Annotated in this window: 47 protein-coding genes (1 of these 47 running past the window's edge); 29 read left to right on the forward strand and 18 right to left on the reverse strand. The window is 72.7% G+C overall.

The genetic code is table 11. The annotated features are described in order from the left end of the window. Together IIE03_RS01150 and IIE03_RS01155 are read left to right on the forward strand one after the other, a co-directional pair. On the forward strand, positions 1-2,713 hold a 2,713-nt coding region (locus IIE03_RS01150; RefSeq protein WP_192860897.1), incomplete at its 5' end, for a MucBP domain-containing protein. Between the two features lie 219 nt (positions 2,714-2,932). Then, a complete protein-coding gene (locus IIE03_RS01155) occupies positions 2,933-4,258 on the forward strand; it encodes a copper amine oxidase (protein ID WP_192860898.1) in 1,326 nt (441 codons plus the stop codon). A gap of 105 nt (positions 4,259-4,363) precedes the next feature. Here IIE03_RS01155 and IIE03_RS01160 read toward each other — a convergent pair whose 3' ends face one another. Next, positions 4,364-4,846, reverse strand: a complete 483-nt coding sequence (locus IIE03_RS01160; protein ID WP_192860899.1) for a glutathione peroxidase — start codon at positions 4,844-4,846, stop codon at positions 4,364-4,366. Between the two features lie 58 nt (positions 4,847-4,904). Continuing rightward, positions 4,905-6,203: an ABC transporter substrate-binding protein gene (locus tag IIE03_RS01165; protein WP_192860900.1), complete on the reverse strand. Its 1,299-nt coding sequence runs from the start codon at positions 6,201-6,203 to the stop codon at positions 4,905-4,907. Between the two features lie 338 nt (positions 6,204-6,541). Between IIE03_RS01165 and IIE03_RS01170 the strand changes: the two genes are divergently transcribed. Then, positions 6,542-10,138, forward strand: coding sequence for a hypothetical protein (locus IIE03_RS01170; RefSeq protein ID WP_225997076.1), 3,597 nt, complete (start codon positions 6,542-6,544; stop codon positions 10,136-10,138). A 98-nt stretch (positions 10,139-10,236) separates the two neighbouring features. Here the strand turns inward: IIE03_RS01170 and IIE03_RS01175 are convergent, their stop codons facing one another. Beyond that, positions 10,237-11,253 carry a pseudouridine synthase gene (locus tag IIE03_RS01175; protein WP_318842726.1) on the reverse strand — a complete coding sequence of 339 codons (1,017 nt, stop codon included), beginning with the start codon at positions 11,251-11,253 and terminating at the stop codon, positions 10,237-10,239. Positions 11,254-11,285: 32 nt separating this feature from the next. Here IIE03_RS01175 and alr point away from each other — a divergent pair, with 32 nt between their 5' ends. The 6 genes from alr to IIE03_RS01205 all read left to right on the forward strand — a co-directional run bounded on the left by alr (position 11,286) and on the right by IIE03_RS01205 (position 17,197). Continuing rightward, the gene (alr, locus tag IIE03_RS01180) at positions 11,286-12,593 is read left to right on the forward strand and encodes an alanine racemase (protein WP_192860901.1); all 1,308 of its coding nucleotides are present in this window, start codon (positions 11,286-11,288) and stop codon (positions 12,591-12,593) included. After that, positions 12,590-13,105, forward strand: a complete 516-nt coding sequence (gene tsaE / locus IIE03_RS01185) for a tRNA (adenosine(37)-N6)-threonylcarbamoyltransferase complex ATPase subunit type 1 TsaE (protein ID WP_318842727.1) — start codon at positions 12,590-12,592, stop codon at positions 13,103-13,105. Before alr ends, tsaE begins: the two co-directional genes overlap by 4 nt. Positions 13,106-13,318: 213 nt before the next feature. Beyond that, a complete protein-coding gene (locus IIE03_RS01190; RefSeq protein ID WP_318842728.1) occupies positions 13,319-14,596 on the forward strand; it encodes a cellulase family glycosylhydrolase in 1,278 nt (425 codons plus the stop codon). Positions 14,597-14,735: 139 nt separating this feature from the next. Continuing rightward, a complete protein-coding gene (gene tsaB / locus IIE03_RS01195; RefSeq protein WP_192860903.1) occupies positions 14,736-15,560 on the forward strand; it encodes a tRNA (adenosine(37)-N6)-threonylcarbamoyltransferase complex dimerization subunit type 1 TsaB in 825 nt (274 codons plus the stop codon). A 20-nt stretch (positions 15,561-15,580) separates the two neighbouring features. Beyond that, positions 15,581-16,090: a ribosomal protein S18-alanine N-acetyltransferase gene (gene rimI / locus IIE03_RS01200; protein ID WP_192860904.1), complete on the forward strand. Its 510-nt coding sequence runs from the start codon at positions 15,581-15,583 to the stop codon at positions 16,088-16,090. 147 nt (positions 16,091-16,237) lie between these two features. Beyond that, a complete protein-coding gene (locus IIE03_RS01205) occupies positions 16,238-17,197 on the forward strand; it encodes a sulfurtransferase (protein ID WP_192860905.1) in 960 nt (319 codons plus the stop codon). A 28-nt stretch (positions 17,198-17,225) separates the two neighbouring features. Here IIE03_RS01205 and tsaD read toward each other — a convergent pair whose 3' ends face one another. Beyond that, on the reverse strand, positions 17,226-18,278 hold the full coding sequence (gene tsaD / locus IIE03_RS01210) for a tRNA (adenosine(37)-N6)-threonylcarbamoyltransferase complex transferase subunit TsaD (RefSeq protein WP_192860906.1): 1,053 nt from the start codon (positions 18,276-18,278) through the stop codon (positions 17,226-17,228). A 123-nt stretch (positions 18,279-18,401) separates the two neighbouring features. On the opposite strand from tsaD, the gene IIE03_RS01215 reads away from it, so the two are divergent. After that, complete coding sequence (locus IIE03_RS01215; RefSeq protein ID WP_192860907.1) at positions 18,402-19,022, forward strand: malonic semialdehyde reductase; 621 nt, start codon at positions 18,402-18,404, stop codon at positions 19,020-19,022. Between the two features lie 20 nt (positions 19,023-19,042). On the opposite strand, the gene IIE03_RS01220 is transcribed toward IIE03_RS01215, so the two are convergent. Further along, positions 19,043-20,206 (reverse strand): glutamate--cysteine ligase, encoded by a 1,164-nt coding sequence (locus IIE03_RS01220; protein ID WP_192860908.1) that lies wholly within the window; start codon positions 20,204-20,206, stop codon positions 19,043-19,045. Beyond that, positions 20,203-21,483, reverse strand: coding sequence for a class I SAM-dependent methyltransferase (locus tag IIE03_RS01225; protein WP_192860909.1), 1,281 nt, complete (start codon positions 21,481-21,483; stop codon positions 20,203-20,205). Before IIE03_RS01225 ends, IIE03_RS01220 begins: the two co-directional genes overlap by 4 nt. A gap of 317 nt (positions 21,484-21,800) precedes the next feature. On the opposite strand from IIE03_RS01225, the gene groES reads away from it, so the two are divergent. Then, on the forward strand, positions 21,801-22,097 hold the full coding sequence (groES, locus tag IIE03_RS01230) for a co-chaperone GroES (protein WP_192860910.1): 297 nt from the start codon (positions 21,801-21,803) through the stop codon (positions 22,095-22,097). Between the two features lie 288 nt (positions 22,098-22,385). On the opposite strand, the gene IIE03_RS01235 is transcribed toward groES, so the two are convergent. Further along, a complete protein-coding gene (locus tag IIE03_RS01235; RefSeq protein WP_192860911.1) occupies positions 22,386-22,673 on the reverse strand; it encodes a WhiB family transcriptional regulator in 288 nt (95 codons plus the stop codon). 191 nt (positions 22,674-22,864) lie between these two features. Between IIE03_RS01235 and IIE03_RS01240 the strand changes: the two genes are divergently transcribed. Next, a complete protein-coding gene (locus IIE03_RS01240; RefSeq protein ID WP_192860912.1) occupies positions 22,865-24,091 on the forward strand; it encodes a MerR family transcriptional regulator in 1,227 nt (408 codons plus the stop codon). 113 nt (positions 24,092-24,204) lie between these two features. After that, complete coding sequence (gene guaB, locus IIE03_RS01245; protein WP_192860913.1) at positions 24,205-25,722, forward strand: IMP dehydrogenase; 1,518 nt, start codon at positions 24,205-24,207, stop codon at positions 25,720-25,722. Here the strand turns inward: guaB and IIE03_RS01250 are convergent, their stop codons facing one another. Then, a complete protein-coding gene (locus IIE03_RS01250) occupies positions 25,723-26,190 on the reverse strand; it encodes a GNAT family acetyltransferase (RefSeq protein ID WP_192860914.1) in 468 nt (155 codons plus the stop codon). Positions 26,191-26,209: 19 nt separating this feature from the next. Then, positions 26,210-26,932: an exonuclease domain-containing protein gene (locus tag IIE03_RS01255; RefSeq protein ID WP_192860915.1), complete on the reverse strand. Its 723-nt coding sequence runs from the start codon at positions 26,930-26,932 to the stop codon at positions 26,210-26,212. Between the two features lie 242 nt (positions 26,933-27,174). Here IIE03_RS01255 and IIE03_RS01260 point away from each other — a divergent pair, with 242 nt between their 5' ends. The 10 genes from IIE03_RS01260 (at position 27,175) to IIE03_RS01305 (ending at position 38,584) form a co-directional block, all read left to right on the forward strand. Next, entirely contained in the window at positions 27,175-28,299 is a 1,125-nt protein-coding gene (locus IIE03_RS01260) for a GuaB3 family IMP dehydrogenase-related protein (RefSeq protein WP_192860916.1), read from the forward strand. Positions 28,300-28,467: 168 nt separating this feature from the next. Further along, on the forward strand, positions 28,468-29,271 hold the full coding sequence (locus IIE03_RS01265; RefSeq protein ID WP_192860917.1) for an ArsR/SmtB family transcription factor: 804 nt from the start codon (positions 28,468-28,470) through the stop codon (positions 29,269-29,271). Beyond that, a complete protein-coding gene (locus IIE03_RS01270; RefSeq protein WP_192860918.1) occupies positions 29,268-30,527 on the forward strand; it encodes an MFS transporter in 1,260 nt (419 codons plus the stop codon). The genes IIE03_RS01265 and IIE03_RS01270 overlap by 4 nt, the downstream gene beginning before the upstream one ends. A gap of 149 nt (positions 30,528-30,676) precedes the next feature. Then, positions 30,677-32,299, forward strand: a complete 1,623-nt coding sequence (locus tag IIE03_RS01275) for a succinic semialdehyde dehydrogenase (RefSeq protein ID WP_192860919.1) — start codon at positions 30,677-30,679, stop codon at positions 32,297-32,299. Positions 32,300-32,492: 193 nt separating this feature from the next. After that, entirely contained in the window at positions 32,493-33,626 is a 1,134-nt protein-coding gene (locus IIE03_RS01280) for a hypothetical protein (protein WP_192860920.1), read from the forward strand. Then, on the forward strand, positions 33,613-34,698 hold the full coding sequence (locus tag IIE03_RS01285) for a hypothetical protein (RefSeq protein WP_192860921.1): 1,086 nt from the start codon (positions 33,613-33,615) through the stop codon (positions 34,696-34,698). Before IIE03_RS01280 ends, IIE03_RS01285 begins: the two co-directional genes overlap by 14 nt. A gap of 4 nt (positions 34,699-34,702) precedes the next feature. Further along, complete coding sequence (locus IIE03_RS01290) at positions 34,703-36,055, forward strand: sensor histidine kinase (protein WP_192860922.1); 1,353 nt, start codon at positions 34,703-34,705, stop codon at positions 36,053-36,055. Further along, on the forward strand, positions 36,048-36,686 hold the full coding sequence (locus tag IIE03_RS01295) for a response regulator (RefSeq protein ID WP_192860923.1): 639 nt from the start codon (positions 36,048-36,050) through the stop codon (positions 36,684-36,686). The genes IIE03_RS01290 and IIE03_RS01295 overlap by 8 nt, the downstream gene beginning before the upstream one ends. A gap of 26 nt (positions 36,687-36,712) precedes the next feature. After that, positions 36,713-37,930, forward strand: coding sequence for a DUF4031 domain-containing protein (locus tag IIE03_RS26980; RefSeq protein WP_408632818.1), 1,218 nt, complete (start codon positions 36,713-36,715; stop codon positions 37,928-37,930). Between the two features lie 9 nt (positions 37,931-37,939). After that, on the forward strand, positions 37,940-38,584 hold the full coding sequence (locus tag IIE03_RS01305; protein ID WP_192860924.1) for a SanA/YdcF family protein: 645 nt from the start codon (positions 37,940-37,942) through the stop codon (positions 38,582-38,584). Between the two features lie 151 nt (positions 38,585-38,735). On the opposite strand, the gene IIE03_RS01310 is transcribed toward IIE03_RS01305, so the two are convergent. From IIE03_RS01310 to IIE03_RS01320, 3 genes are all read right to left on the reverse strand, one after another. Beyond that, a complete protein-coding gene (locus IIE03_RS01310) occupies positions 38,736-40,055 on the reverse strand; it encodes an acetate/propionate family kinase (RefSeq protein ID WP_192860925.1) in 1,320 nt (439 codons plus the stop codon). A 132-nt stretch (positions 40,056-40,187) separates the two neighbouring features. Then, positions 40,188-42,302: a phosphate acetyltransferase gene (gene pta / locus IIE03_RS01315; RefSeq protein WP_192860926.1), complete on the reverse strand. Its 2,115-nt coding sequence runs from the start codon at positions 42,300-42,302 to the stop codon at positions 40,188-40,190. 114 nt (positions 42,303-42,416) lie between these two features. Next, on the reverse strand, positions 42,417-44,978 hold the full coding sequence (locus tag IIE03_RS01320) for a phosphoketolase family protein (protein WP_192860927.1): 2,562 nt from the start codon (positions 44,976-44,978) through the stop codon (positions 42,417-42,419). 307 nt (positions 44,979-45,285) lie between these two features. Here IIE03_RS01320 and IIE03_RS01325 point away from each other — a divergent pair, with 307 nt between their 5' ends. Further along, positions 45,286-46,191, forward strand: coding sequence for an SURF1 family protein (locus tag IIE03_RS01325; RefSeq protein ID WP_318842729.1), 906 nt, complete (start codon positions 45,286-45,288; stop codon positions 46,189-46,191). Between the two features lie 22 nt (positions 46,192-46,213). On the opposite strand, the gene IIE03_RS01330 is transcribed toward IIE03_RS01325, so the two are convergent. The 4 genes from IIE03_RS01330 to IIE03_RS01345 all read right to left on the reverse strand — a co-directional run bounded on the left by IIE03_RS01330 (position 46,214) and on the right by IIE03_RS01345 (position 49,436). After that, a complete protein-coding gene (locus tag IIE03_RS01330) occupies positions 46,214-47,395 on the reverse strand; it encodes a MalY/PatB family protein (RefSeq protein WP_318842730.1) in 1,182 nt (393 codons plus the stop codon). Between the two features lie 142 nt (positions 47,396-47,537). Beyond that, on the reverse strand, positions 47,538-48,680 hold the full coding sequence (locus tag IIE03_RS01335) for a hypothetical protein (protein WP_192860928.1): 1,143 nt from the start codon (positions 48,678-48,680) through the stop codon (positions 47,538-47,540). A 132-nt stretch (positions 48,681-48,812) separates the two neighbouring features. Next, positions 48,813-49,226 (reverse strand): DUF3817 domain-containing protein, encoded by a 414-nt coding sequence (locus tag IIE03_RS01340; RefSeq protein WP_192860929.1) that lies wholly within the window; start codon positions 49,224-49,226, stop codon positions 48,813-48,815. Positions 49,227-49,256: 30 nt separating this feature from the next. Beyond that, positions 49,257-49,436, reverse strand: a complete 180-nt coding sequence (locus IIE03_RS01345) for a hypothetical protein (RefSeq protein WP_192860930.1) — start codon at positions 49,434-49,436, stop codon at positions 49,257-49,259. Positions 49,437-49,541: 105 nt separating this feature from the next. Here IIE03_RS01345 and guaA point away from each other — a divergent pair, with 105 nt between their 5' ends. From guaA to IIE03_RS01360, 3 genes are all read left to right on the forward strand, one after another. Next, positions 49,542-51,143, forward strand: a complete 1,602-nt coding sequence (gene guaA / locus IIE03_RS01350) for a glutamine-hydrolyzing GMP synthase (protein ID WP_318842731.1) — start codon at positions 49,542-49,544, stop codon at positions 51,141-51,143. 66 nt (positions 51,144-51,209) lie between these two features. Next, the gene (locus tag IIE03_RS01355; protein ID WP_192860931.1) at positions 51,210-52,415 is read left to right on the forward strand and encodes a glycosyltransferase family 4 protein; all 1,206 of its coding nucleotides are present in this window, start codon (positions 51,210-51,212) and stop codon (positions 52,413-52,415) included. A gap of 56 nt (positions 52,416-52,471) precedes the next feature. Continuing rightward, complete coding sequence (locus tag IIE03_RS01360; RefSeq protein ID WP_318842732.1) at positions 52,472-53,095, forward strand: A24 family peptidase; 624 nt, start codon at positions 52,472-52,474, stop codon at positions 53,093-53,095. 132 nt (positions 53,096-53,227) lie between these two features. Here the strand turns inward: IIE03_RS01360 and IIE03_RS01365 are convergent, their stop codons facing one another. Next, the gene (locus IIE03_RS01365; RefSeq protein WP_192860932.1) at positions 53,228-53,872 is read right to left on the reverse strand and encodes a hypothetical protein; all 645 of its coding nucleotides are present in this window, start codon (positions 53,870-53,872) and stop codon (positions 53,228-53,230) included. Beyond that, a complete protein-coding gene (locus IIE03_RS01370; protein WP_192860933.1) occupies positions 53,869-55,479 on the reverse strand; it encodes a PspC domain-containing protein in 1,611 nt (536 codons plus the stop codon). The genes IIE03_RS01365 and IIE03_RS01370 overlap by 4 nt, the downstream gene beginning before the upstream one ends. Positions 55,480-55,614: 135 nt before the next feature. On the opposite strand from IIE03_RS01370, the gene IIE03_RS01375 reads away from it, so the two are divergent. Beyond that, positions 55,615-57,156, forward strand: a complete 1,542-nt coding sequence (locus tag IIE03_RS01375) for an ATP-binding protein (RefSeq protein ID WP_192860934.1) — start codon at positions 55,615-55,617, stop codon at positions 57,154-57,156. Next, positions 57,153-57,671 carry the 5' portion of a LuxR C-terminal-related transcriptional regulator gene (locus IIE03_RS01380; RefSeq protein WP_192860935.1) on the forward strand. Its footprint extends 177 nt past the window's final position, so 519 of the gene's 696 nt are visible here — the first part of the coding sequence; its start codon is at positions 57,153-57,155; its stop codon lies off the right edge, out of view. Before IIE03_RS01375 ends, IIE03_RS01380 begins: the two co-directional genes overlap by 4 nt.

The raw sequence follows: 57,671 nt of genomic DNA on the forward strand, positions 1-57,671 counted from the left end.
GCCGGGTGACTACACGGTGATCGGTACGGACGACGAGACCGGTACGCCGGCGGAGACTCCGCTGACGGTGACGCCGGCTCCTGTCGAGCCGACGATCACGGTCGACCCGTCCGAGGTCGCTCCGGGTGAGTGCACGGTGGTGACCGGTGAGGGCTACACGCCGGACAGCACGGTGACGATCCAGCTCACCGACGCCGACGGGAACCCGGTGGGTGACCCGATCACCGCTCCGACGGACGAGACGGGTGCATTCACCGTGGACCTGTGTGTTCCGGAGGATGCCGAGCCGGGTGACTACACGGTGATCGGTACCGACGACACGACGGGTACCCCGGCTGAGGCCCCGCTGACGGTGACGCCGGTGGACGGGATCACGCCGTCGATCACGGTGGACCCGACGGAGGTTGCTCCGGGTGAGTGCACGGTGGTGTCGGGTGAGGGCTACACGCCGAACTCGACGGTGACGGTGCAGCTGACGGATGCCGACGGTAACCCGGTGGGTGACCCGATCACGGCCGAGACCGACGAGAACGGCGCGTTCACCGTGGACCTGTGTGTTCCGGAGGACGCCGAGCCGGGTGACTACACGGTGATCGGTACGGACGACGAGACCGGTACGCCGGCCGAGACTCCGCTGACCGTGACCCCGGTCGAGGGGATCAACCCGACGATCGTCGCCGACCCGGACGTGGTGGCGCCTGGCGACACCACGGACATCATCGGTGACGGGTACACGCCCGACAGCACGGTGACGATCCAGCTGGTCGACCCCGACGGCAACCCCGTCGGTGACCCGGTCACCGCCGCCACGGACGAGACGGGCAGCTTCGTGCTTCCCGCCGTCATCATGGAGGAGACCGAGCCGGGCGAGTACACCATCATCGGCACCGACGACACCACCGGCATCGCGGCGGACACGCCGCTGACGGTGACGCCGGTGGACGGGATCGACCCGACGCTGACGGTGGATCCGGACGAGGTCGCTCCGGGTGAGACCACTGACGTGACCGGTGAGGGCTACACGCCTGACTCGACGGTGACGGTCCAGCTGGTCGACGCCGACGGCAACCCCGTGGGTGACCCGATCGAGGATGTTCCGACGGACGAGAACGGCGTGTTCACCACGCCGCTGACCGTTCCCGAGGACGCCGAGCCGGGTGACTACACCGTGGTCGGCACGGACGACACCACCGGTATCCCGGCGGAGGACGCGCTGACGGTGACCGATGGTGACGGTGGTCCGGGTGAGATCGACCCGACGCTGGCGGTCGACCCGTCCGAGGTCGCTGCGGGTGACTGCACCGAGGTGACCGGTGAGGGCTACACGCCGGACTCGACGGTGACGGTCCAGCTGACGGACGCCGACGGCAACCCCGTGGGCGACCCGATCGTGGCCGAGACCGACGAGACCGGTGCGTTCACCGTGGACCTGTGTGTCCCCGAGGACGCCGAGCCGGGCGACTACACCGTCGTCGGCACCGACGACACCACGGGCACCCCGGCGGAGGACGCGCTGACGGTGACCGATGGTGACGGTGGTCCGGGTGAGATCGACCCGACCCTCACGGTGGATCCGGACGAGGTTGCTCCGGGTGGGACCACTGACGTGACCGGTGAGGGCTACACGCCCGACAGCACCGTGACCGTGCAGCTGGTCGACGCCGACGGCAACCCGGTGGGTGACCCGATCGAGGACGTTCCGACGGACGAGAACGGGATGTTCACCATCCCGCTCATGGTTCCGGAGGACGCCGAGCCGGGTGACTACACCGTCGTCGGCACCGACGACACCACCGGTACCCCGGCGGAGGACGCCTTGACGGTGACCGACGGGGACGGCGGAGGCGGCGACGCCTGCTCCAACCCGGCCCTGTTCGCCACGACCGAGGTCGTGACGGTCGGCGACGACGTGCTCGTCACCGGCATGGGCTTCGAGGCCGGTACCGAGGTGGAGCTGCAGCTCCACGGTCCGGACGGGGAGCCCCTGGGCGACCCGGTCATGGTCACGGTGAACGACCAGTGCGGGTTCCAGGTGACCATCACGGTGCCGGAGGGCTCGGACCCGGGTCTGCACGAGATCATCGCCACGCCGGAGGACGGCAGCGACGGTGCCTCGGTGCCGATCGCGGTCTGCGGTCCGGAGGGTGTCGCTCGTGCGCTGGACGCGTGGTTCGAGCACGGCACGGTCGAGCCGGGGGACAGCCAGACGTTCTACGCGTCGGGCTTCGACGCCGGTGAGGTCGTCGTCGGGATGATCCACTCGTCGCCGATCGCCCTCCCGGGCAAGGCGGCGGACTCGGACGGCGTCGTCAGCTGGACCTTCACGGTTCCGGCCGGCTTCTCCGCCGGCCCGCACCTGGGCATCGCGACCAGCACGGTCCACGGTGACCACGCCATCGCCGGCTTCGAGGTCGTCGTGCACGACGGCAACGGCGACGGAGACGGCAACGGAGATGGCGACTGCGAGTGCAACGGCAACGGTGACGGCGGCAACGGGGACGGTAACGGCTCCGGCGACGGCGACAACGGTGACGGCAACGGGCACGGCAACGGCACGTCCGGCAACGGCAACGGCACGTCCGGCAACGGGAACGGCGGCGGACAGCTCGCCGCGACCGGATCGGACGCGTCGATGCTCGCGGCGATGTCGTTCCTGCTGCTCGCAGCGGGTGCGGTGCTGATCCGGCGGAGGCAGGTGATGGCTCGCCGATGACGAACCGGCCGGATCGCTGACCGCGCGCCGGTCAGCGATCCGGCTACCTCGAGATAGCGGGACCGGCCCGGCGTGACGCAAGTCGCGCCGGGCCGGTCCGTGCCGGAAGATCGTGGAGGCAGGGGGTCTCACCAGCGACTTTCAGGGGGTAGCAGGGTGCCGGATCAGAGCAGTGCACGACGGCGGTCGTGGCGGGGTCAGCGGGGGATCGTGGCGGTGATGGCGGTGTGCCTCGTCGCCATCGCGGCGGTGGTCGTCACGCTGCTGGTGGTCTCAGCCGGGCCCACCACGGGGGGCGAGCAGGTGCCGCGAGGTGCGTCGGTGTCGTCGTCGACGGTCGAGGAGCCCGACTGCGCCGGGAGCGAGCCGATCGCGCAGACCCTCAGCAGCGGCTCGACCTGGACGATGTGCTGGCGCGTCGACCACAACACCGGCCTGGTCCTGGAGAACGTGAGCTTCGCCCCGGCCGGCCACGAGCCGATGCAGGTACTCGCCTCGCTCACGATCGGGCAGCTCGAGGTGCCGTACGACACCGGCCTGCGCAACACCGAGGACATCACGGCGCAGGGGTTCGGCGGGCGATCGATGCTGACGCTCAACGAGCGGTCGTGCGGCGGGGAACGCGTGACGGCGGACCTGCCCGTGATCGGCGACGGCAGCGTCGGCGGTGTCGAGACGCGCGAGGTGCTCTGCCGGGAAACGGTGGACGGGGGCATCGCCTACCACGCGACCGGCGACGAGCCCGGCGCCGAGTCTCTGGTGGAACGGCGGACGGACCTGCGGCTGTCGACCGTGTCGAAGGTGGGCTGGTACGAGTACGTCACGCAGTACACGTTCGGCGCGGACGGGTCGATCACCCCGGAACTCGGCGCCACCGGAGACCTCTCACCGGCGGACTACACCGACGACGCGCACGGCTGGGCCATCGGCGAGGGCGACCACGACCACGCGGCCAGCCACTCCCACAACGTGGTGTGGAAGGTGCACTGGGCGCTCGACGGCCGGGGCGGGCAACGCGTCGACCAGTACGACGCCGAGAACACCGGCGAGATGGGGCCGAGGTCCCGGGTGGTGTCCGGCGGGCTGGAGCGGATCGGCCGCGAGGACACGCGCACGATGCAGAACCGCCGCTGGTGGCGCGTGGTGAATCCCGAGCGCCTCAACGACGACGGCCACCCGGTCAGCTACGAGATCGACCTCGGCGCGTCGTCGTCGTTCACGTTCACGCGCGACGACGGACACGAGCACGGCGGCTACGACATCGCGTTCACCCAGGCGAAGGAGTGCGAGCTGTTCGCGACCGCGAACCGGGACGGGCACTGCGGTCGCGGCGTCCCGGACTACGTCTCGGACCAGCAGGAACTGGACGACGTCGTGTCCTGGGTCGCGGTCGGGTTCCACCACGTGCCGCGGGACGAGGACCAGAGCCCGATGGACTCCCACTGGCAGGGCTTCACGATGATCCCGCGGGACGTCACAGCCACGCGGCCCGACGTCCCACCGGAGCGCGAGGACGTGAACGGCAGCCCACCGCCGGCCGAGTAGGCGCCCCTCTCGTGCGAGGGTCCGTCCCGACCACGAGCCTGCCGCGCAACGCCCGGGAGCGGGGCGCGGCAGGCTCGTGCCGGCGACGGAAGCCTCGTGACCGGGTCAGCGGGGGAGATGGGACTCGATCGTCTCGACGACCTCCGGGGCGTCCGGGACCGTCTGCGGGGTGAAGCGGCGCACCTCCCCGCCCGGCAGGACGAGGAACTTCTCGAAGTTCCAGCGCACGCGGCCCGAATGGCCGTCCGCGTCGGCGGTCTTCTTCAGCTCGGCGTACAGCGGGTGCGTGTTGCGGCCGTTCACCTTGATGCGGTCCACCACCGGGAAGGTGACGCCGTACGTCGTGGAGCAGAACTCGGCGACCTTCTCGTTGCTGCTGAGCTCCTGGAAGAACTGGTTGCTGGGGAACCCGATCACGGTGAACCCGCGCTCGGCGTAGGTCTTCTGCAGCTTCTCGAGCGCCGTGTACTGCGGGGTGAGGCCGCACCGGGACGCGACGTTGACCACGAGGACGACGTCGTCGGCGTGGTCGGCGAGCGTGGTCTCGCTGCCGTCCATCCGCCGGAAGGGAATGTCGTAGAGGCTCATGCGTCCATCCTGGCATCGGGGGGCTCGGGTCCGTAACCGGATCGGTGGTCGGGCCCACCTAGCCGGAGGCGGCCGCCGCGAGCTCGGCCTGGAAGGCCGCGATGTCGCCTCCGTCCTCCTGCACCTGGCGGTTGAACCGCGTCGTCGCCTCCGTGATCGCGTTCAGATGGGCGACGGGGATCGCGGCTCCGTGCGCCATCGAGGAGACGATCGTGTCCTCCTGGAAGGACTTGATCGCCATCTTCTGGTACTCGGTGAATTCGTTCTCGTCGATGTCCGAGCGGGCCGGGATCGCTCCCTTGACCTTGTTGAACCTGATCTGGGCCTCCTTGGACCCGATGGTCTCCAGCCAGGCCTTCGCGCTGTCCTCGTCCAGGATCCCGGCGGACAGGGTGAACGAGTCGGCGAGGAAGTCGAACGTGCCGGCGCTCCCCGGGGAGGGGACCGCGAGATAGTCCTCGCCGAACTCCTGGTTCGAGTTGTCGAAACCGCTCACGGCCCAGTCCCCCATGACGTTGAACGCGGACTCGCCGTCGATGACCCGCTGGGTCGCCAGGTCCCAGTCGAGGTCCATGCGGTCGGTGTTGGTGTACCCCAGGATGGTCCGGAAGTCCTCGAGCGCCGCGGTCACCTCGGGGCCGTTCCAATCGGTGGTGCCTTCCCAGAGGCCGGTGTACGCCTCGGCGCCGAGGCTTCCGAGCAGCACGGTCTCGAAGAGGTGGACCTGCGTCCACGTCGTGCCGACCGCCAGCGGCGCCTCCATCCCGGCCTTCCTCAGCTTCTCCAGGTCGGCGATGAAGTCGTCGATGCCGTCGTACCGGCCAGACGGGTCGATATCGTTTTCCGCAAGCACGGAAGGATTCACCCACATGACGTTCGCCCGGTGGATGTTCGAGGGGATCGAGTAGATCTTCCCGTCGTCGGTGGCGAGGAGCTCCATCAGGCCCTCCGGGAACACGTCCGTCAGCCCGAACTCCTCGTAGAGGCCGGAGACGTCCTGGATGTACCCCTGCTCGATGTAGTCCTGCAGCTCCGCGCCCGCGTGGGCGACGAACGTGTCGGGCGGGTCCTGGTTCTCCAGGCGCGACTGCAGATGCTCCTTGGCCGCGCCGCCGCCACCGCCCGTGACACCGTCGTCGACGAAATCGATTTCCGGATGTTGCTTCTCGAACACCTCGACCAGGGTGTTCAGGCCTTCGTTCTCCGCGCCGGTGGACCACCACGTGTAGACGGCCACGTCCTGGTGGGTGTCGATGGACGGGGTGGCGTCGCCGGTGCCGGCGGCGCATGCGGCCAGGGCCGTGCCGAGCAGGGTGGTCGTCGCGAATGTCGCGGTCGTTCTTCGGGTGAGGTGCATCGTGTTCCGGGGTCCTTCGTCATTGAGGGCCGGTGCGCCGGTCCGGACGGCGATGTCCGGGCGCACGAGACGCTGATGCGCCCCGAGAGTAGCGGACGCCCGGATCCGGCTGTCAACTTCGCCGAGACGGGGCGACGCCGGTCCGGCCCACCATCTCTCGGACGGACCGCGCCTGCGCGTCGAAGCGATCACTATCGATCATTCTGTTGACCGGAACGGTCACGACGGCCTACTTTCTGATCGGGAGAGCGAGCAGGGTTCCCGATATGCGATCAGAAACGATCACCGATGATCGCCGCTCTCCGCGCCAGACCAGTCAAAGACGACGGAGAGCACTCATGTCACGTCCCCATCGCCGCAGGGGCAGGCCCGCCGCTGCGGTCGCAGTCCTCACACTCGCCGCGGGTGGCCTGCTGTCCCCATCGGCCGCCGCCACGCAGACCACGGCCACCGGCACGCCGTCGGCCGTCGCGACCACCGGCACCGCACCCGGCTCGGGCGCCGGCCCCGAGCTCCGCATCGACGACCCGTCGATCGACTGGCGCGAGCTCGTCGTCGACGGCGACGACGTCGAACGACGTGCGGACGGCACGCCCTACAACGTGTTCGGTGGCTTCGGCTCGGTGTCCTGCAACAACACCGGCAAGCTGCTCCTCGACTACAAGGAGGAGAACCCGGACGCCTACTGGTCGATCATGCGCCTGCTCTTCGACCCGGTCGACGGCGCGGGCCTCGCACACATCAAGGTCGAGCTGGGCGCGGACTCGAACACGTCGTCGGGCGCGGAACCGGCGACCAAGCGCAGCGCCGACGAGCCGGCCAACGTGCTGCGGGGCGCCGGCTTCCACTTCATCGCCGACGCGCTGTCGATCAACCCGGACATCGAGACCGAGGTCCTCCGCTGGGCCGAGCCGTCGTGGACCGGCAACGACTGGACCAAGCGCTACCAGTGGTACAAGGAGACGATCGACGCCGCGTACGACACCTACGGCGTCGAGCTCGGCTGGGTGAGCCCGTCGCAGAACGAGGTGCGCCGCGACACCTACCAGGACGCCGAGCTCGACTGGACCGTCCAGTTCGCGAAGTGGCTCGAGCGCGACGCGGCCGCCGACGACGCCCGCTTCGACTACTCGAAGATCAAGATCGTCGCGCTCGACTCCTACCGCGAGGGCGACCGGATCGCCGGCAAGATCCTCGCGGACCCCGAGGCGCTCGAGCAGGTCGACGCGCTCGGCTACCACTACGACATCGTGGGCGGCCCCAACGTCACGCGCCTCAACAAGGAGTTCGGCAAGCCGATCCTGTACTCCGAGGGCGTCGCGCCGATGATCGACCCGCAGTACCGGGTGAACGCCGAGCCCGCGCGCGGCGGGATCGGCGGCACGGTCGGCGCCGTCGACATCGCGGACCGCTTCATCAACGCCTACCGGTGGAGCGGGGCGGGCGACGACCCCGCGCACATGACCACGTTCCTGTTCCAGCCGGCCGTCAGCGCGATGTACGAGGGCCAGCAGTACTCGCCCAAGCACCTGATCCGGGCGTCGGACCCGTGGTCGGGCTACTGGGAGGGCGACATCGGCATCTCCACGGTGCGCCACTTCCACCAGTTCGCGGAGCACGGCTGGGAGTACATCGAGGGCGCCACCGGCGGCGACGGGACCAAGGGCGACGGCGGCACCAACGTCGACACCTCGACCCGCACCGTCATGACTCTGCGCACCCCGGAGAGCGCCGCCGGCGAGCCGGAGTTCACGCAGGTGCATGCCAACAACACCGCGACGCCGCGGTACTTCGAGGTCAAGGTCGCCGATCTGGGCGAGGGCGGCCGACCGCTCCACGCGTGGGAGACCACGGGCCCGGAGGCCGGCGAGGCGTACGACGCCGACTACTTCCAGAACATCGGCCACTACGCACCCGTGCGCACCGAGACGATCGACGGCACGGAGCACGACGTCTACCGCGTGAAGGTCGAGCCGTACTCGATCCTGACCCTGTCCACCCTGCGGCGCGGCGTCGACGGCACCACGCGGGAGTACACGCCGGGCGACTACGCGTCCGAGGCGGAGGACGAGATCCTCGGGCTGCCCTACCGCGACGACTTCGAGTACCGCGGCTACCGGAAGACCGTCGTCGGCGGGGAGCGGATGTCGTACGTGGAGCGCCGCGGCGGGATGCCGCGGTACACGGCGGACCAGGACGGCGCGTTCGAGGTGATGCGGACCGGTCGCTGGTGGCACCGCAACAACGTGCTGCAGCAGCAGATCCACGCCGAGAACCGCGGCTTCACGTGGAACGTGTGGGGCGACGGGCGGCAGGACGTGCTGCAGTCCGCCACGCCGTCGACCGTGCTGGGCGACCACCGGTGGGCCGACTACACCGCGAAGATCGACTTCCGGCTGGACGACGTGGTGCGGGACGCGAGCCTGCCGAACTTCGCCGGTCTCGGCGTGCGGCAGGTGTACGCGCGCGGCGGCGACCAGGCGACCTACGCGACGCGTGTCCACGCCGACGGCCGGTGGGAGCTGCGCAAGCTCGACACCGTCGTCGCGTCGGGGACGCTGGACGGGTTCGACGCCGACGAGTGGCACACGCTGTCGGTCCAGGCGCGCGAGAACGTCATCACCGCGCGACTGGACGGTGACCTGCTGAAGCAGTGGGTCGACCCGGCGGCCAACCCGGTGCTCGCGGGCCGCGTCTCGCTCGTCAGCGGCTTCTACAACACGCGGTACGACGACCTCGCGATCACGCCGATCAGGGGCCAGGCGTGGAAGTCCGAGAAGCTGGACGACTCGGACGCGCGCGTGTCCTACCCCGACGGCGCGCGCTTCGCGCAGTCGAGCTTCACCCACTTCAACCGGACCCTGCACGTGCTCTCGGAGGGCCAGTCGGTCGAGCTCAACTTCACGGGCACGGGCCTGAACCTGTTCGGTGCGACGGGCGCGGCGACGGTCGAGGTCGAGATCGACGGGCGCGCGCCGCGGACCGAGCAGGTGGGTGCCGCCGGCACGCGCGAGACGTCGTACTGGTTGCGCGGCCTGCAGCAGAAGCGGCACACCGTGACGGTGCGGGTGGTCAGCGGGACGTTCACGCTCGACGGCATCGACGTGCTGTCGGGCGGGGCGAAGGTCCGCAAGGTCTCGCCGGAGGACCGACCGGTCGCCCTGGTCGAGCCGGTCTCGCGCGCGGCGACCGCCGTCGGGCAGGCGCCCGATCTGCCCGCGACGGTGGCCGCGACGTCGGAGGCCGGGACGACCATCTACGCCGCGGTCGACTGGTTCGTGCCCGAGGGCGCGTTCGACGAGCCGTACTCCATGGTCCGCGTGGACGGTACGTTCAGGAACGACCCGTCGCTGCGGGTCTCGACGATCGTCGAGGTCGTGCCGGAAGACCTGGTGTACTTCGTCGACGCCAACGCCCCGGCCGTCGGTGGCGGCGCGGCGTACCCCGCGATCCGGGCGCACGCCGACGCCCACGGCGACGGGCTCCGTAACGGCGCCCCCGACGCCCTGTGGTCCGACGACGCCGGCTGGGGCCGCACGGCGCCCTACTCCGGCAAGGGGCCGCTCCAGACCAATCCCTACGACAAGACGCGCGAGACCGGCCACTACACGTCGGGCACGGCACAGCCGCTCGACTACCGGCTCACCCTCCCGGCCGGGGAGTACACGCTTTCGTCCGGCCACACCGAGTGGTGGAACCCGGGCGACGGACGGTCGCGCCGCATGGCGACGTCCGTCTCGTGGACCGGGAGCGACGGCGCGTCGCACTCCGTGCCGCTGGGTTCGGTGGCGTTCCCGCACGGCAGCAACGGCCGCTCCGAGGTGCTGACGGGCAGCTTCACGCTGCCCGAGGAGACCGTCGTGACGTTCCGCGTCGCCGACGACGGCGGCACCGAGGCACCGGTGCTGAGCTGGCTGGCCGTCGCGGCGAGCTGATGTCGCCCTCGCGCGCCGCGGGGCTCAGGTCCCGCGGCGCGCGAGGGCGGGCGCACGACACGACGTCGGGCACAGGCCCAGGGAGACCGGGTGGGCTCCTACGGTTCCCGGAACTCGCGGAGCAAGCGGCGGGACTCGAGGCGGCGAGGAGCCCCACTCAGCGGGTCGCGGAACTCCACCGAGCGTGCCAACAACTGAAGCGGCCGGTCGAAGTCGTCCGGGGCGTCCTCGCGGAGCACGGGCCAGAACGGGTCGTGCAGGATCGGAACGCCGAGCGACGCCAGGTGCAGGCGGAGCTGGTGCGTCTTCCCCGTGTGCGGCTCGAGGCGGTACAGGCCCAGGCCGCGCGCCTCGTCGCGGGCGACGAGTGTGACTCGCGACTCCGCGTTCGGCTCGCCCGGAACCTCTTGTGCCGGCGCCGTCCCGCGATGCTTCACGATCCGCGAGCGCACCGTGACGGCCTGCCCGTCCGCGAGCCGGTGCAGCAGATCGGTGTCCGACGACGAGCCGTCCGCCGCGTCGTGCGTGCCCGCCGTGCCACGGCCGCCGTCGTCCACGGACACGAGCCGCGGGAGCGGCGCCACCGCCTCGTAGACCTTCCGCACCCTCCGCTCCTGGAAGAGCAGCTGGTACGCGCCGCGCACCTCGCGCCGGACCGTCAGTACGAGCACCCCGGCCGTGGGCCGGTCGAGCCGGTGCACCGGGCTGAGCTCCGGCAGGTCGAGCGCCGCACGCAGGCGCACCAGCACGGTGTTCCGGATCCAGCGGCCGCGCGGCATCGTGGCGAGGAAGTGCGGCTTGTCGACCACCAGCAGGTCGTCGTCGCGGTGCAGGACCTCCGGTTCGAAGGGGATGTCCGGCTCGTCCGACGGCGGGTCGCGGTACAGGAAGAGGAATCCGCGCGGCTCGTACGGGGTGTCCGGGGTGATCGGCGCCCCGCCCCCGGTCACGACCTCGCCCGCGGCGACCTTCTCCCGCAGGCGGGCGCCGTCGTCGGGGAACCGGTCGAGCAGCCAGGCGTACGACGTCGGGTACCGGGCGACGGTCACCGGATCGTGCGGCAGCACGAGCCGCGTGGGATTCAGCCCGTCACGCACGGGCAAGGGCGAGCGCACGCCTCACCGTATCCGGTGGGAGAATCACCCTCGTGAGCACCACCCCGCCCCTCGGCGCCGTCCCCGGGTTCGACCCCGAGTACCCCGCGCGCGCCGTCGTCGACCTGACCGCCATCCGCGACAACGTCGTGGCGTTGCGCCGTGCTGCCACGGGCGCCGCCCTCATGGCCGTGGTCAAGGGCGACGCCTACGGGCACGGGCTGCTGCCCGTCGCCCGGGCGGCGCTCGCGGGCGGGGCGACCTGGCTCGGGGCGGCGCAGGTCGGCGAGGCGCTACGGCTGCGGCAGGGCGGCGTCACGCCTGCGGACGCGCGCGTCCTCACCTGGCTCTACGCACCGGGCGCTCCGCTGGAGGAGGTGCTGCTCGCGGACATCGACCTCGGCGTGGCGGCGCCCTGGGGGCTGGACGCGGCGGCCGACGCCGCCCGCTCCGCCGGACGGCCCGCGCGCGTCCACCTCAAGGTCGACACGGGGCTCGGCCGCAACGGCATCACCCTGGACGACCTGCCCGCCGTGCTCCGGCGCGCCGCCGAGCTGCGCGGCCTGGTCGAGATCACGGGCGTCATGTCGCACTTCGCCTGCGCCGACGAGCCCGGCCACCCCAGCATCGACGCCCAGGCGAAGGCGTTCGAAGACACCGTGACCGCCGTCGAACGCGCCGGCTTCGCGCCCGAGGTGCGGCACCTCGCCAACTCCGCCGCCACCCTCACCCGGCCCGACACGGCGTGGGACCTCGTGCGCACCGGCATCGCGATGTACGGCCTGACGCCCGTGCCGCAGATCAGCGTCCCGAGCACGTACGGGCTGCGGCCCGCGATGACCGTGGAGGCGCGGCTCGCGACCGTGAAGCGCGTCCCGGCCGGCAGCGGGGTCTCGTACGGGCTGCACTACACGACGTCGCAGGACACCACCCTCGGCGTGATCCCCCTCGGGTACGCGGACGGTATCCCGCGGCACGCCAGCGGCGGTGCGCTCGGACCGGGCGGTCCGGTCCTGGTCGGCGGCGGCGTGGACGACGTCGCCTCCCGCGAGGCCGGGCCGGGGGCGGCGCGCGTCGTGCGGGTCGCCGGCCGGGTGTGCATGGACCAGATCATGGTCGACCTCGGCCCGTACGCGTCCGAGCAGGCGGGCGACGTCGTCACCCTGTTCGGGCAGTCCGACGGCGTCGAGCACGCCGGTGCGCCCAACGCCGAGGACTGGGCGCAGGCGGCGGGAACCATCAGCTACGAGATCGTCACTCGCGTCGCCGCGCGCATGCCGCGCGTGTACGTCGGCGCGCAGGACGTGGGGGCGGACGCCGCCGGCCTCGGCGCGCTCGCCGGAAAGGGAACATGGTCGTGAACGGGACGACGACGGAGACGATCACCCGGGAACTTCCCGACGCCGACGCGACCCGCGCGTTCGGCGCGGAGCTCGCCGGGCTGGTGCGGGCGGGGGACCTGGTGATCCTCACCGGTGACCTCGGTGCGGGCAAGACGACCCTGACGCAGGGGCTCGGCCGCGGGCTGCACGTGCGCGGGCAGGTCGCGTCGCCGACGTTCATCATCGCCCGCGAGCACCCGCCGCTGCCGCGTGAGGACGGCACACGCGGGCCGGCGCTCGTGCACGTGGACGCCTACCGGCTCGGCGGCCTCGACGAGCTCGACGCGCTGGACCTCGACTCGTCGCTGGACGAGTCGGTGACCGTCGTGGAGTGGGGTCGCGGCCTCGCGGAGGCCCTCACCGAGGACCGGCTGGAGATCGACCTGGCCCGGCCGCGCGGCGGCGAACCGGACCCGGACGACCCGGACTCCGGCGTGCGCCGCGCGACGATCCGCGGCGTGGGGGAGCGCTGGGCCGACCTGCGCCTGTGAGCGGCCGGCCCGACAAGTCGCACGCCCGGCGCCGACCACGCCGTTCTGCGTGGTGGGAGCGCAACCAACGCGCGAAATGGCGTGATCGCGTGCAGCCGGCGTGTGGTAATCCCGCATACCCACCCGGCCACGCGCCTTGTTAGCGTCCGACGACCAGCAGGCCGCACAGCCGCGGCCTGCTCCGGCTCCGGACACGAACCGAGGTGGTTTCACGTGGTCATCCGTCGCAGCTCGATACTCGTCGCGGTCGCGGCAGCCGCGATGCTGGCGCTGGGGGCGGCGGTCGTTCCCGGCCTGGTGGTCCCCGCGTTCGCGGTGAACTGCTCCGCACCCGCCTGGGCGGAGGGCACGAGCTACCGCGCCGGCGACCAGGTCACCTACCAGGGCAGCGGCTACACCGCGACCACGACCCATACGGCGTACCCCGGCACGGGCTGGGACCCGGCGTCGACACCGGCGCTCTGGACGCACGACGGCACGTGCGACGGCGGTCCCGACCCCGATCCGACCGACGATCCGACACCCACACCGACCCCGACGGAGCCGGGGCCCGACCCGGACCCCGGCACGCCCGTCGCGGCCAACGGCCAGCTCCACGTGTGCGGCACCGGCCTGTGCAACGAGGACGGCACACGGATCCAGCTGCGCGGCATGAGCACGCACGGCACCCAGTGGTTCTCCCAGTGCGTGAACGACGCCTCGCTGGACACCCTCGCGGGTGACTGGAACGCCGACGTCGTGCGGATCTCCACCTACGTGCAGGAGGGCGGCTACGAGACCGACCCGGAGCGGTTCACCGACCTGGTGCACCGCTACATCGACATGCTCACCGCGCGCGGCATGTACGCGATCGTCGACTGGCACATGCTCGACCCGGGCGACCCGAACGTGAACCTGGAGCACGCCAGGACGTTCTTCACCGCCGTCGCCGAGCGGCACAGCGGCAAGAACAACGTCATCTACGAGGTCGCGAACGAGCCCCACGGCGTGTCGTGGCAGACCATCAAGAGCTACCACGAACAGATCGTCCCGGTGATCCGTGCGCACGACCCGGACGCCGTCGTCCTCCTGGGCACGCGTGCCTGGTCCTCGCTGGGCGAGTCCGAGGGCTCGGACGAGTCCGAGGTCGTGAACGACCCGGTCGACGCCTCGAACGTGATGTACACGTTCCACTTCTATGCCGCGTCGCACGGCCAGGAGTACCTGAACACGCTGTCCCGCGCCGCCGACCGGATCCCGATGTTCATCACCGAGTTCGGGACCCAGAACTCCGCGGGCGAGGGAGCCAACGACTTCGCCATGGCCCAGCGGTACCTCGACCTGGCCGCCACGAAGAAGATCAGCTGGGTCAACTGGAACTTCTCCGACGACCACCGCTCGGGCGCGGTCCTCACGCCGGGCAGCTGCGCCGCCGGGTCGTACGGCACCGGCAGCCTCAAGGAGGCCGGCCTCTGGATCCGCGATCGCATTCGCACGCCCGACGACTTCTGATCCGCACGTCATCTGATCCGCACGTCGCGGAGCACGGCGGCGCGGCCGAGAGCAGACCCCTCGATCGCGCCGCCGCGCCGCCCGGCGGCAGGGGCCGTGCCTGCCACGGGGAGGGCCGCCGTCGAACTAGGCTTGGTTCGTGCCTGTTCTCGCCATCGACACCTCCGCCGCCGTGACCGTCTCGCTCGTGAGCGAGACCGGCGGCCGGCTCGCCGCGCTCTCGGCCGACGAGCGGCGGCGGCACGCCGAGTCCCTCGCCCCGCTGATCACCCAGGTGCTGAAGGACGCCGGCGTCGAGCGGGCCGCGCTGACCGCCGTCGTCGCCGGGACCGGGCCCGCGCCGTTCACCGGGCTGCGGGTCGGTCTCGTCACGGCCCGGACACTGGGGCTCGCCCTCGGCATCCCGGTGCTCGGCGTGCCGAGCGTCGACGCGCTCGCGGCGCAGGCGGTGAGCGACCTCGGGCTGAACCCCGACGACGAGGTGCTGGTCGCCACGGACGCCCGGCGCAAGGAGGTCTACTGGGCGCGGTACCGCGTCGTCGCGCACGAGGGGCCGCACGGGGTGCCGGTGGTCGAGACGGTCGCGGGACCCGACGTCGGCAGGGCCGCGGCGGTCGCGGAAGCGCAGCTCGGTGCCCTGGTCGCGACGGCCGGAGGAACGGCGGCGGCCGTGCTCGGCGACGGGACGGGAGCGGCGGTCGTACCGGAAGGGGCGACCCGCGCGCCGGGTGCACCGGCAGGGCCGGACGCCACCCGCACCGTCGTCGTCGGCGAGGGTGCCGCCCTGTATCCCGACGTCCTGCCGATCGACGACGACGCCCCGCTCCTGCCCGACGCGACCGCGCTCGCCCGGCTGGCGCTCGCGCGCCGCGACGCCGGGGCCGACCTGCCGACCGAGCCCCTGTACCTGCGACGGCCGGACGTGCAGGAACCCGCCACGCGAAAGTCCCCGGCCCTGGGGTAGGCGCGTTTTATCCTGGTGATATGCCCGAGTTCCAGATCCGCCCGCTGCGCAGCTCCGACTTCGATCGCGTGCTGTGGCTGGAACGCGACCTCTTCGGGTCCGGTGCCTGGACCTACGGGATGCTCGCCGACGAGCTCGCCGGGCTCGGGCGCTGGTACATCGTCGCCACCGTGGACGAGCCCGGCACCATCGGACCCGATCCCGTGATCGGCTACGCGGGCCTCTGGTTCGACGGAGACGACGCCCAGGTCATGACCATCGGCGTCGCCCGGAACTACCAGCGCAGCGGCGTCGGCCGCCTGCTCCTGGACGCGCTGATCGAGCGCGCGAGGCAGCTCAAGGCGGAGGCCGTGCTGCTCGAGGTGCGGGTCGACAACGAGCCCGCCCTCGCGATGTACCGCCGCTTCGGCTTCGAGGTGCTGGCCGTGCGCAAGCGCTACTACCAGCCGGAGGACAAGGACGCCTACACGATGCGCCTGGACCTGCGCACCGAGCCGCGCACCGCCACGGACGACGGCAACGCCGCCTGACCGCCGACCACCGCCGCGCCATGTCGACCCGGCCGGCCCCCGAACATCGAGCGTGATCGGTCGGTTGTCATGAAGTCGGCTCCCCGAGCGACCGACTTCACGACAACGGGCCGATCACGCCGGCCCACCACGAAGAAAAGGACGCACATGAGAGAACGGGTGCTGATCGGCGCCGCCGAGCTGGCGGCGGATCTGCAGGTCACGGGCGGGACGCACGGGGATCCCCGGGAGGGGGCGCCCGTGCTGCTGGACGTGCGCTGGGCGCTCGGGATGACCGACGGCGTGGAGCGGTACCGCGCCGGGCATCTTCCCGGGGCGGTGTACGTGGACCTGGAGACCGAGCTCGCCGCGCCCGCCTCGCCGTCCGCCGGGCGCCACCCGCTGCCGTCCGCCGCCGGCTTCCAGGAGGCCGCCCGCCGGTGGGGCGTGCGGCAGGACTCGCGCGTCGTCGTGTACGACGGCGTCGGCGGCACCTCCGCCGCCCGGGCCTGGTGGCTGCTGCGCTGGTTCGGACTCGACGACGTCCGCATCCTCGACGGCGGCCTCGACGCCTGGGTCGCGGCCGGACACGCGCTCGAGGTCGGCACCGTGACCGCCGAGCCCGGCGACGTCGTCGTCCGGCCCGGCGGCATGTCCGTGCTCGACGCCGACGACGCCGCCGCGCTGGCGGACGGCGACGGCGTGCTGCTGGACGCGCGCGCCGCGGAGCGGTACCGGGGCGAGGTCGAGCCCGTGGACCCGCAGGCCGGACACATCCCCGGCGCGCTGTCTGCCCCCACCACCGGAAACCTCGGTGAGGACGGGCGGTTCCTCGACGACGCGACGCTGCGGGCGAGATTCGCCGAACTGGGCGTGCACGCGGTTGAGGCCGCCGTGTCGCACGCGGGCCGGGCGGACGGGGCGCTCGCGGGCCGGGCAGACGGTCCGCGCGAGGATCCGGGCGGGCCGGCCGCCGTCGGCGTCTACTGCGGCTCCGGCGTCACGGCGTCGCACGAGGTCGCGGCGCTCGCGGCGGTCGGTGTCGAGGCAGCCCTGTATCCGGGCTCCTGGTCCCAGTGGTCCAACGACCCCACCCGCGAGGTGGCAACGGGCGACTCCGCCCGCTGATGCCGACCGGGCGACTCCGCCCGATCCGTCAGACCGTGATCGTCTCCAGCGGCATGGACGAGTCGACCGGGATGTCCAGGGTGCTCGGCGCGACGCCCGCGCGGACCACCGCCGAGCCCAGGGCGGCGATCATCGCGCCGTTGTCCGTGCAGTAGCGGATCGGCGGGATGCGGAGTTCGATACCGGCCTCGGCGCAGCGCTTCGCGGCCATCTCGCGAAGCTGCGAGTTCGCGGAGAACCCGCCGCCGATGACGAGGGTGTCGACGTCGTGCCGCCGGCACGCCGCGATGGTCTTGGCGGTGAGCACGTCCGCGACGGACTCGGCGAACGATGCGCACACGTCCTCGACCGGGATGGCCTGCCCGGCGTCGGTGCGGGCCTCGATCCAGCGGGCGACCGCGGTCTTCAGGCCGGAGAAGCTGAAGTTGTGCGCGTGCCGTTCCTGGTCCTTCGGCGCGGTGAGGCCGCGCGGGAACCGGATCGCGGTCGGATCGCCCTCGCGTGCGAGCCGGTCGACGTGCGGGCCGCCCGGGTAGGGGAGGCCGAGGAGGCGGCCCACCTTGTCGAAGGCCTCGCCGGCCGCGTCGTCGAGCGTGGAACCCAGCTCCGTGACGTCGGTGGCGACGTCGTCCACGAGCAGCAGGGAGGAATGACCGCCCGAGACGACGAGGGCCATGACCCGGTCGGGGAACTCGCCGTCGACGAGCTGGTCCACGCAGGCATGCCCGATGACGTGGTTCACCCCGTACAGCGGCTTGTTCAGGCCGATCGACAGTGCCTTCGCGGCGGATGCCCCGATGGTCAGCGGACCGACCAGACCGGGGCCCGCGGTGACGGCGATCGCGTCCACCTCGGTGAGGTCGACGTCGGCCTCACCGAGCGCGCGCTCGATCGTGGGGATCATCGCTTCGAGGTGGGCGCGGCTGGCGACCTCCGGGATGATCCCGCCGAAGCGCGCGTGCTCCTCCATGGAGGAGGCGACGGCGTCGAACAACAGGTCGTTGCCGCGGACGAGGGCCACACCGGTCTCGTCGCAGGAGGACTCGATGCCGAGGACGAGCGGCTCACCGGAAGAGGTCATGGGGCCAGCCTAGGCCGCGTGGACCGCCCGATCGCGCCCGGAACGCGGTGCTGACACCGCCGTGTGCGGGGAATCACGATTGAATATTGAACTATCTCGCGCCCCGGCGGTGTTGCGCGCTGCATGACCGAAACACTCGAGGCCGCCGCGCCGCTCGCCATCGACGACGCCACCGCCGACCGCCTGTTCCGCACCGCACGCTCCGTCACGGAGTGGACCGACGCCGAGGTGACCGACGCGCACCTCCGGGCCGCGTGGGACCTGGCCAAGTTCGGCCCGACGGCGATGAACACGCTGCCCCTGCGCTTCGTCGTCCTGCGCTCGGACGACGCGAAGGCCCGGCTGCTCCGGTACCTGCCCGACGGCAACCGGCCCAAGGTCGAGGCCGCTCCCGCCACGCTCGTGCTGGCCCACGACGCCGGCTTCCACGAGCACATGCCGCGGCTCTTCCCCGTCTACCCGGGGATCAGGGAGCAGCTCGCGCCCGACACCGAGGCGCGTGACGGCATGGCACGGACGAACGCGCTGATCCAGGCCGGTTACCTGATCGTCGCCCTGCGCTCCGTCGGCCTGTCGCTCCGCCCGATGAACGGGATGGACTTCGACGGCGTGGACGCCGAGTTCTTCGCCGACTCCGGCTACCGGTCGTTCATGATGATCGCCGCGGGCCTGACCGAGGGCGAGGGCACGGAACACCCGCGCCTTCCCCGCCTGGCCCTGGACGAGGTCGCGCAGATCCTCTGACCCGCCCCCTCGCCCGCGGGTCAGGCGGCGGTCCCGTAGCGGGGGAGGGGACGGCCGGCCTCCATCTCGGCGAGCATCGACTGCACGACCACCTCCAGGTCGCCGCCCGACGCCTCCGCCACGGCGCGCTGCCGCTGGGAGGAGGAGCCGCCCCGGACGATGTCGGCGACCGTGGCGAGCTGCTCGGGACAGCCCAGCCGCTCGGCCGTCGGCTCGAGCTCGACCAGCACCTTCGCGACGGCGTCCGCCACCGGGAGCTGGTCGCCGTCGGCCGAGGTGATGACGGTCGCGTCCATGCCGTAGCGCGCCGCGCGCCACTTGTTCTCCTTGACGTACCACAGCGGCAGCCTCGGCAGCTCCCTGCCGTGGTCCAGCTCCGTGGACAGGTGCTCCACGAGACAGTGCGTCAGGGCGGCCAGGGCCAGCGCCTCGGTGACGTTCGTCGGCGCGTCGCAGATGCGGACCTCGATCGTCCCGTACGACGGCGACGGCCGGACGTCCCAGTGGATCTCGTTGAACTCCTTCGCCACGCCCACCCGGCGCATGTCCTCGGCGTACGACTCCACCTCGTGCCACTCCGTGAACGGGTGGGGCAGTCCGGCCGTCGGGATCTGCTGGAACAGCATGGCGCGGGTGGAGGCGTACCCCGTCTCGATGCCGCCCCAGTAGGGCGACGACGCCGACAGCGCCTGGAGGTGCGGCGCGTAGGTGAGCATGCCCTGGACCAGCGCGAGCACCTTGTCGCGGTGCTCGACGCCGACGTGCACGTGCAGGCCCCAGGTCACGAGCTGCCGCACGAACACCTGGATGCGGTCGACCAGGCGCGCGTAGCGCTCCTTGTCGGTGACGAGCTGGTCCTCCCAGCGTGCGAGCGGGTGCATCGCACCGCCGATCACCCGGGCGCCGCGGCGGCCGGCCGAAGCGGCGACCCGGTCGAGCAGCTCGCCGAGCTCGGTCCCGACCGCGCCCACGTCTGCGCACACGCCCGTGGCGACCTCCACGGTGTTCCGCAGCAGCTCGGGCTTGATCCGGGGATCGGTGCCCTCGGGCGACAGCTCCTCGATCACCTGCGGTGCGACCTGCGACATCGCACCGGTACCGACGTCCACCAGCCCGACCTCCCACTCGAGGCCGATGCTGGACCGCCGGGACGTGCCGAACGGCACGGGCGCGGGGCCGGTCATGCCCCGCCCCGGAGCGGCTCGACGAGCAGGACCGTCTGGGCGCCGGCCACCCGCGTGAGCACGATCGTCGCCTCCTCGGTCCCGGTGAGGACGAGCTGCTTGCGCAGCTGCTCGGGGACGACGGCGGTGCCGCGCTTCTTGATGGTCAGCTGCCCGACGTTCCGCTCCCGCAGGTACGCCTTGAGCCGCTTGAGCCCGAACGGGAGCGTGTCCAGCACCTGGTAGCCGGTCGCGATCGGCGCGGGCCCGGCGGCAGCGGGCACGGAGCCGGCGGGCAGGGGAGCGGGGGCGTCCGTCGTGACGTAGGCGATCGTGGGGTCGATGAGCCGCCCGCCGAGCTCGGCGGCGGCGTGCGCGACGAGTCCGGCCCGGATGACGGCCCCGTCGGGCTCGTAGAGGTACTGGCCGACGGCGCCGGTGGGTGCCTCGAGCGCCGCGCCGTCGGGGTGATCCGAGGCGCGCAGGACGCGCGTGCGGGTGTGCTCCTTGCCGTCGCCGTCGACGGCGGTGCGCACCACGAGCGCGCTGCGTCCCGGGCCCTCGGGCGCGAGCGGGCCGAACCACAGACCGGCCTCGACGACGTCGTTGTCGACGGAGACCCACTGCGCCTCGGCGTCCTGGGGCAGGCCCTCGTGGGGGATGCCGGGCCCGACCTTGATGCCCAGGGCGGCGACGACGTCGCGCAGCGCGAACACGCGGTCCAGGGACGGCTCGTAGGCGCGCGGATCGAAGATGCGGCGGCCGCCGCCGGGACCGCGCGTGCGGCGTGCCGGGTCGGCGTAGACGCCGTCGATGTCCTCGGCGCGCAGGTCGAGGGCGAGGCCGTCGGCATGGCGGGCCTCCGCCTCGGGGAACTGCCGCAGGTTCCAGGCGGCGATCCGCGCCGTGACCTCGTCGACGTCCGTGGCCAGGACGCGGAGGCCGGCCCCGGCGAACGCCATGGCGTCCGCACCGATGCCACTGGTGAGGTCCGCGATGTGGTTGACGCCGGCGGAGGTGAAGCGATCGGCGTGCAGCGAGGCCACGCGCAGGCGCGTGGCCTGCTCGAGGCCGTCGGCGGTGAACAGCATCTGCTCGGCGAGCTCGCCGAACTTGGTCCGCGCCTTGCCGCGCAGGCGGGACTGGGTGAGGGCGGCCGCCGCGAGGTCGGGAGCGACACCTTGCTCACGAAGTTTCGTGGAGGTGCGCATGGCGGATCGCTCGTCGTAGGGCGGGAGTGCACCAAGCAGAGCCCGACCATCAGGGCTGAGAAGTTTGCTCAGAATCGCCGCATCCATGGGCAGATCTTTCCATGTGTTCCCTGCTCATGGCGAGAGTCAGGGGAAGATTTTTCTCTATTGGGACGGTTTCCGCTTCGTTCGAGGAGCCCCGCCCCACCCACGGAGCCCCACCGATCTAGCACTCGCCTTGACCGAGTGCTAGCCCCGACCTAGATTTGGGGTGTCATCGCCGTACGGCCCACGGGCCGCCGCGGCGATGCCACGAGATGTTCCGTGCCCGCCGGCACCCGCGACGACGGCGGCCCGCCGAACGCTCGAGCAAACCCGTCAACGTAGCTGATCTTTGATCTGCTCGCAGAAAGAGGAGGTCCGACGTGTCGGTCCCCATCAAGCCGCTCGAGGACCGGATCGTCGTCAAGGCCCTCGAGGCCGAGACCACGACCGCTTCCGGCCTGGTCATCCCGGACACCGCCAAGGAGAAGCCCCAGGAGGGCGAGGTCCTGGCCGTGGGTCCGGGCCGCATCGCCGACAACGGCAACCGTGTGCCGGTCGATGTCGCCGTGGGCGACAAGGTCCTGTACTCCAAGTACGGCGGCACCGAGGTGAAGTACGCGGGTGAGGACTACCTGGTCCTCTCCTCCCGCGACATCCTCGCCGTGGTCGCGAGCTGACGCAGCCGCGCCACATCCGCATGGGCTCCGCACGCTCCGGCGTGCGGGGCCCATGCGATGCAGAGGCCGCGCCGGCGATGGTGTGCCGGCGCGGCCTCTGTCCCCTGTGGACCGGCCACCCCTGATGGTCGGTCACGAGTACATCCGGCCGGCGCGGTTCGTCCGGCCGTGAGCGGGGCGGCAGCCGTGACGGATCACAGCGGCAACCGTCTCGCTCGGCGCGCGCAGGAGGACGATGCGGCGGTGGGCCGTCTCCTGCGCGCTCGTGCAACGAATTGCGGAATCGGGTCAGGCTGAGTGAGTCTTGCCCGCGAGAATCGCGGATCGCTCGTCCTCACTCAGACCTCCCCACACTCCGTACGGCTCACGCACGCGCAACGATTGCTCGCGGCACTGCATCATCACCGGGCACGACCGGCAGATGGCCTTGGCTGCTTCGGCTCGACGTCGGCGCGTGGACCCGCGCTCCCCCTCCGGGTGGAAGAACAGCGTGTCGTCCGCGTCGCGGCATGCCCCCTGGTACTGCCACTCCCACAGCTCCATGACCGGGCCGGGGAGTCTCGAGATCTCCGTCATGGCGAACAACCTACAAGTTGTGCAGAAGTTGTTCAAGGGGCGTTTTTGCGCCAGCGCTACCGATTCGCTTCATGGCGAACCGCGCCACCTGTGACAAGGTTTGATCCGGATCGCCCTGAAACATGCGGAGATAAGCGGCACACCGGGCGGATCGGTGGCGAACGTTTGCGTGGGTCGGCAGAATCGGATTCATGACATCGACGCGGCCTGCCCAGAGTCAGGGCGGGCCCCGCCCGTCGAGCCCCGGGCTGGCCGTCGCGGCAGTGGCCAAACGCCTCGGGGTCGCGCCGGCGACCCTGCGTACCTGGGACCGTCGCTACGGGCTGGGCCCGTCGGGCCGCACGGCGGGCTCCCACCGCCGGTACACGCCCGATGACGTAGCAAGACTGCTGGTCATGCGGCGTCTCACGCTCGAGGGGCATGCGCCGGGCGATGCCGCCCGCGCCGCGATCGAGGCGAGCGACGAGGAGCTCGCCACGGTCCAGTCGGACGAGTCCGAGGAGTTCTCGCAGGGCGGCGGGATGTCGTCCGATCCGGCGGCGGAGGGCGAGAGCGACGGTGCGGGGGGCGATCCCGACGCGGAACTCGGGCCGGGCGCACCGGCCCCAGGAACCGGCGGGCCGACGTCGTCGGCGACGGGTCCCGCCTCGGACGGGCGCGGGCATCCCGAGCACGAGGGATCGCGCCGCGGCCACCTGCGTGCCCTGCCGGGAGGCGGAGGAACGCAGCGGGAGCCCGGCAGGCCTCGCACGGTCGGCGGTACGTCATGGTCGAGCCGCGTGTCGGCGCTGGTGGACGCCGCGATCAAGTACAGCCGGACCGCGTGCGACGCGCTGTTGCGCCTCAGCCCCGAGGACGATCCGTCGGTGTGGTGGACGGAGCTCGTCGAGCCGGCGTTCGACCAGGTCGCGGTGCGAACCGTGCTCGCGGGGCCGGGCGAGGTGCCGGAGATGGTGCTCGCGGCGGCCGCGCTGGCCAGCCTCCGGGCCTACACGGAGGAGTTCGAGCGGGAGGTCGTCGAGGCGGGCGGGCCGCCCGCGAACCACCCGAGCCGGATGCGCAAGATCGTGCTGGTGTTCGCCGCCCCGGACGAGCTGGTGCCCCTCCCGGCGCACGCCCTGGCAGCGTCGCTCGCGGCGAAGGGGACGATGGCGCGGATCGTCACCGGTCCGGCCAGCACGCACCGGTCCGTGGAGCTGGTCACCATGGTGCGGCCGGCCGCCGTCGTCCTCGCGACCACGCAGACCCGGCCGGCGCTCGACGTCGTGCACGCGGTGCACGAGGCGTACCCGGATCTGCCGCTCCTCGTCGGGATGCGCGCGGACGCCGCGGCGGGCGACGTCCCGCTCGGGCCCACGGTGCAGCGGGTCCGGTCGTTCAACGGCCTGCTCCACGAGGTGCTCGCCGTCCTCAGGTGAGAACGATGGGGCGCGCGGCCCGGCGGGGCGCAGAGCGGCCGGGTGACGGAGGCGACGTGCCCCGGATCACCGGCCGCGGAATATCGCGGGTGCCCGCCACGTAGACTCGTGACATGGAGCCCACCGCACCCCAAGCGCACGACCCGTTCGGTTTCCTCGGCCTCACGTACGACGATGTGTTGCTGCTTCCCGGCTATTCCGACCTGGCCCCGTCGGACATCGACACCACCTCCCGCCTGACGCGGGAGATCTCCCTCCGCGTGCCGCTGGTGTCGGCGGCGATGGACACCGTCACCGAGTCGCGCATGGCGATCGCGATGGCCCGCCAGGGCGGCATCGGGGTGCTGCATCGCAACCTGTCCATCGAGGATCAGGCGCTCCAGGTGGACATGGTGAAGCGGACGCAGACGGGCATCATCTCGAATCCGGTCACGATCGGGCCGGACGCGACCCTCGAGGAGCTCGACCAGCTCGCGGGCGAGTACCGGATCTCGGGCTTCCCCGTGGTCGACGCCGGAAACCGGCTCATCGGCATCGTCACCAACCGTGACCTGCGGTTCACGCCGGTCGCCGAGTGGGCCAGCACCAAGGTGAACGAGGTCATGACCTCCAGCGGCCTGGTCACCGGGCCGGACGGGATCACCCGCGAGGACGCCACGGCGCTGCTGCGGCAGAACAAGGTGGAGCGGCTGCCGCTCGTCGACGGCGACGGCCGGCTCACCGGACTCATCACCGTGAAGGACTTCGTGAAGTCGGAGCAGTTCCCGCACGCGTCCAAGGACGGCCAGGGCCGGCTGCTGGTGGGCGCGGCGATCGGGTACTTCGGCGACGCCTGGACCCGAGCGACCACCCTGATCGAGGCGGGCGTCGACGTGCTCGTGGCGGATACGGCGCACGGCAACGTCCGGATGCTGCTGGAGATGGTGAAGCGGCTCAAGACCGACCCGGCGACCCGGGACGTGCAGGTGATCGGCGGGAACGTCGCCACGCGGGAGGGCGCGCAGTCGTTCGTGGAGGCCGGGGCCGACGCCGTGAAGGTGGGTGTGGGGCCGGGCTCGATCTGCACCACTCGCGTCGTCACGGGCGTGGGCGTGCCGCAGGTGACCGCGGTGTACGAGGCGTCCCTGGCGGCGCGCGAGGCGGGCGTGCCCGTCATCGCCGACGGCGGGATGCGGCACTCCGGCGAGATCGGCAAGGCCATCGTGGCGGGTGCCGAGGCCGTGATGCTCGGCTCGATGCTGGCCGGCACCGAGGAGGCGCCGGGGGAGACCATCCTGGTCAACGGCAAGCAGTTCAAGTCGTACCGCGGCATGGGGTCGATGGGTGCGATGTCGTCCCGCGGGAAGAAGTCCTACTCGAAGGACCGGTACTTCCAGGCCGAGGTGACCAGCGACGACATGATCGTGCCCGAGGGCGTCGAGGGGCGGGTGCCGTACAAGGGCACGCTCGCCACGGTCGCGCACCAGCTCGTGGGCGGGCTGCACCAGACGATGTTCTACACCGGCGCGCGGACCGTGCCGGAGCTGCAGGCCAAGGGCCGCTTCGTGCGGATCACCTCCGCGTCGCTGCACGAGAGCCACCCGCACGACATCCAGATGACGGTCGAGGCACCGAACTACACCGGTCGCTGATCAGAACCAGCGGCCGAGGACCGTGGTCTCCTGGTCGGTGTAGCCGAGCCTCTCGTAGAAGTCGACGACGGCGGAGTTCGTGGCGCGCACCATGAGCTGGACCTTGCGCGCGCCGGTGGCGCGGAGCCAGTTCTCGCCGGCGGCCACGGCGGCCCGGCCGAGACCGTCGCCCTGCCGGTCCGGTGCCACCGCGACGTAGTACAGCCACCCGCGGTGCCCGTCGAACCCGGCCATGACGGAGGCGACCACCCGCCCGGGAGCGCCGTCGGCCGCGTTGCCGCGGGGCGCACCACCGTCGTCCCGGAACACCAGGACCGTCGACGTCGGGCCGCTCCGGGCGTCGGCGATGTCGAGGTGCGGGTCGTTCCACGGCCGGGTCAGGCCGCAGGCATGCCACAGCGCGACGACGCCCTCGACGTCGTCGTCCGTGATCTCGGTGAACTCGGCCACCACATCGGTCTGGCTCATGCGCCGGATCGTACGCGGCTCAGCCTGCGGCCTGGACCGGCCAGACGCGGGACGCGCCCGGACCCTCCATGCCCTGTTCGGCGCGCCACAGGTTGAACCCGTCCGCCCAGGCGGCGTGGGCTCCGGCCTGGGACTGGTGCAGGTCGACGAGATGTGTCTCGTCGAGCTCGGGGTAGCGGGCCACCAGGGCTGCCAGGAGATCGAGCGTGGCCAGGACATCCACCTCGGCGGTGTGCAGCTCGCCGTCGGACGTGATGCCGTACACCTCCGACAGGTCGCCGAGCCGGCGCTTGCCGGGGCGGAAGCGATCCTTCCAGCGGTCGATGACGAGCGGGTCGATCACCGGACCCACGGAGTGGCCGAGCCGGGCGGGCAGCGTGGGCAGGCCGTGCCGGACGAGCTCGTGGTCGAGCAGGGAGAGGTCGAACGCGGCGTTGTACGCGACCACCGGCACGCCCTGGGCGAGGTGCCGGGCGAGTTCGGCAGCGACCTCCTCCAGCGCCTCGGCGGGTGGCTGGCCGTGTTCCCGCGCGTGCTGGGTGGTGATGCCGTGGATCGCCGTGGCCTCCTCGGGGATCTCCACGCCCGGATCGACGAGCCACGTGCGCACGTCCGTGCTCACTCCGGGCACACGATGCACGAGGGCGGCGGTGACGACGCGGTCACCGGTCACGTCGACGCCGGTGGTCTCGGTGTCGAAGCCGAGCAGCGGCCGGCGGATCCAGCCGGGTCCGATGTCCATGGTGGGCTCCCTCCACTCGTGCGGCCTCCGGGTTCACCACGAACCATGCCACTGGTGACTGACACTGCCGGCGAGCGACGCGCGCGTTCCGCCGAGCCGGGCGCGAGGACAGCCGGCCGGGAGGCCGCACGTCGCACTCGCACGTCGCACTCGCATATCGCACTCGCATATCGCACTCGCGCGGCCGCACCACATGACGGTCGGGACCACGCCGGGCGGGTCACGTTGAGTAGGCTGCCGGGGTGAGCAACGAGACCGAGATCGGACGCGGCAAGCGAGGGCGGCGCGCGTTCTCCTTCGACGACATCGCCGTGGTGCCCTCCCGTCGTACGCGTGACCCCGAGGACGTGTCGGTCGGCTGGCAGATCGACGCCTACCACTTCGACCTGCCGATCGTCGCCGCCCCGATGGACTCGGTGATGAGCCCGGCCTCGGCGGTCGCACTGGGTGAGCACGGCGGGCTCGGCGTGCTCGATCTCGAGGGTCTCTGGACGCGCTACGAGAGGCCCGAGGCACTCCTGGAGGAGATCGCGACGCTCCCGGCGGAGCGCGCCACCGCACGCATGCAGGAGATCTACGCCGAGCCGATCAAGCCGGACCTCATCACCGAGCGCCTGCACGAGGTCCGGCGCGCGGGCGTGACCGTGGCGGGCGCGCTGTCGCCGCAGCGCACGCAGGAGTTCTACAAGACGGTGGTCGACGCCGGCGTCGACCTGTTCATCATCCGCGGCACCACCGTGTCGGCCGAGCACGTGTCGGGGAACGCGGAGCCGCTCAACCTCAAGCGGTTCATCTACGAGCTGGACGTGCCCGTCGTCGTCGGTGGCGCCTCGACCTACACCGCGGCCCTGCACCTCATGCGCACCGGCGCGGCCGGCGTGCTGGTCGGCTTCGGCGGCGGCGCGGCCCACACCACCCGCGTCTCGCTCGGGATCCACGCGCCCATGGCCACCGCCGTGGCCGACGTCGCCGCCGCGCGCCGCGACTACCTCGACGAGTCCGGGGGCCGGTACGTGCACGTCATCGCCGACGGCGGCGTGGGCCACTCCGGCGACATCGTCAAGGCCGTCGCCTGCGGGGCCGACGCCGTCATGCTGGGCGCGGCGCTCGCCCGGTCCAGCGACGCGCCGGGCCGCGGGTGGCACTGGGGGCCGGAGGCGCACCACGCCCAGCTGCCTCGTGGCGAGCGGGTCGAGGTCGGGACCGTGGGGACGCTGGAGGAGATCCTCTTCGGCCCGGGCCGCCGGGCCGACGGCACGCTGAACCTGGTCGGCGCCCTGCGGCGGGCGATGGCGACCACCGGCTACAGCGATCTCAAGGAGTTCCAGCGGGTCGAGGTCGTCGTCTCGCCGTACCAGCCGCGCTGATCGAGGCCCGGCCGCACGCCGGGCGAAAGGGGGCGCACCTTCGAGGGTGCGCCCCTTCGGCGTGTCCGGAGCCCACCCGGGATAGGTGCGGTCCGACATCCCGCCAAGGTGCACAGAACTTGTGCACGGCTATTGTGCACGTGATGTGTGCACAGTTATTGTGCATGCATGGCAGACAGCGAATCCCCCGCCGGCGAGTCCGCCCCTGTTCCCGCGGAGCCCACGCACCTCCACCTGACCGCAGAAGCGGTCAAGGTGCTCGCGCACCCGCTGCGTTCCCGGATGCTGACCGCGCTGCGGCGGGGCGGTCCCGCCACGGCGACGGACCTGGCCGGGCAACTGCGCTCCAACACGGGCGCGACGAGCTACCACCTGCGCCGCCTCGAGGCGGTGGGCCTGGTCGAGGACACCGGCGAGGGCGCGGGCAAGCGGCGCCTGTGGCGCGCCTCGACCCGGAGCCACGGCTGGACCAGGTCGGAGCTCGCCGACGACGAGGACGCCGCCACCGCGATCGGCTGGCTCGTGCGCGATTACCACCGGCTGTTCGACGCCGAGTACGGCCACTGGCTCGACGTCTCCGACGCCTGGCCGCGCGAGTGGCAGGACGCCGCGGGGATGGGCGACGCCTCGGTCGAGGTCACGCCGGAGCGGCTGGTGCGGCTGAACGAGGAGCTCCAGGAGGTCTTGCGGCGCTACCGCGACGCCGACGCCGGCGATTCCCGCGCGCGGCGCGTCCACCTGTGGATGTTCACCTATCCGATGGAGGCCGACGACGTCCCGGACCTCGGCGACGACGTCCACGACGACGCCACTCCCGCCACCAAGGGCGACGGCTCTGCACTCGACGACCGAACCGGCGCCGAGGTCACCCGCGACGACGCGATCACCCGCGACGACGCGATCACCCGCGACGACGACGCCACCCGCGACGACGACCGCACCCCGCGCCCCGATCGCGAGGACCCCGCATGACCCCCGCCGCGGCCCGGCGCGTCCTGCTCAGCCTCGGGATCACGCGCTGGTTCCCGGTCGGGCTCGTCGTGGGTGTCACGACACTGCTCCCGATCGAGCGCGGGCTCAGCGTGGCCGACACGCTGACCGTCGTCGCCCTCACGGGTCTCGTCGTCTTCGCGCTCGAGCTGCCGACCAGCGGCTTCGCCGACGCCTTCGGCCGGCGCCCGGTCTACCTCGCCGCGGCGGCGGCCCAGATCGTCGCGGCGATCCTGTTCGTGACGGCACAGACGTTCTGGGGTTTCGTCGTCGCTGCCGCCGCCTTCGGGGTGTTCCGCGCGCTCGACTCGGGGCCCCTCGAGGCCTGGTACGTCGACACCGTGCACCGCACCCGGCCCGGTGCCGACGTCGACCGGACCCTCTCCGCCGCGGGCACCGTGCTCGGCGGATCCATCGCCGCCGGGGCGCTCGTGGGCGGCGCCCTGATCTGGTGGCACCCCGTGGTCGCGTGGAACGCGCTGACGCTGCCGTACGTCGTCTACGCCGCGCTGGCCTGCGTGCACCTGGTGGCGGCCGCGGTCCTGATGAAGGAGCCTCGCCCCGCCGCCGCGGCTCCGGGGAGTCCTGGCGCGAAGGCGTCGCTCGCCGTCGTCGTCGACGGGGCCCGCGAGGCTCCGCGGGTCGTCCGCGACGGACTGCGCCTGCTGGGTACCAACCGCGTCCTGCTGGGCCTGGTGCTGGTCGAGGTGTTCTGGTCCTTCGCGATGATCGTGTTCGAGACGTTCCAGCCGATCCGGCTCGCCGAACTGCTCGGGAGCGAGGAGGCCGCGGGCGCGGTGAACGGCCCGGTCACCGCCGTGGGCTGGGCGGTCTTCGCGTGCGGCTCGGCGCTGGCGGGCCTCGCGTCCGGGCGGCTGGGTGTGGCGCGCACCGCCATCCTCTCGCGGGGGCTCAACGGCGCGGGGGCGGTGGTGATGGGCCTCGTGGCGGGCCCAGCGGCGCTCGTCGTCGCCTATCTGGCCACGTACGGGCTGCACGGCAGTGCCGGACCGATGCACGCCGCCCTCCTGCACCGCGAGGCCGAGGCGCGAAACCGCGCCACCGTGCTCTCCATGAACTCGATGGTCGCGTTCGGCGCGTTCTCGCTCGGGGCGATCCTGCTGGGGCGGCTCGCGGACGTGACGTCGAACCAGACGGCGATGGTGGTCGGCGGCGCGGTGAGCGTGCTGGGGGCCCTCTGCTACCTGCCGGCGCTCCGGCGGGAGAAACGGTTCTGAACCACTTCGCACACCGCGCCATCCGAGGAAAGTTTCTGCCGATGAACAGGGCGTTCGTGGAACCGATGGACGAAAGGGTGAATTTTTGACACGAGTTTTCATCGCTCCGCCCCTGTGTGCTGGCTCGTTTTACGCGTAGGGTGGCCCGCATGATCGACGAGACACCGGGTGAAGCTGCTGTCGGATCAGTCTTCGACCCCGAGAGTCCCGAGTCCACGTACGTGCTCGAACCGGAGCTCGTCGCGCCGCTCGTCGCGCGCGTCGCCTCATCGCAGGGAGCCGGGACACACCGGTCGACCTGCCCGTTCACCGGCGGGCCGCTCGCGACGATCCCCGTGTCGTCGCCCGCCGACGTCGCCGCCGCCGTCGAGCGCGGACGGCTCGCCCAGCGCGCCTGGGAGCGGACCGGCCTCGCGGACCGTAGCCGCGTGCTCGACAACCTTGCTCGAATCGTTCTCGTGCGCCAGTCCGAGGTCCTCGACCTGATCCAGCTCGAGACCGGCAAGGCGCGACGGTCCGCGTTCGAGGAGGTCGGCGACGTCGCGCAGGTCGCCCGCCACTACGCCGTGAAGGCCCGGCGCTACCTGGCCACGGACCGGCCCGCGGGCATGATCCCGCTCGTCACGGGCGTGCGCGTGCAGCGGCGCCCGGTCGGCGTGGTCGGGGCGATCACGCCGTGGAACTATCCGCTCACCCTGGTGCTCTCCGAGGCGTTGCCGGCGCTGGTGGCGGGGAACGCCGTCGTCGTCAAGCCCGATCCGCAGACCACGCTGACCGCCCTGTGGGCCGCCGAGGTGCTCGAGGAGGCGGGGCTGCCCGCCGGGCTGTTCCAGATCGTGGCGGGCGGCCGCGAGACCGGCGAGGAACTGGTCGACCGCGCGGACCACGTCGCGTTCACCGGCTCCACCGCGGTCGGGCGCAAGGTCGCCGCCCGCGCCGGCGAGCGACTCGTCGGCGCCACCCTGGAGCTCGGCGGCAAGAACGCCATCTACATCGCGGACGACGTCGACGTCACCGCCGCACTGCCCGGCGTCGTCCGCGCCTGCTTCGCGAGCACCGGCCAGCTGTGCCTCTCCGCGGAGCGGATCGTGGTGCACGAGGCCGTGGCGGACGAGTTCGTCGCGAAGCTCGTGCGCGACGTGCGGAACCTGCGGCTCGGCGCGGGCCTCGACTACACGGTCGACGTCGGGTCGCTCACCTCCGACGCGCAGCTCGCCAAGGTCACCGAGCACGTCGACGACGCCCTCGCCCGCGGCGCCGTCGTCCTGGCCGGCGGCGTGCACCGCTCCGACCTCGGCCCCTACTTCTACGCGCCCACCGTGCTCGACGACGTGCCGTCGGACGCGCTCGTCGCGCGGGAGGAGACGTTCGGCCCCGTCGTCTCCGTGACCCGGGTCCGGTCCGACGACGAGGCCGTCGCCGTGATGAACGACTCGGAGTACGGCCTGCACATGTCCGTCTGGTCCGGCGACACCGCACGCGCGCGGAAGGTCGCGGACCAGATCGAGGCCGGATCCGTCTCGATCAACGACGGATACATGCTGACCTGGGGCTCCGTCGGCGCTCCGACCGGCGGCTGGAAGGCCTCCGGGCTCGGCAGGCGGCACGGCAGGTCGTCCGTCGAGGCCATGACGCAGACCCGGACGATCGTGACCGCCCGGGGCGCGGGCCGCGGCCTCGGCATCGAGGCCGTGCTCGCGCTCGAGGGCGCGGCGCCGAGCCGCATCCTCAGCGCCGCGCTGGAAGGAATGCGCAAGCTCCGGATCCCCTGACAGGCCCTGGCCGGGCCTGTCGGGACGGCCGACACGGACGGCACGCACTCGCCGGCGACGGCAGTCGTGGTGATCCGGCGGTCGCGGCGCGAAGCTCCCCCGGGCGTCGTCGGCCGGTCCCCCGATCGGGGGAGGGTCTCCCGGCCGTGAGCGGAGAGCGTGAGGGCGTACACCTTCCAGACGGAGGAACGTCATGTCACGCACCGAAATCTCCACGGGGCCGCTCGAACGCACCGCACCGCCCGACCGTGTCCTGCTCACCGCCACCGTGCTCAGCGGCATCGCCGCCGTCATCGGCGGCGGATGGCTCGCCGGGATACTCCCCGGCTTCTACACGGAGACCGGGCACGCACTGTTCGCCGACGGCGCAGGCGCTGCGGCCGCGACCGTCCTGCACACCGTCACCGCACTGCTCGGCGTCGCGGCCGGCATCGCCGGACTCGCGGGTGCGCTCAAGGGCCGCTCGCTCGTCGTGACGGGCGCGGTGCAGACCGCAGTGTTCGGCCTGGTCATGGGCAGCATGGGGAGCCTCTCCCTCGTCGGCTACCTGCTGGCGTTCGCCATGCCCGTCGTCATCGTCGTGCTCGTCGCACAGGTGATCCGCAAGTATCCGCGACTCCGATGGTTCGTCGGGGGCCCGGCGCTGGTCGCCGTCGTCATCGCGCTGGTCCTCGCCGGACCGGCGATCATCGACGCCCTGGTCAAGACCGCCGGCGCGATGGCCGCCGACGCGGCCTCCATCGGCGTCATGCTGCTGCTCCTCGCGACCGCCACGGTGTGGGCTGCGGCCGCTGTCCGCGCCCTGCCGTCGGACGGCTCCGGACGGGCCACGGCATGGGTGCTCCGGCACCGCAGGGCGATCACCGTCGTCGCGGCGACCGGCCCGCTCCCGTATGCGCTGGTACGTCTTACCTGGCTCACACCGTGGCCGGCCATCGCCCCGGAGGGAATCGACATGGAAGGACGCATCTGGGGTCTGCTCCTGTCGAGCGGAGCCTGGCTCGGGTTCGCGCTGACCCTCGGGCTGATCCTGCCGTGGGGCGAGGTCTTCCCACGCTGGGTCCCCGGCCTCGCCGGCAGACCGGTGCCGATCGCGGCCGCCGCCGTACCCGGCGGATTCGTGGCGGCGACCCTGGTCTTCACGGCCGTCCCGATGCTGGTCACGTTCGGGGAACAAGGTCTGCTCCCGCTCCTGCTGGGTGCGATCACGATCCCCTGCTGGTACTGGGGGCCAGCCCTGGGGCTCGCGGTGTGGGGCTACGTGGCGCACCGGCGGGTCCAGGCGGCCACCCCAGCCGGATCGGAGGCGCACCATGCTGCGCACTGACCCCGCCGTCGCTGCGCCCGACCGCGTGCTGGTCGCCGCCACCGCTCTGAGCGGCATCGCGACGCTCCTCGGTGGGGGCTTCCTCACCGGGCTGGTGCCGAACTTCTACGTCGGCGGCGACTACTCGCCGCTCGCCGACCTCATCGGTTCTCGTCCGACCACCGTGCTGCACACCCTCTTCGCCCTGCTCGGCACCGCCGCCGGGATCGTCGGACTCGCCGGACGGCTGAATCGCGCCGCCATTGTGACGGCGGGCGTATTGCAGGCCGCGGTGTTCGGGATCGTGATGGGCAGCCTGGGCACCCTCTCCGCCGTGGGCTACCTGGTGGCCTTCTGCATGCCCGTGGTCGTCGTCGGGCTGCTCGTCCAGGTCATCCGGCGCCAGCCACGCCTGCGATGGACCGTCGGCGTGCCGGCGCTCGGCGTCGTCGCCGCCGCGCTGATCCTCGCGGGCGCGGGCCTTCCCGACGCCGTCCGGACAGCGGGCAGCGGGGTGGCCGGAAAAGCGTGGCAGCTCGGCATGGTGCTCCTGCTCCTCGTCACCGCGGCGGTCTGGGCGGCCGTCGCCGTCCGGGCCGCCGCGGCCGGGGGCGGCCTCGACCGTGCCACCGCCTGGGTGCTGCGCCACCGCACGGCGATCACCGTCGTCGCCGCGACCGGACCGCTCCCGTACGCGCTGATCCGGCTCACCTGGCTCACTCCATGGCCCGCCGGCGTGGACGAGGGCGTGCCCATGACCATTCGCGTGTGGGGGCTCCTGCTCTCCAGCGGCGCCTGGGCGGGGGTCTTCCTCACCCTCGGTCTGATCCGGCCGTGGGGTGAGATCTTTCCGCGTTGGGTCCCGGGCCTGGCAGGACGGGTCGTTCCGATCGCCGCGGTCGCCGTGCCCGGCGGGCTGGTCGCGGCGACCGTGACGTTCAGCGCGGTGCCGATCTTGTCCGGCTTCATGGGTGAGGGGCTCGTGGACAGCCTGCTCGGCGCACTGATGATCCCGTGCTGGTACTGGGGGCCCGCGCTGGCGCTCGCGGTGTGGGGCTACGTGGCGCACCGGCAGGCCCAGGCGCGAGGATGACACCGTGATCCGGATCTTCGTGCGGCGGTTCGCCTGGACGATGGTCGGGGCCGCCATCGGACTGGCCGCGGTGCTGGTCGTGTACTTCGGCCTGCGGGCCGTCCTGGACGCGACGATCGCGGGGCCGGACGGGGCCGCGGTGCCCGACCTGCTCGTCGCCGGGGTGAGCGTGGCCGCCGCCCTCGCGCTCGGACTGGTGCCGGGCGCGCGTGAGCTCGAGGTCACCGCCGCCCGGAGCCTTCTGCGGGCCGACGCCGAACTCGTGGTCCCCGACCGGGAGACGTGGGCGCACCGCGCGCGTTCCGGGGGCTGGATCGCGTTCCACCTACTGGCCGGACTGGTGGTCGGATTCTGCCTGTTCGCGCTGGTCCCAGCCGCTGTCGTGGTCGGGACCGAGGCGGCTCTGGGGCGCTCGGTCGGATCGACGGTCCCCGTGGTCGAAGGGGCGGGCCCCCGGACCGCCGTCGTCGCCGGCTGCGTGATCGGCGGGGGCGTCGTGCTCACCGCGGCCTGGCCGGTCGGCGCGCTGGCCGAGCGCCTGGTCGGTAGATTCCTCGGGCCGACGGCGGCCGACCGGCTCGAGGTCGCGCTCGCGCGGCAGCAGCGAGAAGCCGAGCACACGCTTCTCGCCAGGGAGCTGCACGACGGCATCGGCCACGCCCTGACCATCGTCTCCGTCCAGGCAGCGGCAGGCCGCCGGGTCGCGAACGCGCGGCCCGAACGGGCCGCCGCCGCACTCGCCGCGATCGAGGAGGTGTCGCGGGGTGCACTGGTGGAGCTGGACGCGCTCCTGGGCATGCTCCGCGACGACAGGCCGCCCACGCCCGCCGGGGGCCTGGCCGACGTCGTCGAGCAGCACCGGCGCTCCGGGCTCGACGTCGTCGACGCCGTGGACCTGCCTTCCCGCCTTCCGCCCCTGCTGCACCGTACGGTGGTCCGCATCGTGGCCGAAGGGCTGACGAACGCGCACCGGCACGGCGCACCCGGTCCGGTGCGCGTCACCGTCGCGCACACCGACGAGGAGGTGATCGTGCAGGTGAGCAATGCTGTGACGGCTGGTGCGGGCATGTCGGACAGCCGCGGCGGACGCGGGCTGGCCGGTATCCGGGAGCGCGCGTCGCTGTTCGGGGGGAGCGCCGAGTTCGGCGTCGCCGGACAGGAAGCCGGAGCGCCCGCGGTAACCGGGGACGACGCCGGCCGCTGGGTGCTCGACGTCCGCCTGCCACGCATCACGGCACCGCCGCCCGCCGGCGCCCGGGCGACGGGCAGCCGCGACGGGCGGTCCGCGGCCGCCGATGAGGCACGCGGGCCCGACGGGTGGTCCCGGCCGTCGGACGGGGAGGGAGCCGATGACTGAGGCGGTGCGCGTGCTGCTGGCCGACGACGAGCCGCTCGTGCGGGGCGGGATGCGGCTCATCCTGGACGCCGAGCCGGACCTGGAGGTCGTCGGCGAGGCGGGCGACGGGGCGGAGGCGGTCTCGCTCACCCGGGACCTGCGGCCGGGCGTGGTCTGCATGGACGTGCGGATGCCCGGCGTGGACGGGATCCGGGCGACGGAGCTGGTGCTGCGCCTGCCCGAGCCGCCCCGGGTGCTCGTGGTGACCACCTTCGAGCACGACGACTACGTGCTGGACGCGCTGCAGGCAGGGGCGTCGGGCTTCCTCCTCAAGCGCGCGGGCGCCGACGAGATGGTCCAGGCGGTGCGCACCGTGGCCGTCGGGCAGAGCCTGCTGTTCCCGGACGCCGTCCGGCGCCTGGTCCGGGCGCGGCCCCGCGCGTCCGGCGCCGCCGCGAGCCTGACGGCGCGCGAGCGCGAGGTGCTCACGCTGGTCGCCGACGGCATGACGAACGCGGAGATCGCGCGGTCGCTGGTGGTGGGCGTGGAGACCGTGCGCACGCATGTCTCGTCGGCGCTGTCGAAGCTCGGCGCCCGGGACCGGACCCAGGCGGTGGTCCGCGCCTACCAGGCGGGGCTGATCGAGTTGTAGGGGCGCGACCGCATAGGGTCGGGTGGGTGACCGTTCTGATCGATCCGCCCGCCTGGCCGGCGCACGGGACCGTGTTCTCGCATCTGGTGTCCGACACGTCTCTCGTCGAGCTGCGGGACTTCGCCCGCGGCGCCGGCGTCCCGGACCGCGCGTTCGACCTGGACCACTACGACGTCCCGGCCGCCCGGTACGACACCTTGGTCGCGGCCGGCGCGCTACCCGTGGAGGGCAGCGAGCTGGCCCGCCGCCTGGCGGCCTCCGGCCTGCGGATCCCGGGCGGCGAGCGCGCGGGCAGCAAGCGGGAGGCACTGCTCGCCCGCTGGGACGGCTTGTCGCCGACGACGGCGTCCCGGGCGAGCACATCCGATCGGCAATCTCATGAGAGATCGGCAGAGCAATCTGCCGATCGTTCACCGGACGACCGGCCGCGCGCGCTCGACGACCGACCGCACCCGCAGGGCGATCGGCCGCGCATGCTCGACGGGTGGCATGCCGTCGGGGAGCAGCTCTGCGGGCGCTGGCGCGAGCCGCATCGGACGTATCACACGGTGTTCCACCTGGCGTCCGCCCTCGACGCGCTCGACCTGCTGCTCGCCGATGCCGAGGCCGCGGGTGAGCCGGTCCCCGGCGACGGCGCCTGGCGCGCCCGCGTCGCCCTCTGGTTCCACGACGCCGTGCACGACGGCGCCACACCCGCCGACGAGGAGGCCTCGGCGGCCCTGGTCCACGACCTCCTGGGCCCGCTCGCCACGCCCGAACACCGAGAGGCACCGGAACACCGAGAGGCACCCGGACATCAAGAGGCGACCGGATACCGAGAGGCGACCGAGGCGGAGCCACCACCGGCCGACGTGCCGCCCTGGGGTGCCGAGGTAGCGGATGCCGGGGGCCGCCCGCTCCGGCCGCACGACGTGGAGGAGATCGCCCGGCTCGTCCTGGTGACCGCCGATCATGCTCCCGAACCCGGGGACCTGGCCGGATGCCTGGTGAGCGACGCCGATCTCGCGATCCTCGGCGCGTCCCCCGCCGCCTACGCCCGCTACACCCAGCAGGTTCGTGCCGAGTACGCCCACGTGCCCAACGGCCTCTTCCGCCGGGGGAGGGCCCAGGTGCTCGAGGCCCTTCTCGGCAACGGCGACCTCTTCCGCACCACCTGGGGTCAGGTTCGCTGGCAGCTGCCGGCGGAATCCAACCTCGCCGCGGAGCTGCGGGACCTTCGGGCAGCGGCCGGGTCCAGCGGGTAGGTTGCCATCGTGGCCATCCCCGTGAATCCCCGCCTCAGACGCCTGCGCAGGTTGTTCGACGTCGTCGCGATCGCCGTCGGGGTCGTCACGCTGCCGATCGCGCTGCCCGTGTTCTGGGTCCAGGCCGTGGGCCACTCACGCGTGGTCCCGGCGTCCGACGTGCCCGAGGTGGATGCCGTCGTCGTGCTCGGCGCCGGGCTGCGGGATGACGGGACGCCGTCGACCTACCTGCGCCGCCGCGTCGAGGCCGGGGCCGCGCTGTACCGGTCCGGGCGCGCCGAGCAGGTCATCCTCTCCGGCGACGCACACACCCTGCCCGACGGGAAACTCTACGACGAGCCCGGTTCGATGCGCGCCTACGCCCTCACGCTCGGCGTGCCCGACGAGGTCCTCGTCCTGGACCGCGAGGGATTCGACACGGACGCCACGTGCCGCCGCGCCCGCGACGAGTACGGCGTGCGGACCGCCGTTGTCGTCACCCAGGACTTCCATCTCCGCAGAACCCTGTTCACCTGCGGATACGCCGGTCTGGACGCGGTCGGGGTCGGGGTGAGCAGCCAGAGCGTCACGCCGGTCAAGGCGTTCTTCGCCTGGAAACTCCGCGAGATCCCGGCGAGCTGGAAGGCCGCGGCGGAATCGTTCCTGCGCCGCTGAGGGCGCCGGTCGGCATGAGGATACCGGCACGGGCACGAGCTTGCCGCGCATCGCCCGAGAACGATGGCCGCAACCTCATGGTTGCACCGCTGGCCTCATGGCGGGCGGGCCGCCGGCTGTGGGCCCCGGGATGGAGCTTGAGCGGGGGACACTAGCCGACCAGGGCGATCGTCTGGCGGGCGATGGCCAGCTCCTCGTTGGTGGGGACGACCATGACGAGCGGGGTTCCGGCGGGTCCGGCGGGTGCGGGTGTCGTGCCCGGCACTGCAGCGGGCAGGGCGGCCGCGGCCGCACCACCGGATCGGCGGTCCGCGGCTGTTGCGTCGGCGTCGCGGAACGGGCCCGGCGAGATCACGCGCGCGCCCCGCGACCGGGCCTCGTTCAGCGCCGCGTCCACCGCCAGACCGAGGAATCCGAGCCCTTCCACCACGCCCGCGCGAACCACCGCCGCGTTCTCGCCCACGCCCGCCGTGAACGCCAGCACGTCGATGCCGCCCAGCACCGCCGCGTAGGCGCCCACGTACTTGCGCAGCCGGTGCAGGTACACGTCCAGGGCCAGCCGGGCGCCGTCGTCCCCGGAACGGACGAGCCGGGTCAGCTCGCGCATGTCGTTGACCCCGCTGAGCCCGAGGAGCCCAGAGCGCTTGTTGAGCAGCGTGTCGACGTCGTCCACGGACAGTCCGCCCGAGCGCACCAGGTGGAAGACGACCCCCGGGTCGACGTCGCCGGACCGTGTCCCCATGACGAGGCCCTCCAGCGGCGTCAGTCCCATCGACGTCTCCACGGCGCGTCCGCCGGCGACCGCCGACGCCGACGCACCGTTGCCCAGGTGCAGCACCACCTGGCGCAGCGTGTCCGGCCCGCGCCCCTCGGCGCTCAGCTTCGCCGCCACGGCCGGGTGCGAGGCCACGGCCGACGACACGAACTGGTGCGACGTCCCGTGGAAGCCGTACCGCCGCACGCCGTGCTCGGCGGCCGTTCTCGCGTCGATCGCGTAGGTGGCGGCCGCGGGCGGCAGGTCGGCGAAGAACGCGGTGTCGAACACCGCCACGTGCGGCACGTCGAGCAGCTCGCGCGCCACCTCGATCCCGGTCACGTTGGCCGGGTTGTGCAGCGGCGCCAGCGGGACGAGAGCGCGGACCGCGGCCACGACGTCGTCGTCCACCACCACGGGCGCCGAGAACGACGTTCCGCCGTGCACGACGCGGTGCCCGACGGCGACGATCCCCGCCTCCCGCAACGACGGTCCGGCCTCCGCGAACAGGCCGAGGACCAGCCGCAGCGCGGCCCCGTGGTCCGCCACGGGCTGCTCGCGGACCATCTCCTCGCCGCGCGTCTCGTGCGCGACCCGGCCCGACTCCTCGCCGATGCGCTCGACCATGCCTCCGGCGAGCGCCTCCCCCGAACCCGGGTCGACGAGCTGGTACTTGAGCGACGACGAACCGGAGTTGAGGACGAGGACTGTGGACATGCGGGAAGGCCTCCTGGGTCGGATGGTCGGGTCGGGCCAGGCGGGTCGGGTCGGGCTCGTGCCGAGGCGCTCCTGGTGATGCTCGGCGTGAGATCGCTCCGAGGGCCAGAGGCCTGGCGCATACCCGTGCTGCTACGTGGCGGGGGCGGTCTGCGCCTGGATGGCGGTGATCGCGACCGTGTTCACGATGTCCTGCACGAGCGCGCCGCGGGACAGGTCGTTGACCGGCTTGTTCAGGCCCTGGAGCACGGGACCGACGGCGACCGCGCCCGCCGAGCGCTGCACGGCCTTGTACGTGTTGTTGCCGGTGTTGAGGTCGGGGAAGACGAAGACGGTGGCCCGCCCGGCGACGTCCGACCCGGGCAGCTTGGACGCGGCGACCGAGGCGTCGACGGCGGCGTCGTACTGGATGGGGCCCTCGACGACGAGATCGGGCGCGCGGAGCCGCACGGCCTCGGTCGCGGCACGCACCTTGTCGACGTCGGCCCCCGAACCGGAGGTGCCGGTGGAGTAGGAGAGCATCGCGATCCGCGGTTCGACGCCGAACTGCGCGGCGGTCGCGGCCGACGAGACCGCGATGTCGGCCAGCTCGTCCGACGTCGGATCCGGGATGACGGCGCAGTCCCCGTAGACCAGGACCCGGTCGGTGAGGCACATGAAGAACACCGAGGAGACCGACGACGTGTCCGGCCGGGTCTTGATGATCTCGAACGACGGCCGGATCGTGTGCGCGGTGGAATGGGCGGCACCGGAGACCATGCCGTCGGCGAGGCCGAGGTGCACCATGAGCGTGCCGAAGTAGGAGACGTCGGTGACGATCTCCCGGGCGCGCTCGGTGGTCATGCCCTTGTGGGCGCGCAGCCGGGCGTACACCCGCGCGAACCGCTCCACGATCTCGGCGCTCTCGGGGGTGACGCCCGACGGCGACAGCACGCGGGCGGCGTCCAGGTTCAGGCCGAGCTCGGCGGCGCGGCCACGGATCGCCGTCTCGTCCCCGAGGATCGTCAGGTCCGCGATCCCGCGCGCGAGCACGGTGGACGCGGCGCGCAGGATGCGGTCGTCGTCGCCCTCGGGCAGGACGACGTGCCGGCGCTGGGACCGCGCCCGCTCGATGAGCTGATGCTCGAACATGAGCGGGGTGACGACGTCGGGCCGGGGCAGGTCGAGCCGCTCGGCGAGACGTTCGCCGTCGACGCACCGCTCGAACAGCGCGCGGGCGACGTCGATCTTGCGCTGCGAGTCGCGGGTGACGCGCCCGCGCACCTGGGAGGCCTCGCGCGCGGCGTGGTACGTGCCCAGGTCGGTGCGGATGATCGGAACCCTGGGCCGCAGGGCCTCCAGCAGCTCACGGGCCCGGCCCTCGGGGAAGAACCCGCCGTTGAGCACGATCCCGGCCAGCGACGGGAACGACGGCGCCGCGTGCGCGGCCAGGAGGCCGGTGAGCACGTCCGTGCGGTCACCCGGGGTGATGACGACGGCGCCGTCGGCGAGGTGCGACAGCAGGTGCTCGAAGCTCATCGCCCCGACGAGGACCTCCAGCGCCTCGCGGCCGAGCAGCTCCGGGTCGCCGAGCACCAGCTCGCCGTCGACGGCCTCCAGGAGCTGGCCCACCGTGGGCGCCGACAGGAACGGCTCCTCGGGGATGGTCCACACGGGCAGGTCCGGGTGCGCCGCCGACACGGCCTTGCGCACGTCGACCGCGTTCAGCGTGTCGCACCGGTTCACCACCAGGCCGACGGCGTGCGCGTAGTACGCCGCGAGCTCGGCGAGCGCGGCGTCGGTGAGCGTGACCACCTCGTCGGGCGTGCGCTCGCGGCCGGAGGTGACGAGAAGCACGGGCGCGCCGAGGTTCGCGGCGATCTTCGCGTTGAACGCGAGCTCGTTCACCCCCGCGACGTCCGTGTAGTCCGTGCCGAGCACGACGACGGCGTCGCACCGCTGAGCCATGGCGTGGAACCGGGAGACGATCCGGGCCATGGCGTCGTCGGGGTCGAGGTGCAGGTCGGCGTAGGTGACGCCGACGGCGTCCTCGTAGGGGACGTCGACGCCGTCGTGCTCGAGCAGCATCTCCAGCACGTAGTCACGTTCCGGCTCGGCGTCCGAGCCGGTGACCCGGGAGACGGGCCGGTAGACGCCGACGCGCTGGCCCTGGCGCACCAGCAGGTCGAGGACGCCCAGCGCCACCGTGGACTTGCCGCTCTCACCCTCCGGTGACGCGATGACGATGCTGCGGGTCGCGCCGGTCACGTGCTGCTCCTCAAGTGCTGTCTCGGATCACCTGGCTCCAAACCTAGCGGCCGACGGTGACACGAGCGGCCCGCCGCGGTGTGACATCGGGTGACATCCGTGTGAGATCGACGGCTACTCGTTGTCGCCTCCCGTGTCGGACGCGGGCGGGACCTCGGCCGCCGCCCGCCCGGCGCCCGGCCAGACCCAGTCCCGGACATCCGGGATGTCCTCGCCGTGTTCCCGGGTCCAGACGCGGGCCCGCAGGCGCGCGTCCTGCATCCGCTGGCGCAGGCCCGCCTGCGACGTGCCGAGCGACGGCACCCGGTCGATGACGTCGATCACCAGGTGGTACCGGTCCAGGTCGTTGAGCATCACCATGTCGAACGGCGTCGTCGTCGTGCCCTCCTCCTTGTAACCGCGCACGTGCAGGTTCCCGTGCCCGGTGCGGCGGTAGGTGAGGCGGTGGATCAGCCAGGGATAGCCGTGATAGGCGAAGATGATCGGCCGGTCCGGCGTGAACAACCCGTCGAACTCCGCGTGGGTGAGGCCGTGCGGGTGCTCCGCCGAGTCCTGCAGCCGCATCAGGTCCACGACGTTGATCACCCGCACCTTGAGCTCCGGCAGCTCCTCGCGCAGGATGTCGGCGGCCGCCATCACCTCCAGCGTGGGGATGTCGCCGGCGGCGGCCAGGACGACGTCGGGCCTTGTGCCCGGCACCTCCGTCCCGGCCCACTCCCAGATCCCCAGGCCGCGCGTGCAGTGCTCGATCGCCTGGTCCATCGGCAGCCAGCTCGGGGCCGGCTGCTTGCCCGCCACCACGACGTTGATGTACTGCCGCCCGCGGAGGCAGTGGTCGTAGGTGGACAGGAGGGTGTTGGCGTCCGGCGGCAGGTAGACGCGCACGATCTCCGCCTTCTTGTTCATCATGTGGTCGATGAAGCCCGGATCCTGGTGGCTGAACCCGTTGTGGTCCTGCCGCCAGACATGGCTCGACAGCAGGTAGTTGAGGGAGGCGATGGGGCGCCGCCACGGGATGTGGTTGGTCACCTTGAGCCACTTGGCGTGCTGGTTGACCATCGAGTCGACGATGTGGATGAAGGCCTCGTAGCTGGTGAACAGGCCGTGCCGCCCGGTCAGCAGGTAGCCCTCCAGCCAGCCCTGGCACTGGTGCTCGCTGAGCATCTCCATGACCCGGCCGGCGCGCGCCAGGTGCTCGTCCACGTCGGGGCCGTAGAACTCGGCGCCCCACTGCTTGTCCGTGACCTCGTACACCGCCTGCAGCCGGTTCGACGCCACCTCGTCCGGGCCGAAGACCCGGAAGTTGTCGGGGTTGCGCCGGACCACCTCGGTGAGCCACCGGCCCAGCACCCGCGTCGCCTCCGCCGTCGACCTGCCCGGCGCGGGCACGTCCACCGCGAACTCCCGGAAGTCCGGCAGCCGCAGGTCGCGCAGCAGCAGGCCGCCGTTGGCGTACGGCGTGGCGCTCATGCGCAGTTCTCCGGGGGGAGCCAGACCCGTGATCTCCGCCCGCACCGCGCCGTCGTCGTCGAACAGCTCCTCCGGGCGGTACGACCGCAGCCACTGCTCCAGCACCCGCAGGTGCTCGTCCGTGTCGCGGGCGCTCGCGAGCGGGACCTGGTGCGCGCGCCAGGAGCCGGTCGTCTTCTTCCCGTCGATCTCGGCCGGCCCCGTCCAGCCCTTCGGGGTGCGGAAGACGATCATCGGCCAGGCCGGGCGGGTGACATCGCCGTCGGCGGCGCGTGCCTTGATCGCGGCGATGTCGTCCAGCACCTCGTCCAGCAGCGCCGCGAAGCGCCGGTGGGTCACCAGCGGCGGCTCGTCCGAGTCGTCCGGCACCTCGAAGAAGTACGGCTTGTGACCGTATCCCGTCAGCAGCGCGCCCAGCTCCGCCTGCTCGATGCGGGCCAGCACCGTCGGGTTCGCGATCTTGTAGCCGTTCAGGTGCAGGATCGGGAGGACGACGCCGTCGTCGACCGGGTTCAGGAACTTGTTCGAGTGCCACGAGGTGGCCAGCGGGCCGGTCTCGGCCTCGCCGTCGCCCACCACGGCCGCCACGAGCAGATCGGGGTTGTCGAAGACCGCGCCGTACGCGTGGCTCAGCGCGTAGCCGAGCTCACCGCCTTCGTGGATCGAGCCGGGCGTCTCCGGCGCGACGTGACTCGGGATGCCGCCGGGGAAGCTGAACTGCCGGAACAGCCGCTTCACCCCCTCGGCGTCCTGTGTGACGTCCGAGTAGGTCTCCGAGTACGTGCCGTCCAGGTAGGCCGACGCGACCAGCCCCGGACCGCCGTGGCCCGGACCCGTGAGATACAGCGTGGGCTGGCGCCGGGCGTCGATCGCGCGGTTCAGGTGCGCGTACAGGAAGGTCAGGCCCGGTGTGGTGCCCCAGTGGCCCAGCAGGCGGGGCTTGATGTGGTCGCGGGTGAGGGGCTCGCGCAGCAGCGGGTTGCCCAGCAGGTAGATCTGGCCCACCGAGAGGTAGTTCGCTGCGCGCCACCAGGCGTCCAGGCGTGCGAGTTCCTCGTCGCCCGGGCGGACCACGCCGGTGGCGGTCCAGGGCGTGGCCCCCGGGACGGGTGAGGTGGACGACGGCGCGGCGTCCCCGGGCGGGGCGGTCTCCGTGCCCGACGGCGAGGCGGTCTCGGGGGACGTGGTGGGAGGGACGGACGTCATCACACGCTCCTTGCTTCCGCTGGAGGTCCTGACTTCACGGGTGCGGCCGGAGCCGCGGCGGCCTGGGCCGCGTCTCTCATTCGACCGCAGGACGTCACGGCTCGCCAGGGGGAACGGCGGGGGATCGAGGCCCCGAGGACTCTTGACATTCGTGCTGAACCGGGCGAGTAGAGCGGGGGCGCCCGGGGGCGGGCGCCGCCGTCGGGGATGCCGCTGCCGGGTGCCGTGACGCCGCGCCAGGGCCCGCGCGGTCGGCGTCACGGACCGGGATTCCGGGGTTGTCAGCGAGTACGGGTAGCGTGAGGGCGTGAGTTTCTGGGCGGTGGCGCGGCAGCCGCGCATGATCGCGCTGCTGCTGGTGTTCCTCCTGGCCGCCGGCGGCTGCGGCTGGCTGGGCAAGTGGCAGCTCGATCGTGCCTTCGAGCGGGCCGAGCTCGCGGCCGAGCAGGAGGCGCGCGAGCTGGCCGCGGCCGGCCCGGCAGGGCTGGGCGAGGTGCTGGAGCCGCAGGCGGCGTTCCCCGGGGAGCTGGTCGGCCGGCAGGTCGAGGTGACCGGGGAGTTCGAGGCGGACCGCCAGGTGCTGGTCGCCGGCCGGGTCGGGAGCTCCGGCGAGGTGGGCTACCTGGTGCTGGCCCCGCTCCGGGTGTCCGACGACGGCACCGGGGGCGAGTCCTGGGCCGAGCTGTCCGGCGCGCCGGTGCTCGCCGTCGTCCGCGGCTGGGTGGAGGATCCTGCGGCGGTGGACGATCCGCCGTCGGGCAGCGTGACCCTGACGGGCTGGCTGCAGGCCGGGGAGGCCGCGAGCGAGGCGGCGGCCGTCGAGGCGGCGGCCGTCGCGGCGGGGGAGGCCGGTGGCTCGGCGGAGCCGGGCGCCGGATCGGAGGCAACCGGTGACGACGGCAGCGCCTGGCCGGTGGTGCACGGTATCGCGCTCAGCGCGCTGGTGCAGGAGTGGGGCGGGCCGATCTACTCGGGGTACGTCGTCGACGCCGAGACCGAGGGATCCGCGCTGGAACAGCTGCCGCGGCCCGTGATCGAGGGCGGCACCGGCGTCAACCTGCAGAACGCGTTCTACGCCCTGCAGTGGTGGGTGTTCGGCGGCTTCGCGGTGGCGCTGTGGATCAGGCTCGTCCGCGACGAGATGGCGGGCGGCAGGCGCGGTGGCCGCGCGACGGACCCGGACACGGGGATCGCGGGGCTCCCGGCGGCGTGAGGCGGGGGAGCGGCGGAGCGCCTCAGCCGTGCGCGACCGCTGCGCCCATCCTGGCCAGGGCCTCACGGAGGATGGGGCGGGGGGTCGCGATGTTGACGCGGACGAAGCCCCGGCCCGCCTCGCCGCAGAGGCCGCCGTCGGTCAGCGTGACACCGGCGCGGTCGCGGAAGAACGCCGCCGGGGAGGTCGCGCCGCCGAGGTCCAGCTTGCGGCAGTCCAGCCAGGACAGATAGGTGCCCTCCAGCGGGGTGACGGTCACGTCCGGCAGGTGCTCGGCGACGTCGTCGACCAGCGTGCGGAAGTTGCCGCGGAGATAGGCGACGGTGTCGTCCAGCCAGTCGCGGGAGTCGTCGTAGGCGGCCGCGGCCGCGACCACGCCGAGCGTTGCCGCCTGCATCTCGGCGTGGAGGCCCACCTCGTTCCAGATCTTGACGTCCGCGTCGTTCGACAGCACGAGCTGGGCGCACTTCATGCCCGGCAGGTTCCACGCCTTCGACGCCGAGGTGGCCGTGACGGTGTGCCCGGCCGCCGTCGCGGAGAGAGAGGCGTAGGGGACGTGGCGGTGCGGCGCGAAGGTCAGCGGCGCGTGGATCTCGTCGGAGAAGACCCGGCCGTCGTGGCGGTCCACGACCTCGGCGACGGCGTGCATCTCCTCCGGCGTGAGGACGCGGCCGATCGGGTTGTGCGGGTTGCACAGCACCAGGAGGTGACCGCCGGCGGCGAACGCGGCGTCGAGCGCGTCGAGGTCGTAGGTGTGGCGCGGGCCGCCGGGGTCGTCCGTCGCGGCCATCGGGATCTGGATGATGTCCCGGCCGAGCGTGCCCGGCAGGGTGAGGAACGGCATGTAGGCGGGCGTGGGCAGGATGATAGGCGAGCCCGGGCGCGAGTAGTGGGTGATGACGGCCTCGAGCGCGGTGAGCACGTCCGACACGGGGCGGACGCGGGCCGGAGCCACCGTCCAGCCGTAGCGGTCGGCGGCGAACCGGGCGTACGCCTCGGACATCTCGGTGACCAGCGCCTTCGGCAGATACCCGAAGGCCGCGCGATCGACGGCGTCGTGCAGGGCCTGCGTGACCTCGGGCGAGGTGCCGAAGTCCATCTCGGCCACCCACGCCCCGATCGTGCCGGGGAAGGCGGTCCACTTCATGCCGCCGGCGTCGCGCAGCTGGTCGGCGGTGATGGTGTCGAAAGGGTGCGTGGCCACGTGGGCATTCAATCAAAGCGGGCCAGGGGTACGACAGGGTGTCCGGGACGAGCAGCGGGGCTCTGCCGTGGCACGGCCCCGGCCCGGCGCGACGTCGCACGGCGACGGGCCCTCGGCGTCGGCCGACGAGCGCTCGCCGCCGCTACCCCTTGACCGTCTGGCCGACCTGCCACAGCTTTCTCCGCAGGTAGCGGGGAATCCGCGCCGCACCGGACTTCCGCGGGTTGTCCGACCGCAGGTCCGGGACTGCCTGGGGGTCGGCGACGAGCGGGTTGTCGGTCTCGGCTCCGCGTGCCGGCGTCAGGACGGCGGTCGGGGTCCACGGGTCGATGCCGTGCACGACGTGCAGGCGCGCCAGCTCCCACACCGAGATCGCGACGATGATCAGCGTGCCCGTGAATCCGGGCATCGCGGCTGTGACGAGATACTCGCCGGTGGCCCCGCCCGGCAGGGTGCCGGAGGCGCCGCCGGCCACGGCGTCGGACGCGACGGTGAACCACTCCGGCCCGCGCTGCACCGTGTAGAGCCCGGCCAGGGCGAGCGACCAGAGCGCCGGGAGCGCGGGGTGGCCGTCGGCGCCGCGGGAGTGGAACGTGACCGCCAGCGGCAGCCCGACGGCGACGACGCCGACGAGCAGGATCAGCCCGATGATCCCGAGGATCATGAGCACGGCGAGCAGCAGGAGCGACCCGACCTCCGGCGGCTGCGCCTCGGGGAGCTCTGCGCCGCCCTCCGGCCAGAGCGGGGGCAGGACCATGACGTAGGCGACGGTCAGGATGCTGATGAGGGCGAGCGTCGCGGGCGCGCGCAGCGGAAGGAAAGGGGAGAGGACCGAACGCGCTCGGCCGTCTTCGGGCGTCATGGGCGGCGGGTAGCGAATCTGCCGCTTATACATCAAGAGTGAACCAAGTGAGATCAAAAGGGCAACGGCCGCCAGAGAACTCACCGCCCAGAGGGTTCCATGGGCCAGGATGCCGATCCAGGACGGCAGCCCCGTGTCCGGGATCGGAGCCGGGAGCTTGGTCGGGAGTGCCCTCGACCGCATCAGCTCCGCCGTGGTCAGCAGGACGACACCGACGATGCCCCGGACCGCGGAGAGCTGGTCTATGTCGTGGTCACGGACGTATCGGTGCTCCGGGATCACGCCCGCGCGGAGGGCCCCGAAGCCGAGTCGCAGGAGGCCGGAGAACCCTGACGCCACGGCCGCGATCGTGACCAGGACGGCCGCCGGGATCGCCAGTACGGCGGTCGCGATCGCCAGATAGAGGAAAGTCGTCTCACCCATAACCGCCCCCTGATCGGGTGAAGTTCCATGTGGAACTATCTTTCCAAATCTTGGCGATCGAGGTCAATGATCGTTACGTTGTTGAGATAGAAATTAGACGGATGTGACGGACATGGGTGATGCGTCCGATCGTCAGGCGCCGAAGCGCTCCTCGAGCGCGGCGAGCTTCGCCTCCGCCTCCGCATGGATCTTGCGCTCCAGCACGAACGACATCACCGGCACGACCCCCGCCAGCACCATCGTCGCGAGCCGCCCGAAGCCCCAGCGCATCTTCGACCACAGGTCCGCCACCGTGACCAGGTAGACCACGTAGATCCAGCCGTGCGCGAACGGCACCCACGCGATGAACGGCATGACCGGATCGACGTCCACGACCATGCCCAGCACATACTTGATGCCCATCTCCACCACGAGGACGAGCAGCATCACTCCGGTCACGATCGCCAGGACGCGGTATCGCGACAGCGCGCCGCGCGCCTTGCGGATCGCGGTGGCGGCGGCCTCGGAGGAGGGGGCGGCGGGGCTCTCGGGCTCAGCGGTGCTCACACAGCGAGCCTAGTAGGCCGACGCCGATGCTCAGGCGGCCACGAGGTTCCCCACCGCGACCGCGAGATCGTCGTTCGCGACGCCGGACGCCGCGTGCCCCGCATCGCGCACGCGCGCCCGCACACCGCCGTCGGACACTTGGAGGTCGCGCGAGTAGGTAACGTCGTCACAGGCGGCGCCCCAGCACGCGCCTCGCGGCGTTGTCGTCACTCGAAAGGGCTCCGCCCTTCCTTCGCTCCTCCGCCTCGCGATGCACGCACTGGTGCACCACCAGTGACGACGTTACCTACTCGCGCGACCTCTTAGAATCTTGGGGTGACGACGCCCGCCGCGAACCAGCCTCTCGCCGAACCGCACCAGCACCGCCCGGTGCTGGTGGTCGACTTCGGCGCCCAGTACGCCCAGCTCATCGCCCGCCGTGTGCGGGAGGCGAAGGTGTACTCGGAGATCGTGCCGCACACGGCCACCGTCGACGAGATGCTCGCCAAGGACCCGGCGGCGATCATCCTGTCGGGCGGACCGTCGTCGGTCTACGCCGAGGGCGCCCCTGCCGTCGACCCCAAGCTGTTCGACGCCGGCGTGCCCGTCATGGGCATCTGCTACGGCTTCCAGGCCATGGCCCAGGCGCTCGGCGGCGACGTCGCCCGGACCGGACTCAGCGAGTTCGGCGGGACCGACGTCGACGTGTGCGCCGCCGGCGTCCTGCTCGCCGGGACCCCCGCGCACCAGACCGCCTGGATGAGCCACGGCGACGCCGTGCAGGCCGCGCCCCCCGGCTTCGAGGTGCTCGCCACCAGCGCCGGCGCCCCCGTCGCGGCCTTCGAGGACCGCGCGCGGCGCCTCTACGGCGTCCAGTGGCACCCCGAGGTCAAGCACTCCGAGCACGGCCAGACCGTCCTCGAGCACTTCCTGTACGACGGCGCGGGGCTGGCCCCCGACTGGACGCCCGGCAACGTCGTCGCCGAGCAGGTCGAGGCCATCCGCGCCCAGATCGGCGACGCGCGCGTGATCTGCGCCCTCTCCGGCGGGGTCGACTCCGCCGTCGCGGCCGCCCTCGTGCAGAAGGCCGTGGGCGACCAGCTCACCTGCGTGCACGTGGACCACGGCCTGATGCGGGCCGGCGAGGTGGAGCAGATCGAGCGCGACTTCGTCGCGGCCACCGGTGTGAACCTCGTCATCCGGCACGAGAAGGAGCGGTTCCTGGCGGCGCTCGCCGGCGTGACCGACCCGGAGCAGAAGCGCAAGATCATCGGGCGGGAGTTCATCCGCGTGTTCGAGGACGCGCAGCGGGACATCGTCGCCGAGGCCGGCGCGCACGGCGAGGAAGTGAAGTTCCTGGTGCAGGGCACGCTGTACCCCGATGTCGTGGAGTCGGGCGGCGGCGAGGGCGCGGCCAACATCAAGTCGCACCACAACGTGGGCGGGCTGCCGGACGACCTGACCTTCTCCCTGGTCGAGCCGCTGCGGACGCTGTTCAAGGACGAGGTGCGGGCCGTGGGGCGCGAGCTCGGCGTGCCGGAGGAGATCGTCTCCCGGCAGCCGTTCCCCGGGCCGGGGCTGGGCATCCGGATCGTCGGCGAGGTGACCGAGCACAACCTGGAGATCCTGCGCCGCGCCGACGCGATCGCGCGCGAGGAGCTGACCCGCGCCGGGCTGGACGGCGAGATCTGGCAGTGCCCGGTGGTGCTGCTCGCGGACGTGCGGTCCGTGGGCGTGCAGGGCGACGGCCGCACCTACGGCCACCCGATCGTGCTGCGCCCGGTGAGCTCCGAGGACGCGATGACGGCCGACTGGACGCGCCTGCCGTACGACGTCCTGTCGGTCATCTCGACCCGCATCACCAACGAGGTGCGCGAGATCAACCGGGTGACGCTCGACGTGACGAGCAAGCCGCCGGGCACCATCGAGTGGGAGTGAGCGGGGGCTTCCCCGCTCGGCCGGGGCGGGTGCGGTCATGTCCCGGCCGCTGAGAGGATGCTGTGGGTGCGGATCGTTCATGTGGTGGATACCTTCGCGCCGTTGATGGGCGGGATCGAGGCGCAGGTGGCGCGGCTGGCCGGGCGGCAGGCCGCTGCCGGGCACGACGTCGAGGTGATCACCACGACGCCGAGGGCTCCGGGCGAGCGCGGGGTGACGACCGCCGTCGAGCGCCTCGGGCCCGCCGGAGCGGGTTCCGGCGTCGAGGAGCCCGTCGTGACCGTGCACCGTATCGCCGCACGCATCCCCGGCGGGTGGCCGATCCACCCCCGCTCCACGACGCACGTGGTGCGGCGGTTGCGGGAGCTGGCGGCGAGCGGGGCGCGGCCCGACGTCGTCCATCTGCACATGGGTGTGCTCGCACCCACGGTCCAGGCTGCGCTGCGACCGGTCACCCGGCTCGGGCTTCCCACCGTGCTGACCGTGCACAGCGTCTGGGGAGCCGCCTGGCGCGCCTTCGCGGCCGCCGATGCGATCGCCGGGTGGTCGCGGTGGCCGGTGCTGTGGTCGGCCGTGAGCGAGCTGACGGCGGCGCCGCTGCGGCGGATCGTCGGCGACCGCGGTGAGGTCGTGGTGCTGCCGAACGGGCTGGACCTCGCGGAGTGGCGGGTCGCGGACTTCCGGAGCGACCGGCTCCACGTGGCCTCGGCGGCACGGTTCGCGCCGCGCAAGCGGATGCTGCCCCTGCTGTCCGCGATCGCCCGTGCGCACGACGAGCTGTCCGCGGGCGCTCGCGGCGCGGGACACGACCGCCTCCGCGTCACGCTCGCCGGCGACGGGGCCGAGCTCGGCCGCGCCCGCCGGTTCGTCGTCGAGCGCGGGCTGTCCGGCGTCGTCTCGCTTCCCGGCGCCCTCGACGCGGACGGCCTCCGCGCGCTCTACGCCGACGCCCACGTGTTCGCCGCCCCCGCGCTGACCGAGGCGTTCGGCATCGCGGCGCTGGAGGCCCAGGCCGCCGGCCTCGTGGTGCTGGCGCGGGCGGGGTCAGGGCTGGCGGAGCGGGTGTCCGACGGTGTCGACGGCCTGATCGTGCCCGACGACGACGCCCTGGCGAGCACCCTCGTCCGGCTCGCGACGGACCACGACCTGCGACGGCGACTGCTGGACGGGTCCCGCGACGCGTCCCGCCTGGCCGCCTACGACTGGCCGGGCGTCCTCGCGGCGACGGAGCAGGCGTACGCCCGGGCGGCAGAACTGGCCGGCGCGCGCTGACGCCGCGACGGCCGTGCTCGACTGGACGGCATCCGTGAGATGTCTACGCTCGTCTCGTGACTGAGTCCGAGGTGCGGCCGGCGCCGCCGGCAGACCCGCTGCCCACGAGGATCCTCGCGGAGGTGCGGCCGTTCGCGCGCCCTGCGCTCGTGACCGCCGTCCCGGCCGTGGCCTGGGCGGTCTGGGTGAGCGGCCCGTCGTGGGTGACTCCGGCCGTCGTGGTCCTCGCGGTGGCGGGCGCCGCGCTCGGAGTGATCGACGCGCGGACGCATCGCTTGCCCGACGTGATCGTGTACCCGACGACGGCCGTGGTGGGCGCGCTCCTCGTGCCGGCCGCGGCGGCCGGCGCGTTCACCGGCGGGCCGGCGTGGGAGGCGCTCCTGCGGGCGGCGCTGGGATTCGCCGCGCACGCCGGCTTCTACCTGCTGATGTGGCTGATCTTCAAGGGCGGGGTCGGCCTGGGCGACGTGAAGCTGGCCGGCGTCCTCGGCGCGGTCACCGCCTGGTGGGGGTGGGACGCGTTCGTCATGGGGGCGGTGGCGCCCTACGTCGTGGGCGGCGCCGTCGCGGTGGTGCTCCTGCTGTTCCGGCTGGCCGGGCGCAAGTCCTACATGCCGTTCGGCCCGTACATGCTCCTGGGCGTGGTGGTGGCGCTCACCTGGGAGCGGCTGCTGTCCTGACGCGCCGGACCCGAAGTCCCGGCGACCGCGCCGTCCTGTGCCGGGGGAGGACGGCCACCACGGACGGGTGGTGCGGCGGCGCGCCGAGGCAGTGACCCAGGTGGGTCACTGCCTCGGTGAGGTCTCTCCTGACTACGGTTCGCCGCGGCGGCGGAAGCTGGAGACGATCGAGCCTGCCACCAGGGCGATTCCGGCGCCGCCCAGCAGCAGGATCGCCGCGAGGCTGACGTCGATGCGGGCGCCCGCCGAGGCGGCGAGCACGCCGAGCCCGATCGCGAGGACCACCAGTCCCCACACGACCGTCCCGACGCGCGGGCCCTGCGGGGGCGCCGGCTGCCGCGCCGCGACGTTCGGGTGCTGCACGGTCCCCACCGGCGGCACCGCGGTCGCGGGCGGGACCCCCTGACCGCCCGACCCGTGCGGTGCACCTGGGCGGTCGTACGGGGACTCGCCGTACGCGGCCCCCGCCGGAACCGGCTGGGTCCCGGCCGCCCCGGCGGGCGGCGGCCCCGCGGCCACCGCGTCGGCCGACTGCCCGCCTTCCGGACCGCCGGAGACCGGCAGGCCGGCGTCCTGGCCGATCTCGATCCTCTCGGTCTCCGGCACCGAGGCGTTGTCCGGGGCCTCCGCGACACCGTCGGGCCGCGCGGCCGAGCCGTTCTCGATCACCTCGGTGACGTCGTCCTGGGTCTCGCCGGTGCCGGGGTGTTCCCCGACGCCCTCCGGCCGGTTCTCGTTCTCTCGGGCCTCATCGGGCTCGTGTCTGTTGTCGCTCACTGTTCCTCCTCGATGATGAGCTCGCCCGCAGCGACCTCGACGAACAGGCGGAGCTGGGCTCCGTCGTCGTCGACCTCGTCGCTGGCGATCTCGACCCGCTGCTGTGTGCCGCCGCCGTAGGTGCGCTCGTCGCCGTCCACGAGCCACTCGAGCGCCCCGGCGGCGATCTGGCCCTCGAGTTCGACCGCGGCGTCCTCGGGCACGACGACCGTCGCCGTGCCCGCGCCGACCGCGATGGGCACCTGGACGGGCTCGGCCGGATCGACGCCGGACAGATCGAGATCCGTCAGGTCGATCGTGGGGTCGCCCCAGCTGACCGAGTAGCCGCGCTCGGCCTCCTCGATCCGGTTCGGCGAGAACGTGCCCTCGCTGATCGGGGCGCCGGGCTCGAAGCCGTCGACGCGGCCGTCGAACTCGAAGACGTCGCCGACGATCGCGCGGCCTTCGTCGATCCGTTCGGAGACGTCCGTCTGCAACGTGCCCAGTGTGGGGACGGCCAGGACCAGGCCGATGATGCCGAGTGCCCCCAGGCCGCCGCTCGAGCGACCGCGCAGGCCGGCGACGACGATCGCGATCCCGACGATCACCAGCGAGGTGCCGAGCCAGGCCGCCCAGACCCCCGCCTCACCGGTCGGTACGTACGGGATCCGGCTGCCCAGGACGAGCTCGTTGAGCAGGAGCAACGCCCCGGTCAGCAGGATCAGCCCGACGACGATCCCGGCGCCGCCACCCTTACGGCGGGGCGGGCGCGGGGGGAGCGGCTGCGCGTACGGGGCGCCCGCGGAGGGCGTGGGGCTCGCCGCGTACGGCGGGATGGGCGCGCCGCCGTAGGGGGCGGCGGCCGGCGGCGCGTTCCCGGCCGGGCGGTCGTCGATCCCGACGGTCCCGTTGGTGGTGGGGGACGTCGGACCCGACCCGGGCGCGGTGGCCGGTCCCGCCGGCGCGGTCGCCGTCGTCGTCCCCGGACCGGACCGGGCGGCGGCCGCCGTCGTCCCGGCATAGGGCTGCGCGGCGTACTGCTGCGGGTACGGCTGCGCGTGCGGCTGGCCCTCGGTCGAGGGACGCCGCCGGACGGCCTGGATCAGCAGGTAGACGATCCCGCCGATGACCGCGAGCCAGAACAGCGCCGCGATCCACTCCGAGTCACCGTAGAACCCCCAGTCCCACGGGCCGCCCCACGCGAATCCGAAGAGGAACAGCACGGCCGCGCCGAGGAGCGCGACGTCGAAGTTGCCGCGGATCGCCTGCTCCAGATGGATGCGACCGTCGGACTGCTCCGGCAGCAGCGCCCAGCCCACGCCGTACGCGATGAGGCCGATGCCGCCGAGGAAGAACGTGATGACGAAGAGCCCCCGCACCAGGAGGGGATCCCAGCCCAGACGGGCGGCCACGCCGCCCGCGACGCCGCCGACCCAGCGCCGGTCGGCGCGGTAGAGGCCGGTGCGGCGGATCGAGTCGAAGAAACCGGAGCCGGCCGGCCGGGGCTGCGCCGCGGGCGGCTGCTGCGGCTGCGGTGGGGGCTGCTCCTCGAACGAGGTCTGCTGCGCGCTCGGCTCGGGTTCGCCCGAAGGCGTCGGCCCCTCGCCTGCGGTCGGGTCTGTGGTCATGTCTCCATGCTCACCGACGGCCCGCGCGAGATGGATCGGGTGCTGCCCTGAACCGACCCTGGTTCGCCGTCTTCCGGACCCTGAGATGCGCGCCCGTGGGTCCTCAGGGGCCCCACGGCATGCCACGATCGTGGTGTGACGAACCAAGCAGCACCGACTGCCGGCGGGCCGGCCCCCACGCCGGCCGGAGGACCCGCCCCCGCCGGCGGCACCACGCCTGCTGCGGCCGCCCGCCTCACCCTGCGCCGCCCCCGCGAGGGCCGCTGGATCGCGGGAGTGGCCGTGGGTCTCGCGGCGCACCTCGGCGTGCCGCCGTGGCTGATCCGGCTGCTCTTCGTGCTCACCACCCTGCTCAACGGCGCCGGCGTCATCGCCTACCTGTTCTGGTGGGTGACGGTCCCGCCCGGCCGCCCGGAACCCGTGACCGACGCCGCCCCCGCCCGCCCTCGGCTCGCACCGCGCCTGGCCGGCGTGGACGGGACCACGAACGACACCGCCGACGACGCCGGACCGGGCTCCCTGACCGACCGCCTGCGCCTCTCCGGCCCCGTCACCCGCCTGAACACCCGCGACATCACCATCGGCGTCGTGCTGCTCAGCGGCGCGGCACTGCTGCTCGCCGTCCAGGCCGGCTGGGACCTCTGGGCCTCCTGGCTGCTGCCCGCCCTGATCGTGCTGGGCGGCATCGCCCTCGCCTGGAGCCAGCTCGACGGCACGTCGCGCGGGCGCTGGCTGGGCGGCGCCCCCCGCACGCGGGCCGGGATGCTGCGGCTGGTCGGCGGGATCCTGCTGACCATGGTCGGAGTGCTCATGCTGGTGGGGCAGGAGGCGCCCGTCGCCGTGATGGTGCAGGCCACCGTCGCCTCGGTCGCGGTGGTCGCGGGCGTGATCCTGGTGCTCGCGCCCTGGTGGCTCAAGCTCGTGCGGGAACTCGGCGACGAGCGCGCCGCCCGCGCCCGCGAGGCCGAGCGCGCCGACATCGCCGCCCACCTGCACGACTCCGTGCTCCAGACCCTCGCCCTCATCCGCGCCCGCGCCGACGACTCCGAGTCCGTCTCCCGCATGGCCCGCGCCCAGGAGCGCGAGCTGCGCGAATGGCTGTACGACGACCGGCCCTCACCCGGCGAGTCCCTCGCCGCCGAGCTGCGGGACCTCGTGGGCCAGGTCGAGGACGCGTTCGCGCCCCTGACCGTCGACACCGTGGCCGTGGGCGACTGCGTCCCCGGCCCGAGCACCGCCGCCCTGCTCCAGGCCACGCGCGAGGCCCTCGTCAACGCCGCCACCCACGGCCGTCCGCCCGTCTCCGTCTACCTCGAGGTGGGGGAGGACTCCGTGGAGGCGTTCGTCCGCGACCGGGGCGACGGGTTCGACATCGACGAGATCGCGTCCGACCGGTTCGGGGTCCGGGAATCGATCCTCGGGCGTGTCCGACGGCGCGACGGCGTCGCCGAGGTGCAGAGTCGGCCTGGGTGGGGTACGGAGGTGCGAATGCGCGTGCCCCGCGAGGGAAAGCAGCCGGACCGGCCGCGGTCCAACGGGACCCGGGCGAACGGCACCAGGAACGGCGGGGCGGAGGCCGGCGGGAAGGAGACGGACGGCGGGAACACCGCCGCATCCCCCGCCGCGGCCGGCCCGGCCACCAGGACCAACGGGACGAAGACCGAGGAGACCCCATGACCGCCGCCGACGACCGGACCCGCACCCGCGTCCCCGTGGTGCTCGTCGACGACCACCACATGTTCCGCACCGGGGTGCGCGCCTCGCTCGACGACCGGGTCGCCGTCGTGGGCGAGGCCGACGACGTCGACTCCGCCGTCGCCGTCGTGCACGAGAAGCGGCCGCCGGTCGTGCTGCTCGACGTGCACCTGCCCGGCGGGAACGGCGGCGGGGGCGCCGAGGTCGTGCAGCGCTGCGCGGACCTCGCCCGGCCGAACGGCACCGGGGTCCCCGTGCGCTTCCTCGCGCTGTCCGTGTCCGACGCCGCCGAGGACGTCGTCGCCGTCATCCGGGCGGGCGCTCGCGGCTACGTGACGAAGAACATCTCGGGCCCGGAGCTGTCGGCCGCCGTGGTCCGCGTCGCGGGCGGCGACGCCGTGTTCTCGCCACGCCTCGCCGGTTTCGTGCTGGACGCGTTCGGCACGGGCGCCGCCGACATCGCCGTCGCCGACGACGAGCTGGACCGCCTCTCCAAG

This window comes from Myceligenerans pegani (assembly GCF_014892515.1).
GTDB classification, from domain to species: domain Bacteria; phylum Actinomycetota; class Actinomycetes; order Actinomycetales; family Cellulomonadaceae; genus Myceligenerans; species Myceligenerans pegani.

What these genes read in the sequence shown, in the direction of transcription:
- IIE03_RS01155 (WP_192860898.1), top strand. Translation starts at nt 2,933, where the DNA reads ATGGCGGTGTGCCTCGTCGCCATCGCGGCGGTGGTCGTCACGCTGCTG.
- IIE03_RS01160 (WP_192860899.1), bottom strand. Translation starts at nt 4,846, where the DNA reads ATGAGCCTCTACGACATTCCCTTCCGGCGGATGGACGGCAGCGAGACC.
- IIE03_RS01165 (WP_192860900.1), bottom strand. Translation starts at nt 6,203, where the DNA reads ATGCACCTCACCCGAAGAACGACCGCGACATTCGCGACGACCACCCTG.
- IIE03_RS01170 (WP_225997076.1), top strand. Translation starts at nt 6,542, where the DNA reads ATGTCACGTCCCCATCGCCGCAGGGGCAGGCCCGCCGCTGCGGTCGCA.
- rimI (WP_192860904.1), top strand. Translation starts at nt 15,581, where the DNA reads ATGCCCGAGTTCCAGATCCGCCCGCTGCGCAGCTCCGACTTCGATCGC.
- IIE03_RS01205 (WP_192860905.1), top strand. Translation starts at nt 16,238, where the DNA reads ATGAGAGAACGGGTGCTGATCGGCGCCGCCGAGCTGGCGGCGGATCTG.
- tsaD (WP_192860906.1), bottom strand. Translation starts at nt 18,278, where the DNA reads ATGACCTCTTCCGGTGAGCCGCTCGTCCTCGGCATCGAGTCCTCCTGC.
- IIE03_RS01215 (WP_192860907.1), top strand. Translation starts at nt 18,402, where the DNA reads ATGACCGAAACACTCGAGGCCGCCGCGCCGCTCGCCATCGACGACGCC.
- IIE03_RS01220 (WP_192860908.1), bottom strand. Translation starts at nt 20,206, where the DNA reads ATGACCGGCCCCGCGCCCGTGCCGTTCGGCACGTCCCGGCGGTCCAGC.
- IIE03_RS01225 (WP_192860909.1), bottom strand. Translation starts at nt 21,483, where the DNA reads ATGGATGCGGCGATTCTGAGCAAACTTCTCAGCCCTGATGGTCGGGCT.
- IIE03_RS01235 (WP_192860911.1), bottom strand. Translation starts at nt 22,673, where the DNA reads ATGACGGAGATCTCGAGACTCCCCGGCCCGGTCATGGAGCTGTGGGAG.
- IIE03_RS01240 (WP_192860912.1), top strand. Translation starts at nt 22,865, where the DNA reads ATGACATCGACGCGGCCTGCCCAGAGTCAGGGCGGGCCCCGCCCGTCG.
- guaB (WP_192860913.1), top strand. Translation starts at nt 24,205, where the DNA reads ATGGAGCCCACCGCACCCCAAGCGCACGACCCGTTCGGTTTCCTCGGC.
- IIE03_RS01250 (WP_192860914.1), bottom strand. Translation starts at nt 26,190, where the DNA reads ATGAGCCAGACCGATGTGGTGGCCGAGTTCACCGAGATCACGGACGAC.
- IIE03_RS01255 (WP_192860915.1), bottom strand. Translation starts at nt 26,932, where the DNA reads ATGGACATCGGACCCGGCTGGATCCGCCGGCCGCTGCTCGGCTTCGAC.
- IIE03_RS01265 (WP_192860917.1), top strand. Translation starts at nt 28,468, where the DNA reads ATGGCAGACAGCGAATCCCCCGCCGGCGAGTCCGCCCCTGTTCCCGCG.
- IIE03_RS01270 (WP_192860918.1), top strand. Translation starts at nt 29,268, where the DNA reads ATGACCCCCGCCGCGGCCCGGCGCGTCCTGCTCAGCCTCGGGATCACG.
- IIE03_RS01275 (WP_192860919.1), top strand. Translation starts at nt 30,677, where the DNA reads ATGATCGACGAGACACCGGGTGAAGCTGCTGTCGGATCAGTCTTCGAC.
- IIE03_RS01280 (WP_192860920.1), top strand. Translation starts at nt 32,493, where the DNA reads ATGTCACGCACCGAAATCTCCACGGGGCCGCTCGAACGCACCGCACCG.
- IIE03_RS01285 (WP_192860921.1), top strand. Translation starts at nt 33,613, where the DNA reads ATGCTGCGCACTGACCCCGCCGTCGCTGCGCCCGACCGCGTGCTGGTC.
- IIE03_RS01295 (WP_192860923.1), top strand. Translation starts at nt 36,048, where the DNA reads ATGACTGAGGCGGTGCGCGTGCTGCTGGCCGACGACGAGCCGCTCGTG.
- IIE03_RS01310 (WP_192860925.1), bottom strand. Translation starts at nt 40,055, where the DNA reads ATGTCCACAGTCCTCGTCCTCAACTCCGGTTCGTCGTCGCTCAAGTAC.
- IIE03_RS01320 (WP_192860927.1), bottom strand. Translation starts at nt 44,978, where the DNA reads ATGACGTCCGTCCCTCCCACCACGTCCCCCGAGACCGCCTCGCCGTCG.
- IIE03_RS01335 (WP_192860928.1), bottom strand. Translation starts at nt 48,680, where the DNA reads ATGGGTGAGACGACTTTCCTCTATCTGGCGATCGCGACCGCCGTACTG.
- IIE03_RS01370 (WP_192860933.1), bottom strand. Translation starts at nt 55,479, where the DNA reads ATGACCACAGACCCGACCGCAGGCGAGGGGCCGACGCCTTCGGGCGAA.